Origin of the sequence: Parapedobacter composti, from assembly GCF_900112315.1 — a bacterium.
Classification (GTDB): domain Bacteria; phylum Bacteroidota; class Bacteroidia; order Sphingobacteriales; family Sphingobacteriaceae; genus Parapedobacter; species Parapedobacter composti.
On record NZ_FOLL01000016.1, the window covers coordinates 57,672 to 115,342 of the forward strand.

Consider the following 57,671-nt stretch of genomic DNA (forward strand, 5'->3'; position numbering starts at 1 on the left):
AGTACTTGGGCTCGGTTGAGTTTTTTAACCGGGTTGAGTAGGCGATCAAACGGATTGCTTGTAGTTTATATTGCTTAAATGTTTTAGTTACGCTATCGTGCGTAACGTTGGCACATTCATTTTTTTAACCATTAAAAATTATGAGAATTATTGGAATTCTATTCTTATTGTTATTCCATGGTGTGTGTATGGCCCAAACGAAACGTGTTTCGGGTGTTGTGAAGGACGCTGCTGCAGGGACTGTGCTAGGTGGTGTAAGCCTGACCGTGCAGGGAAAGGCCGGCACTGTCCAGACCGACGCCAATGGAGAATTTTCTGTCGAGGCAGCTGTCGGCGACACCCTTATTTTCTCATTCGTCGGCAAACTGCCGGTACATGAGGCCGTAGGGGCTCGGAACGTGTTGGAAATTCTGATGTATGACGATGAGAGCCAGTTGGATGAGGTGACGGTGGTAGCGTTCGGCACACAAAAGAAGACGAGCGTCGTGGGATCGATTACCACGGTAAAGGCATCCGATCTGAGGATACCGTCTGCTAATTTAACCAGTTCGTTTGCAGGCCGGATACCGGGAATGATATCTTTTCAGACAACGGGCGAGCCGGGGGCTGATAACGCACAGTTCTTTATCCGGGGCGTTACCACGTTTGGTTACCAAACGTCGCCGCTTATTTTGATTGACGGTTTTGAAGCTTCTACCGATGCGCTTGCGCGGCTACGGCCTGATGATATTGAGAGTTTCTCGATTTTGAAAGATGCGTCGGCCACGGTGCTCTATGGTGCCCGCGGTGCAAACGGTATCATCATGGTGACCACCAAATCCGGGCGTGAAGGTCCGGTTCAGGTTTTTGCACGGGTAGATTACAATTTGTCCATGCCGGTACAGATGACCAAATTAGTTGATGGTATAGAATATATGCGCCTCTATAACGAGGCTCGTACAACCCGGGATCCCGTATTGGGTCCGTTTTATAGCGAACAAAAGATTCAATCTACCATGCGAGGAGTAGACCCGATGCTCTACCCCAATGTCGACTGGCAGGAGACGCTGTTCAACAATTCGACCAACAACTACAGGTCAAACGTGAGTCTTTCGGGAGGTGGACAGGTGGCCAACTACTATGTTTCGGCCGGTTGGGAGAAAGAAACCGGACTTTTAAAGGTTGATCAACGCAACAATTTCAATAATAATATAGATATCAACAGAGCCTTTATCCGTTCTAATGTTATTTTCAAGCTCACGCCTACCACCACGCTGGATACCCGGATTCAGGGACAGTTCGAACGTTATACTGGCCCTTACGTATCCGCCACAGATATCTTCAATGAGGTCATGTACAGTAATCCCGTGGATTTCCCTGCAGTTTACCAGCCTGATGCGGCCAATCAATTCGTTAAACATACACTGTTCGGTAATGCCTGGGTTCAAGGAGCGCTGAAGCCAAATCCCTACGCCACCATGGTGAGAGGGTATGAAGACCGCAACGATAGCCGGCTCACAACACAGGCGACGTTGATGCAGGATTTGAAATTCATTACCGAAGGGTTGAAGTTCCAGGGACGGATATCTGCTAATATCTGGAGTCGGTATTCCAGCAGAAGAACTTATAATCCCTTCTTCTATTCTTTGGAAAGCTATAATCAGGTGACGGGCGATTATACACTTTATGCATTGAATCCCAACACGGGGTCGGCTTTTCTTGGTGACGTTATCCCAGGACGTAACGCCGATGGCCACTATTATTTTGAAGCTCGTTTCAACTGGGACCGTATGTTCGGAAAGCATACCGTGGGCTTGATGACAGTGGGGATGATGGAGGAAAAGTTGCTCACCGACGGTAACAGTACATCAATTTACGAAACGTTGCCGGAGCGGAACATGGGAAACTCCGGGCGGTTCACTTACGATTTTGATAACCGGTATTTTCTGGAGTTTGCCTATGGCTATAACGGTTCGGAGAAATTTGACGGATCCAAACGATACGGTTTCTTCCCGTCCATAGGCGGTGGCTGGATGGTTTCCAATGAGTCGTTCTTTGAGCCGCTCAGCAACCTTTTCAGTACGTTGAAGCTTCGCGCAACTTGGGGGCTGGTCGGTAACGACGCGATTGCCAGTCGGGCTGGTCGTTTCTTTTATTTGTCGGATATCGGCCTCACGGGGGGCACCAATACCACAACGAACGGATATCGATGGGGCACTAATTTCATGAATGCTTACAGTGGATATTACATTAACCGGTATGCCAATTCCGACATTACCTGGGAGGTTTCCGAGAAAATCAATTTGGGATTGGAATTCGGTTTGTTTAACGAAGCGCTTCAGATTCAGGGCGATTTTTTCAGGGATATCCGGAGCAATATTTACATGGTTCGCCAGAATTTTCCTGCCACGGCTGGTTTGGAAGCGAGCATCAGCGGAAATGTGGGCAAGGCGGCATCCCAGGGTTTTGATGGTTCTATCAGTTACCAACATTTCTTCAATAATGAATTTTGGTTAAACGGGCGGGCTAATTTCACCTATGCGACTAACGAATACCTTGAACTCGACGAGCGGGATTACCCAGACAGGTACCTGAGCCAACTGGGGCATAATATCAACCAGCAATGGGGATTGGTCGCTGAGCGCCTGTTTGTGGACGAAGCTGAAATCGCCAATTCACCTTTACAGGATTTCGGAGAATACATGGCTGGCGATATTAAATACAAGGATATCAATGGCGATGGTATTATCAATGCTAATGACCGCGTGCCCTTAGGCTTCCCCACTGTGCCGGAAGTCCAGTATGGCTTTGGTCTATCAGCAGGTATAAAGCGATTTGATTTCTCGTTTTTCTTCCAGGGCAATAGCCGAGTATCATTTTTTATCAATCCCGGAGTGGGCGGGGGGGGCGAGGGGGATGAAGGCATTGCGCCGTTTGTTCTTCGCCGCAATGCGCTGGCTGTTGTGGCAAGGGACTATTGGACAGAAACTAATCCCAATGTGCATGCGTTTTGGCCAAGACTGTCCACAGATCCCATTACCAATAACCTTCAGCAGTCGTCTTGGTGGCTCCGTGATGGGTCGTTCATGCGGCTGAAGCAGGTGGAAATCGGCTACAGTCCCAAAGGTTTGAAACGTATCGGGCTGGGTGAGGGTACGCGTATCTACTTGATCGCTGAGAACCCATTGGTGTTCAGTAGGTTCAAATTGTGGGATCCGGAGATGGGGAGGCGTGGACTACGCTATCCGCCGAACAAAAGGTTTAATATAGGAATGCAGGTGTCGCTTTAATCATGAAAATACAAATGAAGACGTTATTGAAAGTTGGACTATTGGTGTGTGCGGCTTTGGTGTCGCAGTCATGCACGAAATTCCTTGATGTCGTACCAGACAACACCATGACCCTGGAAGATCTTTTTGATACCCGGGAAACGGCCTATGAGGCTTTGGCTAGGGTCTATAATTACATTCCTAGGGACGACAATACCCACTCGACAACCTGGACGCTGGGCGATGAATGGGTTGGCCGGTTGGATCTCAACAATACCGTAGGAAACTTAAGGGCTATTCGGATCATGCGGGGGTTACAGAGCGCTACGAGCCCGCAACTGGGGGCTTGGTCGGGTACCCAGGGAACTAAAAGCTTATATGAGGGGATTCGCCAGTGTGATGTTTTTTTGCAAAATATTCACCTGGTACGCGATATGGGTGACGGTGAGAAAGCGGAGTGGACTGCTCAGGTCAAGTTCCTGAAAGGGTACTACGCGTTTTTATTGGTACAGCGATACGGCCCTATCGTGTTGCCCAGGGAAATGGTTACGCCGGAAGCCACGCGTGAACAACTGTTTTTACCACGGTCCAAGGTCGAGGAATGTTTTGCGTATATTCTGGCGCTCATGGACGAAGCTATCCCCAGCCTCACCGAGCGGACCACTGAAAATAATATGGGACAAATCGATCAGGTGGTAGCGAAGGCGATAAAAGCTCGGGTGCTGTTCTTTAGGGCGAGCCCGTTCTTCAACGGTAATCGGGAATACTTCGGTGATTTCCTAGACCGCGATGGTCAACCGTTCTTTCCGTTGGATTATGACAACGAAAAATGGAAACAAGCCCTTGATGCGATTAATGAAGCCATCATCCTATGCGAGCAGAATGGGTTGGGCATTTACCATTTCGAGCGGGAGCCGTTCATCTATGATCGCCAAGCGTTTGAAGAAAATGGCGAGAATATGCGTACATTGTATGATTTGCGCATGCTTATCTGCGACCCTTGGAATAGGGAGTTGGTATGGGGGTATTCAAACCATGATTTCTATAATCAGGGGGAACTTGCTCATTCCACCAATATCCGGCTGCCGGCGGGATATGGCGACGGGGTGATTAATACGGCGGCTTATTCTTGGCAATGGATGGCCGCTACTTACCGTATGGCGGAGCGTTATTATACGCGTAACGGCTTGCCCATTGACGAAGACTTGACGTTCAACATGAATACCATGCATGAACTTACCCGGACACCGGGAGTGCTTGACCCTGAATATAAAGCAATGAACGGTATTATGCAACCAGGGGCAGAGACCATCAACTTATACTTGAACCGCGAACCACGGTTCTACGCCAACTTGGGAATCACTGGGGGGTATTGGAGAGCTCATACCGTGAGGATTAACACGATGATGTATGCTGGTGCCGACGGCGGATACAATTCTTCCACGCATGCCACAGACTTCCTGTCTACCGGTATAGGCATACAGAAACTTGTACACCCCGAGTCTCAATCCAACGCTTGGCAACGGGTGATACGGTTTCCATACCCCTTGATGCGCATGGCTGATCTTTATTTGATGAAGGCCGAAGCGCTTAATGAGTACAATGCCGCGCCGACACAGGAAGTATATAACGCGGTTAATTTGGTGCGTGAGCGGGCAGGCATACCGAATGTAGAAGTGGTTTGGTCAGATCCGAGTTTGGCACGGACCGTCAATAAACACCTAACCAAAGAAGGTATGCGTGATATCATTCTTGACGAACGTGCTGTTGAGTTTGCCTTTGAAGGCCAACATTTCTGGGATATGTGGAGGCATAAACGGGCTGTTGCTGAGTTTTCATCTCCGGTTTGGGGATGGACGCATACCGGCACCACGGGTGAGACGTTTTTTGTGTTGGAAGTGAAGCAAGCGAGGCGTTTTACGATAACCGATTACCTGTGGCCCATTGATTTGAATGAACTGAATACTAACGGAAACCTGATACAAAACCCAGGATGGTAATCCCACAATTAATAGGAAAGTTATGAACATAAGGAAATATATTGCAATGGGAGCGGCTTTGCTGCTTATCGTTGGAGCCTGCAAGGAGGAAAACCGATACGCAAGCCATGTGTCCGATGGGGTTGCTCCAGGCAAGATTACCATAGTAGACCATAAGCCATTATACGGGGGCGCACGGTTTTTTTATGATTTGCCGGCAGATGAAGATTTGCTTCAGGTAGAGGCTGTCTATACCGCCAAAAATGGGAAGTCCTATACCTTTTCGGCCTCCTATTTTGTTGACTCGTTGGATGTGTACGGATTCGGAAGTACTGATCCGCATGAAGTTAAATTGTATGCGGTAGATCGTTCTGGAAATCGATCCGAGGCGGTTACCGTGTCAGTAACACCCTTGGAACCTGCCTTCAGCCGAGTTGCTTCGTCTATAGAGGTGAAGCCTGGATTCAGTTCATTCTTCCTGGATTGGATCAATGAATTGCAGCAAAACGTGAATGTGTATGTCGACTATAGTTTTACACTCAATGGGCAACACCGGGAGTTGACGACTGTGTTTTCGTCCAACTTGGCTGAAGACCGAAGGTTTATCAATGATCTCTTCCTTTCACCTCAGGATGAAGTACGTATACGCGTACGGGTAGAGGATAGATTTGGTAACATTACCGAACCTATAGATATGGGCGCGATTACCTTGTATGAAGATATCGAAATTCCGAAGGGCAACTGGACATTGCCCAATGCCAATGACAGTATAGGGGGGGTGCCCATGTGTTTCGGGGACGGCTTGGAGGGGCGGTCCGCAAAGGTAATCGACGGAATCATCGACCGCGGGGACAACCTTAACTTCATGCATACCCATAGCCGCGGCCGTACCGGGCGGACAGCCGACGGCAATATGCCATGGAATTTTATCATTGACTTGGGCGATTATTATGAACTGAGCCGTATCGTTACGGTGCAACGGCATTCGGGGGGCTTAGCCAATATCAATCGGGGGCAATATTATCAGTCGGAAAACGTGGGGATGTATAATATGTATGTATGGGATGACGATACAGATCAATGGGTATTTATCTCACAACATAAAATACCGGTGCCCGTAGGGCTCAGTGAGTTGGAATTTGTACAGGCTGGCGAAGCTGGAGACGAGGCTTACATGTATCCCAACGACCCGCAGTATACTAAGCCCACACGTTGGTTCAGGTATGAGGCAATTAAAAGTTTCAACGGAAATTATACACTCGAAGACGCGAACTGTCTCTCAGAAATTACCTTATTTGGTCGTAAAGCCAACCGATAGTTTGTTTCGATAAAAAACAGCAGACATGTTAAACAGAATATTATTTTTCCTTATGCTGGCAGCCTCATTATTGGGCGCTTGTGACGGCATGTACGATAGCTTGGAAAATTATTCAGGTGAAATCGTCTACCCCGCTAAATATGACACGATTGTGGGGCATATCGGCTATGAACGGGTCGAGATTGATTTAATGAAGGCGGGCCGTATTCCGAGTCGCCAAATCAATTTGGGAAAGGCAAGAAAAACGGTAATTGAATATGATGGAGAAGTAGTTGTTATCGACTCGTTGGTGTCTTGGGTCAACATCACAGCGCTTACCCAGCCCAAGTTGTATCGTTTCCGGATTTATACCATAGACGAATTCGAGAATAAGTCGGTGCCCCAAGAGATCGCGCTTATTCCTTATACGTCAGTTGACGTGGGGGGATTGGCCATCAATGCTCCCCGAGTGCTGGCTTCGCAGAATGCGGCTGTGGTCGATTGGCCCAACGGGCTTTCGTCCGTATTGCTTGATTATAAAAGTCTGTCGTTCAAGTACACCGATAAAGACGGGGTGGAGCAGGGCGGCGATCGAAAGCAAGATTCGCGCTTCTTTATTGGCAATTTGCAACCAGGGGAAACCACTACGGTGGAAATAACCTATAATGTCGTACCCAAGGTAAATAATGTACCCATTCTTGACACCATTCCATTGGTCAAAGAACTGGTTATTAATATGCCTACGGGAAGTACACCTTTTGCACCTTCCGAACGTACTATTTTGGAAACTAATGGGGTTAGTCAGTTTACGGCCGACGGCGTTTCGCCGTTTACGAAACTGGTATATCCGGTCCATGCGAACTCGTTGCAAGACATTTTCTATTTTCCGAATCTAAGGGAAATTGATCTTACCGGTGGCGATATATTCCAGATGACAACGCTGAGGTATGACCGCAACGGCGTGCAGACCACTGTGGGCGGCGGTACGCTCGTTCCCTTTGCACGGAAGGTATCAGATATACCCTCGGCTAATGTGCAGCCACTCAAAGATCTGCTGGAGGCCGGTATCCTTGAAAAGGTTCGTTATATACCGAATTCAATGGGGCTGGACGCCCTGTTGGCGCCGTATGTAGAAAGCGGCGTAGTCGAACTGGTGAGCTCGCCGGAAGAGGCGATTATTCCGATGAAGTTCTTTGTGGATGGTAGGGTACAGGCTCAGGCTTGGTGGATGGATATTACCAATCCTGCAACGGACGCACCGGCAGGTACGGATTTGCAAAACGTGTTTAAGACGACATTGCGGGACCGAAGTGCTTCATTTGTTTTCGCGCTGCCACGCGAATATCAGTTTAACGTACGAGAATACAAGTATTTGAAATTTAAAGTGTATGCGCCTGCTAAAAGCTCCTTTCAAGGGGTTTATGCGCCTTATCAGCGGCTCTGGCCCCGCTTCATGAACTACATGTGGGCATTCCCCCAGCACAGTGATTTCGGGCAGGAATACTGGGCGCCTGACGCAAATAATTTCAGAATTGCTGATTCGGATCTGCAAAAATGGGTTGACGTGACTGTAGACTTGTCAAACGCGTTGAACCGGCATAACCGGGTCATCGTAATAAACGTGGGCGGCGAGCCTTCGCTTACGTTCGCCCCTGCTGTTGATATTACCTATTATTTTGCTAACTTTAGGTTCACTAAAGAATAATAAGCTGAACAGATCTTTTCAAATCAGCCGTTCCCGTTAAATCGAGGAATGGCTGATTTGTTTATCAGCGCTCCGCCTCGATGCTTGAAAGGAGCATATCAAAATACTTTTCGAATGCTATATGTGCAATCCCTTTAGCCCCTGCATCGGCGCCTAATCTGGAAAGCTCCACACGGGCGATATCCCGTAAAGGAGTCATGCAATAGGTATTGATGGCCTGCTGGATAGGTATGGTGATGTATTGGTTGGCTTCGGCGATTTTCCCTCCCAAAATAATCAGTTCGGGGTTGAACAGCTGGATAAGCGTGGCAATACCTTTGCCCAGTCTCTCGCCGATCGAGGCAAGTATGCTGATCGCATATTGGTCGCCTTTGTTCGCGGCATTAATAACAATCTGAGGCGCGATATTCTCAATCTCTTGTTCCGGCAGCGTGTTCAGCAGGGAATCTTGTCCGGATAAAATCCCTTCCCTTGCCATGTTAGCCAGGGCGACTCCGGAAGCAACGGTTTCCAGACAGCCCTTTTTTCCGCAATAACAAAGGATACCGTCTTCCACGAAGGGCATGTGCCCCATTTCGCCCGAAAAACCAGCTGCGCCGTTTCTTACGCGGCCATCCATAATAATCCCCAAGCCGATACCCCAGTCCATTAGGATGACCAGCACGTCCTTTCGGCCCTGTGCTAAGCCAAACTTAAGTTCGGCCATCGCCGCGCTTTTAACATCGTTGACGATGAAAGCAGGTTTGCCCAATTGGTTGGAGATGTACTCCCGGAGCGGCAATTGCTTTTCGTCCGACATATAGGTGTGGTTTCGACCGTCTTTATAACTGATAAGGCCAGGCATACTGATGCCGATAGCGAGAATTGCTTTTTCCGGAACGTCCGAATCGTCCATGAATTCGGTTAATAGTCGCACTAGCTGAATGGCCGACGACCAGTCCTGCGTCAGGGTAAAGGGGATTGAAACTGACCGAAGAAATGTGTTGGTGTTGTCAACAAGCGTCATCTTCACCCTGAATAGCTCCACTTCTGCACACAGGATATAAAACGTGTTAGGTTTTATTTTGTTCAAAACCGGCTTTCTTCCGCCGATGGAGTTTCCTTTCTCATTCTGTTCAATGATGCCCACTTGGGCCAGCGAACTGATAAGTTCCAACGTTTTGGGAGCACTTATCCTTAAATGCTTGCATATCGCCGCGTTAGTCATTCCATTGCCGGCAATCAAGGCCTTAACCAATTTCAATTTAAATCCATGGTTCTTCTTCTCGATTTTCGACTTGTTTTCCAAGTGACTATTACTTAAAAACAATGGGGACATAGTGATATATAATTAGCCTTCAAAAGTAAGTTTATTATTTTATTACAGGGTATAGTTTTGTTACATATTTGCAAAAAGAATTAATCTTTTGAAAAAAAATAAGAAAAGTTTTACGTTATTCGGATGAAATAATAAATTTGTGACCAGACCGATTTGGAAATCAATAACCATGAAGAAAGAAAACTCATCCCGTCGGGAATTTATCAAAAAATCATTGATTGGGGCGGCGGCATTCAGCATCGTTCCGCGTTTCGTATTAGGCGGCCCGGGATACTTGGCGCCGAGCGATCACCTTACCAAGGGTGTCATCGGTGTCGGGGCTATGGGCCGCGGACACTTTGGCTATGCAGGCACTAAAACTGTAGCCATCTGTGACGTAGATACTCGTCACCTTAAACTGGCTATGCAGCGGTTGAGTGATCCCGGCGTGAAACAGTTTGCGGATTTCCGGGAACTGATCCAGTTACCGGAGGTGGATATCGTTCATATTGCTACACCTCCGCACTGGCATGGTATCATGGCAGCCGAAGCTGCCCGCATGGGAAAGGATATTTGGTGTGAAAAACCCATGACAAGGACCATCGGTGAAGGGAAACGGGTCGTGGAAGCCGTTAGACAGCATGGAAATATCTTCCGGCTGAATACGTGGTTCCGCTTCGATGCGAACTTTTACGGGATGAATGTGCCAGTGAAAAAGATAAAAAAGTTGGTTGATTCCGGTATGCTGGGATGGCCGTTGAAAGTCACCATCAGTAAACATACGGGATTTGACTGGAAGTTTTATTGGGTGGGGCGTGAAAACCTGCCGGTGGAACAGGTGCCTAAAGAGCTGGATTATGAAATGTGGCTTGGGCCAGCCCCGTTTAAACCTTACAGCACTCATCGCGTACATACGACATTCCGCGGGTATTGGGATTACGATGGCGGCGGGTTAGGCGATATGGGCCAGCATTATATTGATCCGGTTCAGTATTTTTTGAACAAGGACAATGAAAGTCCCGTTTCTGTAGAGGTCGATGCGCCGCAGCAGCACAGTGACGCAGTCGGAACATGGCGCCGAGTTACCTATACTTATGCCGACGGTTGCCAGATTATCCTCGATGGGGAGGGTAAGGACGTAGGAAGGCCGTATATTGAAGGACCCAACGGCAATCTGTACCGCGGGTTTAAATCTGACATACCGGATATGGAACGGAAGCTAGCCGCTTTCCCTGATCCGGAACCGCAGATGACGGATTTCGTCGAAGCAGTTAAGAACCGTCGAAAGTTTGCGCTTAACGAGGAAAACGGGCACCGCTCATGTACCATTGTAAATATGGGATTGATAGCCTTGCGCCTGGGGCGGTCGCTTAAATTTGATCCCGAGCGCCAGGTTTTCATCGATGATGAAGCAGCAAACCGGTTAATCGATCAGCCCATGCGTGGCCCTTGGTCCATATAAATTTGATAACATAAGTTCAAAAGAATCCATGAAGAGATCCATCATATATGCGCTTACAGCGTTTTTAATAGTGCCGGTGACGGTGTATGCCCAGCAAGGCGATAACCGTACCACAACGACCAAGATAGCCGATTTGCTTGCTCTACAGCCCGCGGAAACCACAGAACGTTTCCATGACGCCATGCAACAGCTCGAACGGTTTTCTGCCGCTGAAATCTCCGCATTACTTCAGCAGTTAACCCCTCCGGGTACCGATGGCAACACGGGGGCGGTTTATGCGGCGAATAGTTATAGTTATCATGTGCTGAGCCCGGGTAAGACGCTTCAACGGGCAGCATTCATCGAGGGTGCGTTGGACGCGCTGGAAGTGGTAACAGACAAGGATGTAAAGGGGTTTATCATTCAGTTGCTTCAGAATGCAGGCGACAATTCAGCGATTAATACGTTAAGCGCGTATCTCTATGATACCTATTTAAGCGAAAAAGCTGCACGTGCCCTTGCACGTATTGGTTCCGATGAGGCCGGATCTGCGTTATTGAAGGCATTGCCAGAGGCAACAGGAATTGCCGAAATCAATATCATCAATGCACTTGGTTTCATCGGTTACCAACCAGCAGAGGCCGCTATATTACAAAAGGCGAACACAACGGATCAGAACCTGCGCCGGGTTGTTATATACGCTCTTTCGGAAATTGGGGGAACGGCTTCCGCGGCGGTATTGGAACAAGCGGCGAGTGCCTCGGGTTATGCGTATGACCCGACAGGCGCCACAGGGGCGTATGTTCATTATATCGGCAGGCTGGCGGAAAACGGCCATGTTGCTGCGGCTCGTAAAGGTGCCGCAAGGCTTTTCAATGCTGCCAGCACCGCCAATCAGACACAGACACGAATTGCAGCGCTGGATGCCCTTACCGCGATTAACGAAGAACGGCAGGTAAAGGCACTGGTAAAAGCAGCAAAGGATGGCAATGGCGTATATCGGAATGCCGCACTAATGTTGCTGACACCTTATATCGACGGACGTGTATCCTCGCGTCTGACCAGGGGATTGGCTAAGGCCGACAGCAGGGTTCAAGTGGATATCCTGCATTACCTGGGTAGCTGCAACCAGGTTTCCGCGCTTCCTGAGGTTAAGAAGGCATTAAATGCAGATGATGCCGCGGTTCGTCTCGCTGCCGTTGAAGCCTATAACAAATTGGCCGGCGATGCAGCCGCCCAAGTGCTGCTCGACCGGCTTGCTGCAAGTGACGAAGATACGCAGGAGGCTATCAAAACACTGTTGTTGACTTCAGAAAACAAGGAGCTTCCGGTTTTGGTTACTCATACACTGGCTGAGGCTAAGGATCCAAAGATTCAGGTATTGTTGCTTGACGTGCTTGCACAGCGTGAAGCCGCAGAGAGTATGCCGGTTATCCTAAGCTTGATCCAAGGAAATGCGTCAGCCGAAACCAAGACGGCCGCTTATCATGCGCTGCCCCGCGTGGCCCGCCCGACAGATCTGGATAAACTGTTGGAACTTTTGCTCTCCGGGGGCAATGAACATAATAAAAAGGTGCAGGAAGCTTTAGTGTCGTCGGTCACTCGGAGTGCCGACAAAGGGGCATATACCCAACGTATCATTGACCGCTTGAATGCCGCGGATGGTTCTCAGAAATCCCGTTTCTTCCCTGTGCTATCCGGAATAGGCGGCGACACGGCGCTGGCGGTGGTATCCGGTTTTACCGAACACCGTTCGGATTCAGCGTTGTATGGTGCTGCGGTTTCTGCTTTGGCGAATTGGACAGACGCTGCGGCGTTGCCCCGGTTAGTTGAGTTAAGTCGGGAAAAAACGCTGGGTGCGAATAGGTTAGATCAAGTGATTAAAGGATTAGTGCAGAAAATAGGCATGGCCAACGTGCCGGCTGAACAGAAAGTATTGCACCTTCGTGATGCATTCGAGGTATCCAGGACGGTCGACCAAAAAAGAGCGATTTTAAAGGCATTGGAAGCTTACAAAACGTATAATGCATTGATGTTTGCCGGCCGGTTTTTGGACGATGAACAACTTAAGTCGACAGCCGCGAACACGGTGATGAATATTGCGCTGGAGGATAAGCGCTTCTACGGAGCAGATGTAACCGCATTGTTGAATAAGGTAATCGGATTACTGTCGGGAAGTGAAAGCAGTTACCTGCGGGAAGCCATCCAAAAACACCTTAATGAGCTTCCGAAGGGGCAGGGGTATGTTTCCTTGTTCAACGGGCAGGATCTGGAAGGATGGAAAGGGCTGGTGGCCAATCCCATTAAGCGAGCTGCGATGGATGCGAAAACCCTGGCCGCTGAGCAGAAAAAAGCAGACGAGGTGATGCGGCAGGGGTGGTATGTGGCGGATGGCGTACTGCATTTCAACGGGAAAGGCGATAATATTGCCACGTTAAAGCAATACGGCGATTTCGAGCTGCTGGTGGATTGGAAGTTGGCTAAAGAGGGCAAAGACGGCGATGCGGGTATTTACCTGCGGGGTACTCCACAGGTGCAGATATGGGATACTTCGCGCGTCAATGTTGGCGCCCAGGTCGGTTCGGGCGGATTATACAATAACAAAAAGCATGAAAGCAAGCCGCTGAAAGTAGCTGACAACCCTTTAGGCGAATGGAATACGTTTCGGATAATCATGGTGGGCGACAGGGTGACGGTATATCTCAACGGCGAGCTCGTGACAGACAGTGTAGTGCTCGAAAATTATTGGGATAGGAGCCTCCCGATATTCCCGAAGGAACAGATAGAATTACAGGCCCATGGTACACATGTCTCTTACCGCGATATCTACATTCGGGAACTGCCGCGAAAAGAGGTGTTTAAACTGTCCGATAAGGAAAAGGCAGATGGGTTCGAGGTGCTGTTTGATGGAACCGATTTATCGGCATGGACCGGTAATACCACGGCATACCAAATCAGTGAAGAAGGTACATTGGCTATATACCCGACGAAAGGCTCGGGGGGCAATCTGTACAGTAAAGCGGAATTCGCCGATTTTATCTATCGATTTGAGTTCCGCCTAACGCCGGGAGCTAATAATGGAATCGGCATCCGTACTCCAATGGAGGGCGATGCCGCTTACGTGGGCATGGAAATACAGGTGCTTGACGACGGCGCCGATATGTATAAGAGTTTGGCGCCTTACCAATATCACGGATCCGTGTATGGCATTATACCTGCAAAAAGGGGATACCTAAAGCCTGTGGGTGAGTGGAATGAGCAAGAGATTTATATTAAAGGTAACCATATCAGGGTAACGTTGAACGGTACGGTGATTGTGGACGGTGATTTGGCTGAGGCGACCAAGAACGGTACGTTGGATGGGAAAAACCATCCAGGCTTAGCGCGTAAATCCGGACATATCGCGTTTCTGGGACATGGCTCAGAGGTGCATTTCCGGAATATCCGGGTAAAGCGGTTGTAGTTCGATTCGGTTGTTTGGATCGAAAAGGCCGGCAGCGTAATAAACGTTGCCGGCCTTTTCTGTCGAATTATTTCTAGTTTTCCACTTGCTCCAATTCACGGTCAATGCTGGCCACCAATTGCTCGCTGGCTTCCACCAGTGGCAGCCGCACACGGGTACCACAGATTCCCATGCGGGCAAGGATAGCTTTTACACCGGTAGGGTTACCTTCTGCAAAACACAGTTCGGTAATACGCAGCAATTTGCTGTGGATAGTCCGGGCATCCTGGTAATTTCCTTCCAGGCAAAGACGGGTAAGCGTAGCCACTGCAGCGGGAAAGGCGTTCCCAACAACCGAAATTACACCTACAGCGCCCAGGGCCATCATCGGTAGCGTCGCCGGATCATCGCCGGAAATCAAAAGAAAATCTTCTGGTTTATCGCGCATGATTCTGCTGAACTGATCAATACTGCCTGATGCTTCTTTGGTGCCGACAATATTGGGAACTTCCCGGGCAAGCCTGACCGTCGTCTCGGCCGAAACGTTGCTGCTTGTCCTTCCCGGAACATTGTACAAAATGATGGGTAACGGCGATGCCGTCGCGATGGCTTTATAGTGCTGATAAATGCCTTCTTGGGTGGGTTTATTATAATACGGACTCACAGACAGGATGGCTGAGTAGCCGCTGGTGTCAAATGTCTCCAATTGATGTAAGGCTTCGGCGGTGTTATTCCCTCCAATTCCCGCAACCAAAGGAATGCGGCCGTCTGCCTTTTCGGCGGTAAACTGCCACACCGTTTTACGCTCATCCGCTGTTAACGTAGCCGTTTCACCGGTAGTTCCCAATGAAACCAAATAATCCGCGCCGCCCTTTATCTGGTGTTCTATAAGCTGCGCGAGTGCGTCATAATCAACCGTTCCGTCTGTATGAAATGGGGTTACCAATGCTACCCCTGCGCCGTAAAGCTCCTTCATGTCATTGTATTTTTCCTAAATAATGTTTTATTGCTGTTAATAATGTGGTGCTGTTCCCCAATTCGCCCTTTATCATCCATCCATAACCATCGCTAAGCACGCGGTTATACCGCCCGATACGGAATGCCGCCTTGGCCTTGATGGATGCATAATCCAGTGGCAGGCAGGTATCATCTGCGCACAGGTTCAGCAAAAGGTCAAAATTAACAGAAATAAATGATTTTATCGCATGCCCTTTGGGAATGAAGTTCCAGGTTAGGTCTGCCGGCCCCAACAGTGTCAAGTTGAGCTGGGGTGGGATATCCATCCCAAATTCCGAAAATCCTAATATGCTGCAGGTTTTGCCGTCTTTCTGAAGTCGGTTGGCCAGATCAGTTATCCACGCCAAATCTTCATACCGCTGCAACGGAATCAATACGGCGATGTGTTGGGCCTCCCGATAGCTTACTGAACGCGGCGGTATATCGGACTGCTTTTTCATTGTACGACACAGCCACTGCTTCCCGGTTTTATGGCGTATAGCCACTAAAAAACGCATAATGTTCAATCCGTATGAGCCATTAATTCGAGCAGGGCTGCTTCGGAGATAATCGGTATCCCCAGCTTTTCGGCCTTCGCCAGTTTTGCCGGTCCCATTTTATCGCCGGCGACGAGGTAGTCCAGCTTAGCAGAAATACTGCTCAGCAATTTCCCGCCGTAGCTTTCAATCAGTGCAGTCAGCTCTTCCCGGCTATATTGCTCAAACACACCCGAAATTACAAATGTTTTGCCCGCCAACGAATCACCGCGACGCTCCGAGACCTGCTCAGTGATAGCCAACTGTAGCCCATGTTGTTTTAGGCGCTCCAACTGTTCCCGGTGCACGGTATTGGCAAAATATTCCGTAACGCTTTCCGCTATACGCTCGCCGATTTCATATACCGATTCAATTTCCATTTTGGAAGCGGCGGCCAGCGCATCAACGTTTTTGAAATGGAGTGCCAGTTTTTTGGCGATGGTTTCGCCCACATAGCGGATACCAAGGGCAAACAAAACCTTCTCAAACGGCTTGTCCTTGGACTTTTCAATGCCTGCCAGCATATTTTCGATGGACTTCTGGCCGAAACGCTCCAGTTTCACCAAGGTTTCCCGATGGTGCTTGAGAGCATAGATGTCTGTGATGTTGTGAAGCAGGCCCTGTTTAAAGAGCGTTTCAATGGTTTCATTGCCCATGCCCTCGATATCCATGGCCTTCCGGCTAATGAAGTGCTGCATCCGGCCTACAATCTGCGGCGGGCACCCTTCATCATTCGGGCAGTAATGCACGGCCTCGCCCGTCTTACGCACCAAGGGTGTGCCGCATTCGGGTTCAGGGCATACAACCGGGTAGACGATGCGCTGCGCTTCGGGTGGGCGTTTCGTTAAATTCACCCCCATTACTTTCGGAATGATTTCGCCGCCTTTTTCCACATACACCGTGTCACCGATATGCAAATCAAGTCGCTCGATTTCATTGGCATTGTGCAGGCTGGCCCGCTTTACGGTGGTTCCTGCCAATAATACGGGAGCCAGGTTAGCTACCGGTGTCACCGCACCTGTACGGCCCACTTGGTAACTCACCGATTGCAGTAGGGTTTCTACCTGTTCGGCCTTGTATTTATAAGAGATGGCCCAACGGGGCGATTTAGCGGTGAAGCCCAATTCTTCCTGTTGGCCATAATCGTTTACTTTAATGACAATGCCATCGATATCGTAACTAAGTCCGTGCCTGCCCTGTTCCCAGGTGTTGACAAATGTCAGCACTTCATCAATGGATGCACACCGTGCGGTATGTTCGCATACCGGAAATCCCCATGATTTTACGGCTTGGAGGCTTTCCCAGTGATTATCGAATAACCGGTTGCGTTTGTCGCTATACAGGAAATAGAGAAAACAGTCCAGTGGTCGCCGGGCTACCTCTGCAGAGTCCTGAAGCTTGATGGTACCTGCCGCAAAATTACGCGGATTGGCATAAGGCATCTCACCATTTTCGATACGTTCGTTATTAAGCCGTTCAAACGCTGCGCGGTGCATGAAAATCTCACCCCGTATTTCGAACAGGTCCGGGTACCCGCTCACCTTCAATCGGTTGGGAATGGACTTTATGGTCCGTACATTGGCGGTAACTTCATCTCCCTGAATACCGTCGCCCCGGGTGACGGCTTGCTTAAGAACCCCGTTTTCATAGGTAAGGCTGATGGATAAACCATCAAATTTCAGCTCGCATACGTACTCGAAATCGTCGCCAATAGCTTTCCGTACACGCTCGTCAAAATCACGGAGTTCCTGTTCGCTGTACGTATTGCTCAACGATAGCATGGGCCAGCGGTGGCGAACGGTATTGAAACGCTGCGTAATGTCGCCGCCGACTTTCTGAGTTGGGGAATCCGGATCCAAAAACTGAGGGAAAAGCCGCTCTAATTCTTCCAGTTCCTTTAGCTTTTGGTCAAAATTGTAATCTGAAATCGTCGGTTTGGCCAAAACATAATACTGGTAGTTATATTCGTTGAGTTCGCGGGTAAGCTCCTCAATACGGATAGCTGCTTCTGCTGGTGACATGGCAGCGAAAATACGAATTTATTCCTCCAACTTACTCCATATTTCATAAATAGGGTTACCGGTGGAGCTCAATCCGGAGTGGTGCCATTGTCCGTCTTCAATTTTTCCATCGAATGTAAGTGAAGCACCTACGCGGCTGTTATCGCGTGAAAAGAATTCGATATGTTCCGTGTATTTGCCGTTTTCGAAGGTATACGTGCCGCCCCCCGTTCCTGAAAATTCGCCGGTTTTGATATTGATGGCCACCCATTGGAAGCGTTTGCCGCTCAATATCTTCAGCGTACGGCGGTCGCGCAGCGGCATTTGGCCCATGTCTTCGCCTTGTTTCCGTCCGGTAATACGCCATACGCCCGCCATCGGCCCTTCATTACTGTCAATCCGGCGCCAGGCGGCCCGTGTTCCCGAGAGGTTTGTCGTTAATGTGCCGCTCACTTTGTATTCAAATGTGCTGGGCTGGCCCAGCCAGGTAGCTATGGGAGTCTTATTTGCAACATTTTCCGTATCGTACTGCCAGGTGATGATGAGTTTATCACCCTCGGTCGTATAGGTGCCGCCTCTGGTTGCTATGAACTTTTTGTTTTTAATGTCAAATGTGCTATGTGATACATAACCGTCTACGAACACGGCGGTCTGCTCGATTTCGCCTTGTTGCGTATGCCATGCGCCTGATAAAGCGTCGGCCTGAAGTGCATTGCTGTTCAAGCTGGTCAATAAGCCAACCATTACAAAAAAAACTGGGACAGGACTTTTCATGTGGTTATTAAGGGTTTGTTATTCTTACGCTTAAAAATACAACTATCCTCAAAAAAAGTTGTAATGTATTCGGGATGTTACAAAAAGCGCTTTGCGTTGAGCTGACTGAAACGGGTTTTTGCCGACATGTAGAATGCCCAAACAATGCTTCCACGATACCAGCCTGTGTCATTTGGCGGGCGGCTATACGATACTCTTTTACGGGCAGTTTTAAAGAAATCCAGAAAAAAACGTTGGTGTGCGCGGCTTACGGCCCACGCATCGCGGAATCTACCAGTAAGAGCGAACCTGACCATCGCTATAAGGTCGATCCACATGCGGGCGAATATGGCCCACGTGGCTTTACCCACCGGAAGATTTTTCTGTAACGTGAACAAGCTATTGCGGAAGTTAAGGTATGTTTTTCGGGGGTTCTGGACGTCCAGGGTACCACCTCCCACATGGTAAACCACCGACTGCGGGCAGTAGCCGATACGGTATCCCATCCGCTTTAGTCGCCAGCAAAGGTCTATTTCTTCCATATGGGCAAAAAAATCCGCGTCAAACCCCCCGGATGCTTCCCAACAGGAACGCCGGATGAAAAAGGCGGCCCCGCTTGCCCAAAATATATCGCAGGGTGTATCATACTGTCCATCGTCAGGCTCAACCACATGGAGTATTCGGCCCCGGCAAAACGGAAAACCATAGCTGTCCATATAGCCGCCGGCGGCGCCGGCATGTTCAAAATAGTTACGGTGATAACACGATCGGATTTTCGGCTGTGCTGCTGCCATATCCGGATTGGCTTCCAGCAGAGCAATCACAGGATTAATCCAGTTTGGTGTCACCTCCACATCAGAGTTGAGCAACACAAAATAGTCAGCGTCAACCTGTTTCAGCACTTCATTATACCCGCCCGCAAAACCCAGGTTCTGCCGATTGCGGATGATCCGGACGGTTGGAAAGTGGGTGGTTACAAATGTGATTGAATCATCCGTCGATCCGTTGTCTCCAACCACAAACTGCACCTGTGGATAGGTACTGTTGTATACCGACGGTAGAAATTTCTCCAGGAAAAATCTACCGTTCCAATTGAGGATAACCACGGCTACTTTCGGATGCTGTTTCATGGTTTAGGTGTTCGTTTCCACCGCCGGTGTGACCACAGCCACAAATGAGGTTTTTGGCGTATGATGTTCTCGGTAAATTGATTGTAGACGTCCGTTATGCTGTGGTTAGCCATTTGCTCCGGGTGTTCCACCAAGGTGGTGAACGTGCAGCTGTAATGCCCGCGTTTAATGCGGTCGATATGGCAAAATACGACAGGGAAACCGGTCATCTTCGCAATTCTCTCGGCCCCCGTATAGACCAATGTATCCCGGTTAAGGAACCGGATAAAATAATCGGAATCGGCATGTCCGGGGGTCTGATCAGCCACAAATATGCTGATATGTGGTTGGTTCCGGTAGGCAACGATTTTGCGCAGTGTTTGTTTCATAGGGACCATGATGGCGTTGAACCGGCTTCTTATAGCGTTATAAATGGTGTTTACCGCCTGATTGCGCAACGGCTTGTAAATGATAAGCACGGGGTTGTCGGTGAGCAAGCTCAGCCGGTGGATACCCAATTCCCAGTTCCCATAGTGCGCCGTTACACCTACGATACCTTTGCCGGCCGCGAAATGCCTTTCCAATTCTTCGGGGTTCTGAATCGCCATACGCCGTTTTACCGATTCGGCACTTATGCTGCGCATCTTGATGGCTTCCACGATCAGGTCGGGCAGAAAGCGGTAGAACTGGCGGGCTATCTTCATCCGTTCTTTTTCCGTCTTTTCCGGAAAGGCACCGCGGAGATTTTCTTTTACTACTTTTTTCCGATAGGAAACCACGTAATATAGAACCACAAAGAGAATATCAGACAGGACATAAACCGCCCAAAAGGGCAACAAGGATATGACGTAAATAAAAAAAGACAGTACGTAGGTTTTTCGCATTACAGCCAAAGATCATGCATGACGCTGCAAATATCCTTAAATTTAAGTTATTTTGCAGGATTAAAAAGTAGATTTCTCGTGATAATGGATACCCCACTCGTTTTACCGGCATGTTACTTGCCGCCGATAGTTTACTTCCACGCCATTTTGTCGTCCGAAAAGCCGATTTTGCTGGATGGCTTTGAGCATTACCCCAAACAGACCTACCGTACCCGTGCGTCGATTTATTCGGCTAACGGAAAACTTGATCTCATCATACCGGTACACCGGGGTAATTCCGGTCATATTCCGATGCGCGACGTGCGGATCAATTACGAGGCCGATTGGCAGCGCTTGCATTGGATGAGCCTTCAGACCGCATACCGCAGCGCCGCTTATTTCGAATACTACGAGGATGATTTCGCGCCATTTTACCAGCAACGGTATGAACGGCTGTTTGATTACAATGCGGCACTACTCGAATTGCTGCTGCGGCTCCTGAAGATAGACCGGCAAGTCGGGTTTACCGACAGCTATCGCCAGGACTATGCGGCTGAGTTGGACTTCAGGCAAGTTATTCATCCGAAAAAGTCATACCCCGAAACGGAGGTACATCCATATTACCAGGTGTTCGGAAACAAACACGGCTTCATCCCGAATTTGAGCATCGTGGATTTATTGTTCAACCACGGTCCGCAGAGTAAAAGGTATCTATGAGGCCTAAAACTTTTTGCCGGATTGTTTGTTTTTAGGCCTGTTAACCAATGGCAGAAACCGTATGCAGCTATTGAAACGATGTTTTCCGTTTTTCCTATTATGTTGTGTGTTCACTGCGGCCGCAGTGGCACAGGAAGGCAGCGACACCCTGCATCACCGCAAGGTGTATGTAACCAGCGGCCTTGGATGGGGGCTGGCCGTCGGAGCCACTAACGACATATTGAAGGCTAAATTTTCCAACAGTCTGGGGCTGGATATTTCGTTGAGAAACCGTCATTACTTTGTTTATCCATCACTTGATTTCCTGGCGTTTGAATATAATCAGCACGAGGATGATCCGCAGTATGCGCACCGGCTGGAGCAGGGGAGAAGCAACTTCTATGTACTTAATCTTGCGGGTGGGATGCGTAAGCAGCTCGGTAAGCTTAATGTCTACGCTTTTGCTGGTCCGGGAGCTGCCGTGGTGGTAGAACCACGGGCGCGTTTGTCGGCCGCGGATCAAAAGATTGTCATTGAAAATAAAAGCCAGTTTACACCTACCGTCCGGGGCGGGATGGGGGCCGATTACCGGATTGGCGGATTCTTTCTGTTTGCGGAAACCGGCTGGCTCCATCATTTTAGGAATATACAAAAACGCCCGGTCAACATCGTCTCCCTCTACGGTGGGTTGAAGACGGATGTGACCAGGCTCAAAGACAGTGCGATCGGATTATTTCGCTGAAACGCTGAGTTCGACCACCTCAACATCGATGGAGTCGAATAGTTTATGAGACGACTTCAGCTCTTGTTCGGGCTTTACTTCGTCAAGCAAGCGCACATCCACGGCCCGTTGTTTGACGATGTCCAATTTACCTCCCAAGCAGGGATTGTTGGTTTCGAGATCCCCGCCGTTGAAGCTCGTGATAACCGCAAATCCATCTAAACTATTGTAAAAATTGGTCATCGTAATCGGCATGAAATTGTTGTATTGCTTCACTTCATTCAGCGTTGAACCCACTCTCAGGCCTTCAGCGGTTTGGTACGGTCCGAAGTTGTTAGCAACGGCAATTTTCGTGATGGTGTTGTACGGTTCCTGCTGTTCAGCCCAATATACGGTAATTTCCTCCGCTTCATTGGGGAACACCCTGGTGATGTGTACCGTGCTGCCGTCTACCTCTGCGGTACCGTTTTCTAGTTTGTCGGCACCGATGGCACTATCCAATGCGGCGTATGAGTAACTGAGTTTAACCGGGCCGATCCCCTCGCAGGTAATGGCATTTGGGTCTACAGAGGCCTCTTCTTGTTTCTTTTGCCCTTGTTGGCAGGCTGTGACTACCAAACCGATTAGGGCGATACTGAGCAGTTTGTTCATGGTGATTATAATAATAAGTTTACTAGTTTGCCGCTAAATTAGAAAAATAAACCGGTATTGGAACAATAAGAAACGAAAGATGGGCGTTTGCTTGTGTCTGATGGTCAAAATACCTAATTTTGAGAAAAGAAAAATAATACATGAACATCGCCGTTTTCCCCGGTTCTTTTGATCCCATTACCAACGCACATGTCGCCATTGTTGATAGAGCGCTGGGCCTGTTTAACAAGATTTATGTGGCAGTAGGGGTTAACACCACAAAAAAGGGTTTTTTTGATCACGATCGGCGTCTGGATATCATCAGGGAAACCTTTTCAGGTTATGGCGGGGCTGTGGAACCGGTACGGTTCGAGGGATTAACGGTCGATTTTTGCCGCAAAGTGGGGGCACGCTATATTTTAAGGGGCATGCGCAATACGGCCGACTTCGAATTTGAAAAGGCCATCGCCCTGAATAATGCCGTGCTCGCACCGGATATCGAAACGGTGTTTCTCATGAGCAGCAGTGGACTAGCCCATATTTCGTCTACCATTATCAGGGAGATATTGACAAATAACGGTGACGTCAGCCAACTCGTACCGGCAGCGGTAACAAGAGCGATGGAGGAGAGAGATAGCCTATAGCCGAAATCTACTTATTGTTGAATCGTATCTAATATATCTTCTATTAAGGGATACGTATTTTCCCTGATTTTAGTGAATTTTTCTTTGGCTAACCAGATTGCTTCCGTAATATCTTCTTCAACCTGGGGCTTAAGTTTGGGAATTTTGTTTACGCCCATCTCATACCAGTTGGTTTTTTTGAGCACCAATTCGCCTTTCATCTGGTACGCATGGTAGGTAGTTAGGATCTTCTGCCCCAAATAATCCACTTTAATGCCGCATTCTTCCGATACTTCCCGCACCGCTGCCTTCTTCATGGATTCGCCTTCATCCACTTTCCCCTTTGGCAGATCCCATTTGCCAAGCCGGTGTATGAAAAGATAACTGCCCTCCCCATTCTTTACCAGGCCGCCCGAGGCTTTAATTAATCTGACCTTTTTTTTAATTACATGGAGAATCTCTTTGGGTTTTTCTATTAAAATGAAAAATGTGACAAAAAAACCACTGCTTTTTGTTTGTTTGAAAAGTTTTTCAAAGTCAAATTCTTGATGGTCAATTGTTTGAAAGTTGGTAAGGTTTTTGGGTATAAAATCTGCCAAGACGAGAACAGATTGGTTCATATAAATTTTATAGATTTGCGCCATGAATAATATGAATGAGGTTGCACAAAAAGTTGCCGAATCATTATTGCAAATTAAAGCAATTAAATTACAACCCAAAAAACCTTTTGTGTGGGCTTCGGGTTGGAAATCTCCGATTTATTGCGATAACCGTGTAACTTTATCCCATCCTCCTATCCGGACGTACATCCGTCAAAAGCTGTCTGAATTAATCCAAGAAGAGTTCGGTAGTGTGGAGATGATTTCCGGTGTGGCTACGGCTGGTATCCCTCAGGGCGTATTGGTAGCGCAGGATCTGGGATTGCCTTTTACCTACGTACGCAGTAGTTCGAAAGATCATGGGCGCAAAAATCTGATTGAGGGCGAGGTGGTTAGCGGGCAGCGCGTTGTTGTTGTCGAAGACCTGATTTCCACAGGAAAGAGCAGTTTGAAAGCGGTACAGGCGTTGCGCGACGCTGGTTGCAACGTCGTAGGCCTGGTGTCCATATTCACCTATGGGTTTAGTGACGCGGAGAAGAATTTTGCAGAAGCCAAATGCCGTTACATCAGTCTGTGCGATTATGAAACGCTTCTTGAAGTGGGAGCGAAGCACAATTATATTTTAGCTAAGGATATTGATGTCCTTAAACAATGGCGTCTCGATCCGAGTAACTGGGACGTTCCGGCCAATGCAGGAGCGGATCAATAGGCCTTTTTGAAGAAAGATGACGGTAATCGAAAGTAAGGTAACGCTGAAGAGGCCGGTAGCCGAGGTGTATACTTTTTTGGCCGACTGCAATAATCATGAGCAGTTGATGCCCGAAAATGTAAGCGGTTGGTCGTCCACGCGTGATGAGGCGCGTTTCACCATCCAGAATATGGCCAGTCTGGCTTTGAAGGTGGAAAGCCGTATGGAAAACAGGGAGGTGGTGTTTGTGCCGTCGGAGAGAGCGCCTTTTGACGTGACCCTCCGGTGGCAGGTTCAGCCGGATGGCGAATACCAAACGCAGGCCAGACTGACCATAGAAGCAGAACTTAATATGATGATGAAGATGGTGGCCGCCAAACCGTTGCAGAAACTGGCGGACTTCCAAGTGGAAAAACTACGGGCCGTATTAGGCTAACTTGACCGGTACAGCGGATATAAGAAAAGCCGATGAATTTTCATCGGCTTTTCTTATATCTTAGCAATTACAGCGTCTATAGTTAGGCGAACTGCTCGGCAACAAAGTCCCAGTTCACCACGTTCCACCAATTGGTAATGTATTCAGGACGCCGGTTTTGGTAATGCAGGTAGTACGCATGTTCCCATACGTCAAGACCCAGCAGCGGCTTGCCCGTCAACTCGGCGTCATCCATCAACGGGTTATCTTGGTTAGGCGTGGAGCCAATCTTTAATGTGCCGTTATCGTCAACAAGCCATGCCCAGCCCGAACCAAAGCGACCGGCACCCGCTGCGGCGAATTGTTCCTTGAACTTATCGAACGATTCAAATGAACTGTTGATAGCGTCCATCAGTTTACCGGTGGGAGCATTGCCGTCCAACGGTGCACGAAGCGATTTCCAGAAAAAAGTATGGTTCCATGCCCCGCCTCCGTTATTGCGCACTTTTGCCGAAAGTTTGGAGATGTTGGCAAAAAGCTCCTCCGGAGTGGAATAGCTTACCTCTTCGGCTTTGATGGCCTCGTTTACGTTATTGATATACGAAGTGTGGTGCTTGGTGTAATGGATTTCCATGGTTCTGGCATCGATGTGCGGTTCCAGTGCATTGTACGTATACCCCAGCGGCTCCTGGGAAAACTGCAGTGGCTCAGCATCATCTGTGGATGAGCCGCCCGATGATGAATTCGGTGAACTGCACCCCACCAATGTATTCAGGGGGTTAACCCCCAGCGCTGTGGAGGCGACAGTTGCTGCCGAAATGCCAATAGTAGTACGTAAAAAATTCCTTCTGTTGGTAGTTGCCATAACGGTGAGCGATTTTGATTTATAGCTTAATTACACCAAAAGTAGGAATTTGTTTTTAAATCCAAGGAAATCAATTGGCTTTTTATCCGCCTATGCACAAAAATCAGTCACAGTTCCCGTTAGGGCTGCATGACGGGCCGTCGGTCACGTCCAATGGAACTTTGGGGTTTTCTATGCGCCACGCCGCAAATGCTTTTTGAAGCGTCTGCAAAAACACTTCCGGTGGTTGTGCGCCCGACACGGCATATTGACGGTTAAACACGAAAAACGGCACGCCGCGGATTCCCAGGTTCCGGGCTTCCTGAATGTCCTGGGTTACTTCGTGAGCAAAAAGATCGCTATCGAGCATCGTTCTGGCGGCGGCTTCCGCTAAACCGGCATCCTTGGCCACCGCGATAAGCGTATCGTAGTCACTGATATCTTTTCCGTCAGTAAAATGTGCGCGGAACAAGGCTTCTTTCACGATATTTCCCCGGTTTACCGATTGGGCCAGGTGTATCAGGCGGTGGGCATCCCAAGTGTTGGCTACAATGGCGCGTTCGAAATTCAGTTCCACACCGGCTTTTTTCCCCGACAGGGCGACATCTGCGGTCATTTCCCGCGCTTGCGCAATGCGGATGCCTTTCCGCTGGGCCAGGTATTGATATGTGTCGGCATAGGTGACACCCTTGGGCAATTCCGGATCCAGTTGGAAGCTTTTCCATTCCAGTTCAACGGCGTCTGACTCGCTAAACCGCGCCAGCGCTGCTTCAACGTTATGCTTGCCAATGTAACAAAACGGGCAAACAATATCTGACCAAACTTCAATCTTCATCTGACAAAGATACCCAGGTTTAAACATTTAGTTATGCCGGCGATCGGAAATCTACATTATGATGACCTTGAACTAATGGGCGGCAAGAAATTTCATCAGCGGCGCGATGAACTGGTCGTACCGCTCAATGTGGGGCAGGTGACCTACGTCGTCAATTTCCACCAACTGTGCATTGGGTATGGTTTGCGCCGTCTTCTTGCCCAAAAGAGGGTAATTGCCCAGCGTTTGCTGTATGTCTTTGGGCGCATTGGCCTTGCCTAATGCGGTGCGGTCGCGCTGTCCGATAATCAATAGGGTAGGCACTTGGACATTACCGAATTCATAGACGACCGGCTGGGTAAAAATCATGTCATACAATAATGCCGAGTTCCACGCAATGCGCGGATAATCAATATCGTTAGTCCAGCCCGCCAGCATATGTACCCAGCGTTCATACTCCGGCTTCCATTGGTTGTCGTAATAAAATGTCAATTGGTAGTTCTTTATTTTGTCATATGTCTGTTCCAGCTCGCTTTTGTACCAATCGTCCACGGTTTGGTAGGGAACGACAGTTTTCCAATCCTCCAAACCAATCGGATTTTCTAGGATGAGCGTTTCCGTCCGGTCGGGATACATCAGGGCAAACCGCGTGGCCAGCATCCCGCCCATAGAATGCCCCAGTACATGAACGCGAGCGATATCTAGACTATCCAGTAACGTACGGGTATTCTTGGCCAGCAACTGGAACGAATATTGGATGCGGTGCGGTTTCGACGATTTTCCGAAGCCGATTTGGTCGGGCATCACCACACGGAAACCGGCTTGTGCCAGATCCTTTGCTGTCTGTTCCCAGTACGCACCGTTGAAGTTTTTGCCATGAAGCAGTAACACGGTTTTGCCGTTCGGTTCCTTCGGCTTTACATCCATATAGGCCATCTTCAAGGCTTCGCCCTGTATGTCCAGTGAGATATAGACCGTGGGAAACGGATAAGGAATGGTTTCCAGGTTGACGCCGATGGGTTTGTTTTCCTGTGCCCCGGACGGCAGTACACATAGCGAAGCCAACGCTAAAGCGACGGCAATTTTATGACAATGATAACGCATAACAAATGAGGTGATTACACTGCATGTCGGTAAAAAAGCAGGTGCCCCGCCAGCATAAGCAGCGCAAAGCCTGCACCTACTAAGGTAACACCTGTCCATTGAAAATGTTCCCACGCAATGGATGCCATGACCGTACCTAACGAACCGCCGATGAAGTAGCTTGTCATGTAAATGGTGTTTACCCGGTTGGTCGCCTCGGGGTGTTTCGAAAATATGATAGACTGGTTGATGAGGTGCACGGCCTGTAATGCAAGATCGATGAGCAGTACGCCAGCGATGAGTGCGATGTATCCGGTAGCGCCAGGTCCACCGATAAGCCACCAGGAAAACAATGCCAGCGCAGCGGATGCGACGAACAATTGGTTTCGGTCTACCCGGTCGATTACTTTGCCCAATATTGCAGGTATCAGCGCGCCGGCGATGCCCAAAATACCGAAGGCCCCTGCTACGCTGCTCCCCGCATGGAAAGGCGGCCCTTCAAGATGGAATACCAGTGTAGTCCAAAATGCCGTGAATGCGCCAAAGCTGCACGCACCTCGCCACGACGCCAGGCGTAACGCGCTGTCGTGCTTCAGGTAATGCATAAGTGATCGCATGAGTGCGCCGTAACTGCCCCGGAAAGAAGGCTTTACCTCCGGAAGGGTTTTCACGAGCAGCATCCAGAATACCAACATGATTACGGCGCCGAGGAAAAACATGTGCCGCCAACCCAGGTGTTCGCCCACCAAGCCGCTGACAATGCGGGATGCAAGGATGCCGATAAGCAGTCCGCTCATGACCATACCGATGGACTTGCTTTTTTCTTCCGGAATTGCTAACGTGGCCGCCAACGGTACAAAAAGCTGGGGGATTACACATGTCAGCCCGAGGAAAAAACTGGCGATAACCAGCCAAGGGAGCGAATGGCTGAATGCAGCAAGCAATAGCGAGGCAATGATGAAGGGAAATATACCCAAGATCAGCCGTCGCCGGTAAAACTTATCAGCAAGCGGAACCAAAAAAAATAATCCTGCGGCATACCCCACCTGGGTGGCCATAGCCACCGCACCGGCGGCCGCCTCTGAAGTGCCGAAATCCCTTGCTATCAGCCCGAGCAAAGGTTGGTTGTAATAATTATTGGCAACCACCAATCCCGCGCCGATGGTCATGACCCATAGCGTACGTCGGTTCAGGCCGGTCATGGAGCAGAGCTCCTAACGGTTTTGCCGATGGGATGCCGGAGCAGCAACAGTCCCGCTAAGTACAGGCTGTGCACCAGCTGAGCGGAAATCGCGTTCCAGTTTTCTATCAGCGAGCTTCCGAAAATGAGGGCGGTCATGATGCCCAGAGCCGTGACCAAGGCCTGTGTGAACCAGCGGCCGCTGAGCAGCCAGATACCGGTTATCAGCTCAGCAAAGACGAGTAAATATCCGAAAGCCAGAACGAACCCCTGGGGGAGTACCGTGCCTGCAAATTGTTCTGCCATACCGGAGGCAAAAGCATGCAGCTTCGGCAACCGTACAAGCCCATGTCCTAAAAATGACATAGCAATGGGCATTCGTATGAAAAGAGCGATGACGCGCTGGTTGTTCATATTACGATGGATGTGTGTGACAAAGATACATGCATTTGCTGTCGGGGGCAATCCGGTTTTGTAAATTGTTTGGGAGAAAGTTTTAACTTTGGCCCATGTCAACAACGATAGAAACACCAATAAAGACGCAACAATTCATAGAAAAGGAATTGCGGTATAGCGCGCATAATTACCATCCGCTGCCGGTAGTACTTGAAAAGGGCCAAGGGGTGTACGTGTGGGATGTCGAAGGCAAGCGTTATTACGATTTTCTGTCGGGCTATTCTGCGGTCAACCAAGGGCACTGCCACCCCCACATCGTCAATGCATTGGTGGAGCAAGCCCAGAAGCTTACGCTGACGTCCCGCGCATTTCACAGCGATCTGCTCAGTGTGTATGCGGCTTATATCACGGAATATTTCGGGTACGACAAAGTATTGCCCATGAATAGCGGGGTCGAGGCCGTGGAAACAGCCCTGAAGCTGGCCCGTCGTTGGGGATATGACAAAAAGGGCATTCCCGCCAACCAAGCCAAAATCATTACGGTTGAAGGCAACTTCCATGGCCGCACGCTCAATGTGGTGTCGTTCAGCACCGATCCCAGTTCACGGGACGGCTTCGGCCCGTTCATGCCGGGATACGAGGTGATCCCTTATAATGATCTGGATGCCCTGGCCCAGGCGCTCCGGGATCCGCTGGTGGCGGGATTCCTTGTTGAGCCCATTCAGGGAGAGGCAGGGGTGTATGTACCCGATGACGGCTACCTGGCCGGTGCCTATGCATTGTGCAAGCAGGCCAATGTGCTGTTTATCGGTGATGAGATACAGACCGGACTGGCCCGTACCGGCAAGTTGTTGGCGTGTGACTACGAGCAAGTGCGGCCCGATATCCTCATCTTGGGTAAAGCGCTCAGCGGAGGGATGCTGCCGATATCTGCGGTGCTGGCCGACGATGATGTGATGCTTTGCATCCGGCCTGGAGAGCACGGGTCGACCTATGGCGGCAATCCGTTGGCCTGCAAGGTGGCTGTGGCCGCACTCGAGGTAATCCGGAAGGAGGGATTGGCAGAGCGGGCTTTCGAATTAGGGAATTATTTCCGCGATCGGATTCGTCAACTGAATCACCCCCATATCCGCGAAGTGCGGGGTAAAGGGCTGCTGAACGCCATTGTCATCGGACATGATAACGCTGAAGCGGCATGGGAGCTTTGTCTGGCATTAAAAGACAATGGGCTGCTGGCCAAGCCTACGCATGGCGACAAAATCCGGTTTGCACCGCCGTTGGTCATTACTAAAGATCAGCTTGATGAATGCATTTCGGTGATTGAGAAGAGCTTGGAAGAGGCACTAAGATAACGATAAACATAGCATAATGCAGCAACCACATTGGCGCAGTAGCCATGAAAAGAAGGAAACCAATCAGCATGTATATGGCATACGTGCGGTGATTGAAGCTATTGATAGCGGCAAAGAGATCGAATCGTTGTTTGTGCAGCGTGGCCTGAGCGGTCCGTTGTTCCTCGAATTGAAACAATTGCTCCGGCAGCATGATATCGGTTACCAGCAGGTGCCGGTAGAAAAGTTAAACCGGATGACGCGGAAAAACCACCAAGGTGTTATTGCGGTTATTTCACCCATTAGCTATCAGCGCACGGAGGACATTATTCCCCAGATTTACGAAAGGGGGGAGGTTCCGTTGCTGGTGATGCTGGATGGCATCACCGACGTCCGTAATCTGGGCGCCATCGCCCGTACGGCGGAATGCGCCGGTGTCCATGCGATTATCGTACCCAAAAGAGGGTCGGCCGAAATCAACCCTGACGCTATCAAAACTTCCTCCGGGGCGTTGTATAAGATTGCCGTTTGCCGGGAAGACAGTTTAGCAAAAACCGCTAAGTTTCTACAGGAATCCGGTATCCAGGTAGTCGCTTGCACGGAAAAAACGGAACTGGATTTATACGGTATGGACTTCAGCGTCCCTACTGCATTGGTGCTGGGTTCCGAAGAGCATGGTGTTTCGGAGGACGTGCTTCGTGTAGCGGATCACTTGGCCAGAATACCTATGGCCGGCTCCATCGCTTCACTTAATGTGTCGGTATCTGCCGGGGTTGCACTGTATGAGGCGGTAAGACAGCGGATGGGTTAGCTACCCCTCCGCTTTCGCAACGGTTTCCGCCTTCTTCTTGTTTTTCTTGCGTTGCCTGCGCTTGCCGTACGTGCCGTTAACGATTTTTCCGCGTTTGCTTTTTTTATCTCCTTTTCCCATATTGAATCAGTTAAGTGGTTAAAAAATCCAGTTAATTGATAACACGTGATAAAAAACGGATCGCTAAGTTAGCAAATAAAGTATAAAAACAAAAGCGTTGCTGCTCAGGCAACCTCGCGCATATCCACGGCCACCACACGTGATACACCCTGTTCTACCATGGTGACGCCATAGATGATGTCTGTGCTGGCAATCGTACGTTTGTTATGCGACACAATGATAAATTGCGACTGGTCTGAAAACCGACGGATAATGTTGTTGAATTTATCGATGTTCGTGTCGTCCAGCGGGGCATCCACCTCGTCAAAGATACAGAACGGAGCCGGTTTGAGCAGGTAAAGCGCAAACAGCAATGCGGTGGATGTCAATGTTTTTTCGCCACCTGAGAGCTGGTTGATGGACAGGGGACGTTTGCCCTTGGGACGGGCCATAATATCGATGTCTGACTCCAGCGGGTTATTAGGATCGGTCAGGATAAGGTCGCACGTGTCTTCCTCATTGAACAGTGATCGGAATACATTGATGAAGTTCTCGCGCACACGCGTGAATGCGTCCATGAACTTCTCGCGCGCCGTATCGTCTATTTCCTGGATGGTTTCCATGAGCGATTGTTTTGCGTCAAGCAGATCCTGCTTTTCCTTGGTGATAAACGTATAGCGCTCGTTCATCTCCTGGTAAGCTTCCATGGCCATGGGGTTGATGCTCCCGAATTCGTCAAGTTGTTTGCGGAGTTTTTCCGTTTTTTCGCGCAGGGTTTCCTCGTCTTCTTCCGGCATCGGAAGCGGTGTTTCGTCCCCGTCACCAGGCATCAAGTCGTTGATGTCGATGGCGAATTCGACAGACAGGCGTTCCTTCAGCGCGTTGAGTTCAAGTTTCAGGGTGGTTTTTTTGTCGCGCAGCTCCTCAAACAGGAAATCCACTTGATCTTTTTGCTTGCGCAATTGGCTGATGTGTTCCTCCGTCTCGTTTATTTGCCCCCGGGACTTGTAATAATCTTCTTCTACTTCCTGCAACCCTTTTTCGTAGGCTTCTTTTTGGGCATACATTGCAATGAGGTCTTCATCGGAATCGTCCACATGCTGCAATGTGTCTTTGATAGCTGCCTGTACCTGCTCGTATTCCCCTGCATTTTTGGCTATCCGGCTTTCATAAGTCTCGCGTAGGCTTTCTCGGTATTCAAGGTCTTTGGTTATCCCCGATACCTTGTTCTGCTGTTGATGAAAGCGGATGTTCTCCTGGTTATATGCTGAGGACTTTTCGGTCAATACGTCGGCGAGCTCCTGAAAGGCCTGCTGCATATCATGCACCGCCGCACTTTGGGTCGCTTTATCGGCTTTCAGTAGTTCCAAGCGGGGTTCCGCAAGTTGAAGTTCGTTCTGTATGCCGGCCATCTTTTGTTCGATGTCCAATTTGCGGTTCTGGCTATTGGTAATGAACGCCTGGTATTGTTCTTGTTTGGTCTTTACGGACACCAGCTCGTTGTGGCTACGGTTGAGCTGTTGCTGCAGTTCCTCGATGCGTGCTTTCTGCGAGCTGGCCTTCAGGTCGATTAAACGCTGGTTTTCAACGGCCAACTGCGCTTGCTGCGTGGTAATTTTTTGATCGAGCAACTTAATTTCTTTTGCCAGGTTTTCAAGGTTTTTGGCACGCCCGATGCGCTTACCTTCAAAGAGGCCTACCGATCCCCCGGCCATTCCCAGTTTATTTTTGCTGAATTTTCCGCTTTTGTGCAGCACGGTGATCCCTTCGGTTGGCAAAGGGGTGTCTATATCACCTTCGTCATCCGCCTTGATGAGGTACACGTTGTGCAGCAGGGTCCGGCACAGCGGCAGGTACTGTTCGTCAACCGCGATGATGTCCAGCGCGGCGATAAGCCTGTCGTGCGGTGCAGGTGGCGTTTCCGGTACCATATGGCTACCGATGCTGTCGAGCACAAAGAAACTTGCACGCCCCCGCGCTGAATCACTAAGCAGCCGTATGGCGTGAACTGCCTCTTCGCGGTGTTGAACCACATAATGGTTCATGTATGGATCAAGGAAATTCTCGATAGCTATCCGGTATTCTTCCTGACAGAACAACACATCGGAAAACAGGGGATACGGCTTTTTCCAGCCTGCACTCTTGCGCAGGAACCTGATGGACTCCGGAAACCCTTCAAGATTGTCCACCAATGATTTGGTCAGGTTATATTCGTTTTGCTTGGCATCCAGTTGCCGGTTGTTCCGGTTCAGCTCATCCTTCAGCGATTGGATGGCGGTTTCCGTATCCGTTATTTTCCCGGCGAGTTCATGTTCGGCGGCAATGACCCCGTCGTAATCCAGCTGCAATGCTTCTGTTAACCGCTCCAGATCAGCTACCATGACATTGAATTGGTCAAGTTCTTCGGCCTTTGACGCCGCATCAGACACGTTGCGCAGACTTTCCTGTTCCAACGCATCGTATTGGATGCGTAGTACGGCAATTTCCTTTTCGAGTTTATAAATCTCGTTTTGCAAGTCGGCTAACGTCCGGACGGCCGCATCCATTTTTCCTTTCGCACTTTGCTGCTGTCCGCGGAGCTCATCCACCTCCGTTTTTCGTTGGCCCAGCGCGGCAGTGATAGCTTCGAGCTTTTGTTGTTCAGCGGCATGTTCTTCATTCAGCCGTTTAATATTGTAAAGTGCGTGGTTAAGTTGCTGTTTGTCTTGCGTAAGCTCATTGCTCAGCCGCAATTCTTTATCCTGAAGGTTGCGCAGCTGCTCATTTTTGACTTTTTTGTCGCTCTCATACGCCCGTATTTTAGCCGTGTAATCGTTCGTAGCCTTCTGCTGGGTAGCTAAGTTCTTTTCCTTGGCGAGGCTTTCTTGTTTGAGCTGCTGGAGCAAAGCTTCCAGCTTGGCAATTTCAGCACCAGTCCGGGCTTGTTCTGTACGTTGGGCAACTTCCTGTGCATCCAGTTGGGATAACGACTCACTGAAATGAGCAATACGGTATGTGGCCAGCGACACACTGAGCGTTTTGTACTGTTCTTTCAGGCGGTAATACCGCTCGGTTTTCTTCGCCTGGTTTTCCAGGGTTTTGAGGTTCTTTTCTATTTCAAAAAGTAAATCGGCCACCCGACTCAGATCAGCTTCCGTATCTTTTAACTTGTTGAGGGTTTGTTTCTTGCGGACTTTATATTTAGAAATGCCTGAGGCTTCTTCAAATAAATTTCGACGGGAATTATCCTTATTGTTGATGATTTCATCGATCATCTTCAGCTCAATAATGGAGTAGGAATCGGCGCCGATGCCGGTATCGAGGAAGAGGTCGGTAATATCTTTAAGCCGGCATTTTACATCATTGAGCCGGTATTCACTCTCGCCGCTGCGGTAGAGCTTACGGGTAATGGTTATCTGCGAAAATTCCGTGGGCAAGATGTTTTTGGTATTGTCAAACGAGAGTGATACTTCGGCAAGGTTGGCAGCTTTCCGGTTTTTGGTGCCGTTAAAAATAATATTTTCCATCTTCTCAGAACGCAGCATGCGTGTGCTTTGTTCGCCCAACACCCACCGAATGGCATCCACAACGTTGGATTTACCACAGCCATTAGGTCCTACAATGGCAGTTACACCCTCATTGAAGTGGATAGTGATTTTATCGCCAAAACTTTTGAAGCCTTTTATTTCGAGCTTGGTTAGTTGCATTTATTCCGATGATCTCCTTCTGTTTCCGTGGCGAATTTAAGAAACAAAAGTAAAAAACTTTGAAATGTTTTTGCCGCCTGTGCGTCTATATAGGCCGTGGGAGTAAGGCCTTACAGATAATTTATATTCTACTCGGATTTTATTGAATAGCAAGACCCGATTTTATGTAAATTAGGAGTTAGTTTGACTTAAGTCGTTTCTAACGTTCGAAGCGGTTGTCTGCGATGTAGCGGTAAGGCGGTCAATTGTAAAAAATAATACATACCTTTGCACCGAAATGGGTGCCAAGCGACAGGATGATGAAGATTTCGGCTTCTGGACAAAGTACAAACATTTTGCCGGCAGCGAGCTATTGCTGTATACCGTGATGGTGGTGGGCATCTTATTGGGCATACTCATATTCGGTTGAATCAACGTAAATAACTTCACCTCTATACATCCAGCGATATCAGTAACAGCATGAATCTCAAATTGAAACGCCCGTTGGCTTTTTTTGATCTGGAAACCACCGGCGTAAACATTTCTACCGACCGTATTGTCGAAATTTCTATCCTAAAAGTTTATCCGGATGGTGTGGAAACCGTGAAAACGCTGAAAATAAATCCGGGAATGCCGATACCCTTGGAATCGTCCATGTTTCATGGTATTTATGATACAGATATCCAAGGTGCTCCCATGTTCAAAGATGTAGCGGCGGAGTTGGCCGACTTCATCGGCGATGCCGATTTGGCAGGCTACAATTCCAACAAGTTTGACATCCCTATGCTTATGGAAGAGTTTATCCGGGCCGGTGTTGATTTTTCGTTGGATGATAGGCATTTCGTTGATGTGCAGAATATTTTCCATCAAATGGAACAGCGTACGCTCAAGGCGGCCTACCGTTTCTATTGCGGCAAGGACCTGGATAATGCCCACAGCGCGGAGGACGATGTCCGGGCCACGTATGAAGTGCTGAAGTCGCAGCTGGATCGTTATGAACAGACCGAATGGGAAGACAAGTCCGGCAATAAGTCCGTCCCTGTGGTGAATGACGTGGAGGCCCTGCACCGCTTCACCAATCTAAACCGTCCGGTTGATTTCGCCGGCCGGATGGTGTTCAACGAGCAGGGAGAAGAAGTGTTCAACTTCGGCAAACACAAAGGCCGTGCGGTGGAGGAGGTCTTCGCTATTGAACCCAGCTATTATTCGTGGATGATGCAGGGCGACTTCCCGTTGTATACCAAAAAATGTTTGGACAAAGTGTGGCAGCGTTTCCGGGCGAAGCAAAAAGAGCAGCGCGCGGCTAAAGTGGCCGCATCTGCGCCCATGACGGCAAAACCAAAATCGGATCAGCGTCCGCAGAAGCCGCCGCAACCGCAACGTCCCAAGCAAAAGCCGGGGCCGATCACCGATGACATGCTGCAAAGCTTACGCGAAAAATTCGGGAAATAACCATTTAACAATACTGACCCGTCATTGACAAACATCGCTTGAATCACATCGGCTAAAATCCTATTTTTGTCTGTCAAAAAAATAGCTATGTCACAAGAAACCGAACACGTGAAGTGCCTGATTATCGGCTCAGGCCCGGCAGGTTACACAGCCGCCATCTATGCCGCTCGGGCAGACCTGAAACCGGTAGTATATACAGGGATCGTGCCTGGAGGGCAGCTTACGCAAACCACCGAAGTGGAGAACTTTCCGGGTTATCCGGATGGTGTGCAGGGGCCTCAATTGATGGAGGATTTCCGGAAGCAGGCGGAACGTTTCGGTACCGATATCCGGTTTGGCTATATCACTTCGGTTGATTTCTCGGGCGATGTGCACCGGGTGGTCGTAGACGGCGAAAAAACGGTGACGGCTGATACGGTGATTATCGCTACTGGCGCCACAGCCAAGTGGCTGGGCCTGGAGAGTGAGCAAAAGTACAACGGTTTCGGTGTCTCAGCATGCGCCGTATGTGACGGATTTTTCTTTAAGGGGCAGGATGTGGCTATCGTAGGCGCGGGCGATACCGCAGCAGAAGAGGCGACATACCTGGCAAAACTTTGCAACAAAGTTCATATGTTGGTGCGCCGTGACGAGTTCCGTGCTTCCAAGGCCATGCAGAACCGCGTATTGAATACCCCGAATATTGAAATCCATTATCACACGGAAACGAAAGAGATTGTTGGCGATGGACAGAACGTGACGGGTGTACGGGTCTATAACAACCAGACGTTGGAAGAAAAGGTGTTGCCTGTTACGGGGTTCTTCGTGGCTATCGGCCACAAACCCAATACGGAGTTATTCCAAGGTATATTGGATATGGATGCCAATGGGTATTTGATTACCAAGCCAGACAGTACATGTACCAATATTGAAGGGGTTTTCGCTTGCGGCGACGTGCAGGATCATGTTTACCGACAAGCGGTCACGGCCGCAGGGACAGGGTGTATGGCCGCCCTTGAAGCCGAGCGTTACCTTGCAGCCAAGGAGCATACGTTGGTATAATCGGTCGTACCGGACTAGTACTAGTACACCGGAGCACCGTTTTCGAGCCATTGCGCCCAATTTTTTTCGTATACGTGCACTTCGGTGGTCTGGACGTTACCGTTATTATATACCGGATTCCGTTGATTGACCCATTCATACAGTCCGCCGAAGAGGTGATATACGTGCTGATACCCCGCTTTTTGAAGCTTTTCACCGATACGTTCGCTTCTGTTGCCAATGGCGCAGTAGACGACGACGGTATCTGTTTTAGGAATGTTGTACACCTTACGCATGTCGAACCAGGTATACCCCACATGCTTAGCATGTTTTAAGTGGCTGACGGCAAACTCATCCGCTTCCCGTGCGTCTAGTAAGATGATGCCATGCTGCATCATCCGTTTCAGCTCGCCTACGGTAACGGCCGGCACGCTGTGCCGGTAGACGCCGTTCAACCGGGCGGCAAATTCAGCGTTCACGGTTGAATCTTGGGAAATAGTCCCCAAAGCAAGCCCCGTCCATGTAACAATATTCCACATCACTTCACCGGAATGAGATCCAGAATATGGTTGCCGATATCCAATACGGTAGCGCTAGGCAATGCGGCGGCAACCAAGCTTGAACCGATGGCCGATCGGTAGCCCCCGGCACAATGCACCGCTACAGGTTTGTCCACAGGGATTTGATGAATACGGTCGCGCAGTTCTGGCAGCGGGATGTTAATGGCTCCCTTAAAGATGGGACGGTCAGCGGCCTCTTGGGTGCTTCGGATATCGAGGATGGTGTAAGAATCGGGGTTTTCCACAAATTCCCCAGCGTTGAAGGGAGGCGATATCATCGGCCCCTCAGAAGAAAACAGCACACCTCCTTTAATGAACTGTTCATAACCGATTTTAGCCGCTTTTTCAATAAGAAGCTGCAGTGCCTCTGCGTTATCCGTGAGCAAATAAAATGGCTCACCCGGCCCGATAATGGTGCCCAGCCAAGTTTCGAAGCGGAGTCCGTCCGGTATATTGAATGCTCCGGGCAGATGACCCGCCTTGAACTGTCCCTGCTGGCGCCCGTCTACGACCATAGTACCTGATTCCAGGTTGGCCGTGTCAAGACGCGGAATGGCAGCCGTACTGGGCCCGAACGCCCCCGCGCCGCGCTTGTTTAGGGCTACATCGAATGGGAAATAGCGAGGAACGAACGGCTGCTGCTCCAATAGCAGCGCCACAAACTCATCTTCGCTCATTGGTTGCAGGGCATAGTTTGATGCCGCCTCCCTGCCGATGGTACTGGAAAGGTCGCTGCCCATATTTTTGCCGCACAGTGAGCCGGGGCCATGCGCGGGGTATACCCGCACGTTTTCAGGCAGGGTCAATAATTTTTTCCGGAGCGAATGGTAAAGTTCCCGGGCCAGTGCCTCAGCCTTTGCCGTGATATGGCCCACATTTTCCCGAAGATCAGGGCGGCCTACATCGCCCACGAATAACGTGTCGCCGGTAAAGACGGCTTGTGGCTGGTCATTACTGTCCCTAAGCAAGACACAAATGCTGTCCGGCGAATGCCCAGGCGTATTAAGCGCTTCAAGCCACACCTTGCCCAGCCCAATGCGGTCGCCATCATCAAAGGGCTCATGCGGGTATTCCGCACCGCTTAAACGGCTGGTATAGATCGTAGCGCCCGTTAGCCGGTGCAATTCGGTGTGGGAGCTCACAAAGTCGGCATGGGGATGAGTCTCTACGATGATGGAAATGGTAGCCCCCTGTTCCCGCGCAAAATCCAGATAGGGTTCGGGGTTCCGTGCCGGGTCTATCAATGCCATCTGGCCATCGCTGTAAATAGCATACGAAGCGTGCGAGAGCCCTTCGTCATAAAATTGGTGTATATTCATTCACGTGATTTTTTAAAGGCGCGTGTCAACCCGTATGGCATCCGGTAGAACGGACTGTCCCTGCGGGGTTCCTGGCGTCGCCCTAACGTTGCAAAAATAGGAAATGTTTTGTGGGAAATTAATTTCGTATTTTGGCCGCATGTGGATGGAGGCACGCCATTGGTTAACTCGTTGCGGTGGAGTAATGTTGGCAACGGCATTGCTTACCCCTCTCGCTCAAGGTCAACAACTCCCGTTTGCTGGTAGGGATCCTAAAGGCGAGATCACCGATCCGTACCTAAAAGAGGTCTCGGGATTGGTTGCAGCCGGAGCAATTCCGCATGGTTTATGGACGCACAACGACAGCGGCGACGAAGCCCGGATTTTTCTGATCGATGACGCTGCACGGCACCGTGCAACCTATTATCTTGAAGGAGTTACCGCCTACGATTGGGAAGATATCGGCATCATGAAGCGGGGAGAACATCACTACCTGCTCGTAGGGGATATTGGCGACAATCTGGCGCAGCGCCCCACGGTAACCATCCAACTCGTAGCGGAACCCGCCGCCATAATGGGGCCGGAACCGTTGGTGGACACTATCCCCCGAGCGAAGATACGTTCATACACCTTGCGTTATGAAGACGGTGCGCGCGATGCAGAGGCCATGTTTTTCGATCCCATCGACAAACTGGTATACATCATTGCCAAGCGCGAACTGGGTGCGGGTTTATACCAGGTTGCATTGCCGGAAACAGCCTCCGACACCTTAACGCTGCGGCGGGTGGGGCGGCTTCCATATACGTTCATCACTGGCGCAGATATAAGTCCTGGTGGCTCGGAAATCCTTGTGAAAAACCTTTTGGAGGTTTATTATTGGAAACGGCGTGAAGGGGAGACGGTGCCAGAGGCGCTCCGTCGGCCAGCTACAAGGCTGCCTTACCAGCCGGAACCGCAGGGCGAGGCCATCGCTTTTGCCGGTGACGGTAGTGGATACTTTACATTGAGTGAATCGCTGCTGGGTTTAAAGGCAATATTGTATTTTTACAGACGATTATAACATCATATGGAAATGAAAGTTGGTTTACTATTAAGCATCTGGATAATAGCGGTAAGCAGCTTGCAAGCTGCGGAAGTCGACACTGTCAAGGTATACAGCACGGCTATGGACAAGGAAATCAAGGCTGTGGTTATTACGCCCGATGATTATGCTGTACGGGATTCGCTGCCGGTGGTGTATCTGTTGCACGGGTATAGCGGCAGCTACGCGGATTGGGTAAATAAAGCACCGGTAATCAAGGTATTGGCTGATCGCTATGGCTTCATGATTGTTTGCCCTGATGGCGGGTATGGCAGCTGGTATTGGGATAGCCCGGTGGACGAGTCATTCAAGTATGAAACGTTTATCGCAAAAGAGTTGGTCGACTGGATTGACGGTCGTTACAAAACTATTGCCGGCCGCAAGGGAAGGGCTATTTCTGGTTTAAGCATGGGAGGACACGGTGCACTGTATATTGCTTTTAGGCATCAGGACACTTTCGGGGCCGCTGGTAGTACAGCGGGTGGAGTAGATATCCGGCCGTTTCCACTTAACTGGGACATGGCCAAACGCTTGGGAAGTTATGCAGAACATCCCGAGCATTGGGAGCAATATACGGTTATCAATATGATGCACCTGCTTACACCCGGCAAATTGTCGCTGATTATCGACTGCGGCACCGGTGATTTTTTTTACCGGGTAAACGAGCAGTTGCACCAGAAACTTCTCGATCGGAATATTCCGCACACATACATCACCGGACCCGGAGCGCATAACTGGGCGTACTGGCAGCAGTCCATCCCATACCAGTTACTCTATTTTTTTGATTTTTTCGGCCAGAAATAAAAACGCATGTCGATATGGCTGTTTTTTAATTTACTGTTTTTCAGCTTATTGCTTTTGATGATTAAAAACAAATGACTTTTTTGAATAAATAATTGCAGCTATTTGTAAAAATTCTATAACTTTAACGCGCAAACCAAATTATAAACTTAAAAGGGGTCCTGGTTGATTTCAATCAGGACCTTTTGTTTTTGACGGCGTGAAAGACTTCCCGTCGATTAAAGCTGCTGTTGCTGCCTGAGCTGATCAACATTGTTATTGGCTTTGAATTCTTCTGTCGTTTCAGCAAACGCCTCCAGAAGTTCGGTTATTGCATCCGAGTTGTCCGCCGTCCGTTGATAGATGTTGGGCAGCACACTTTCCAGCCGGCTGTCGCCCAGTTCGATATTGTCCACTTCCACTTTTCCAATTTTCTCGAGCACCGCCTGTTGGCTCCGTTTCAAATCCTCCAGTTCCCTGACAATCTTTTCCATTAATTCAAATTTCTTCAACTTATCCATAATATCTCCGCATTTGTCTTACTTAAAAAACATGTTTTTAAGCAAAAGGTTTTTTTATGGTGTATTATGGACGTCTGGTCTTAGGCTCTTCCAACGCTTGTTTATTTTTTCAACACCATAATAACGAGTAATCTCTTTTTTATCATTTTCATTTCCACGTTCAAATACACGTTGGATAACCGCCCGGCATTGTCGTTGCCAATCGATCCGGTTGATGTCGGTATCCCAGAAAAGTGATTTACTTAGGATAGATAAATCCGGTGTTGGTTTTGCTTCCTGGATAAAGCACCTCAGTTGCCGAAAGATTATCTTCGTTATCCTCTGCTTGCCCAGAAAGTGCCTATTCGCGGAGTTTAATACTGTCGATAACGATAATCCGGCGGCTCTTGTTTTTCATGTCCTGATATACGGAAGTGTATATATATTAACACTTGTTTCTGCTAACGATTGCACCGGTTATGGAGTCCTATATGTGATGCACTGAGCCGTCCCGAGAACAACTATAATCTACCGCTTTTTATAAAAATCATCCAGCTGTTTTTTGCCCTTTTCATATTCAGCTTCGGCAATGGAATCCAATGCCTTGCTGTGATAGATGCCAAAAAAATAATTGGAAATGGGTTGTCCATCCACAGGCATTAAGTATGGGGTCGCGATCAAATCATACGCATATGCTTTTCCTAAGCTGTCAGCTAACTTATTTACATCAGTATTGCCAATAATATCAAAATTTATGGAAACGGAAACATCTTTCATAGCTGTATCAGGCTGAGCATAAAATACTCTTAAGCCACACATAAATACAGCCTGCTTAAAACTCGCTTTCCAATCTGCTTTTCTCCGTTGTTCCGTCTTGTGAGCTGCACATGCACTACAAAAAAGCATGAGAAATATAACTATCGCTTTTGTTTGTCCAATATTTACCACCATATTCAGTTCAATTCCCATAAATGAATGAATGCCACTCCCTGTTGTCGGCCATTTATTGGAGGCCTTGCTCCAATACCAAAATAACACCCAGCATTACAGGTTTCACCATTCCAGATATCAGCATGTCCCGATGCGAAATCCCGAGGATAATTCGGGACCATAATGTAAATGCCTTTTTTACCCGACAGCAAAGTTGGAAAATTCTTCCCGTTCTCTCCTCCCTGAGCGCCCGTGAATTTTGTGGGTTCGCCAAAAGTTTTTATCATCCAAGCATTAAGATTAGCCGCTCCCAAAAAATAATTCTTTCCATCTGCTCCTTTTGCCGTTTGCCCTATTATGGTCGGTATTGTTATTCCGGAATAATTCAAGGCCCTTGAAACCCTAAGTGCACAGGCATTTTGGTAATCATTGTTTGTGTCATTCAGATGTAGACTATAAACCGTGCCCGGTCTTTTGAAGCTATCTTACCGGGTTGTTTGGTGGTAGCCAAAACTTTTTCGAAATGCTGCCTGGCTTTCACCAAAGAAAGATTTCAATCTGCGTCTACCTACAAATCCGAAAGCTGGTCGCGTTTTGCACAACTGTTTATTACAAGTAATGCCAAAATAATCATGAGCGGGGTTCTCTTGCTCTTCATATTTTCAGGTTTAACTAATACTTTATCTTAAAAGTCTGTCAGCTTTTATTGTCATTTAAAGAAACCTAAAGCAGAAAAGTGGGTGACAAAAAAATAAAAAATTACTACAGTTGTTAACGCAGAGATCCGGCCACAACTTAACATACGGCCCGGTAAGCACTATGAGCAGCATCCACATAACGACAGCAATTAGGCTGTATTGAAGCAGTGAGGACACCATCGAAAAATCCCCATGAGGCGCAGAGCATGTACGGAGCATGCCGTTATCAGCATCAGAGAGACGAACAGCGCGGACGACAAAATAGTAGGCATTTGCCTCCCATACCGCCGCAAATACCAGTTTGAACCCAGCGCATAAATAGATAAATTCCAAAGGTTCCTGCTTACCAGAACAGGATACCAGCATACCATTGCGGTAGCAATGCTCAGTTGGAAAAAACGGAAGAGTAATAATTTTTCAACTATTTTCATACCTGAGGCCTGAATTATTTTGGAAATGCCAACATATACCTTACTTTAACGACCGTATCAAAGGGCCGACAACCTCTGGTATGCTGCAATAACTACAATAGCTGAAATTGGTATGGGGAAGGGCAAACGCCATGATCATTCGTTAAACAAATCCTTCCGAACATCAATTATTATCTTTATACTATCGATACGGTAAATATGGCCCGGGCTTTGGGTATAATATAAAACGATCGGCGCCCCATACTGCCTTTTTACTCGTTCTTCAAAATACTGCTGTGCTTTGTTATTCGTTAAACCCAACTTCATATGAAAAATATCGTTTTTTGCCTCAACCGTATAAAGTAATACACTGTCTATTCCCTTGTCATGCCTTTCCTCGCGGAAACCTACGTAAAAGCCAGATTCTTCTTTATGTTCCTGCTTTTCGACGTCGCTCACCTGCAAGCTGTGTTCATGGATGCTGATACTATTGTCGAACAACACCTTATTACGGTCGCGCCATAGCTTAATACTGTCGGCGACAACTAATGTATCTCGATGACTGATATAAATCCTCACCTTCGTGTTAGGGTAAGACATTATATGATTACTGAAATATTTCAACGCCTTATAATTGGTAATATCAAGCTGAATCCCCTCCAAGTTGGAAGATCCCTGAGCTTTGTAATCAATACCCGCCATTGACGAGGAAAGGTATACAGCATCAATATAAGACCTCTGCTCGCAGTACGGTTCTGCACAAGATGAAGATAACGCTAGGAGAAAAAGGATTCTTTTCACAACTTCAATTTACTTTTCCTGACCATGGTCATAATATAATCGTATTGAACTGTGACAATACCGAAGTTCCCCGTTGTATATGATGGATCAGACTTAATTTTGTTTTGCATCACCCCTGTAACTGGGTTATAGAATAGTTTGTTACTACTATGTGCCCCTCTAAAAGTGTCAGAAAATGCGTTGTCAAAATATCTCAAATAATTTACTCCATTTTCGTTACCCATACCAACAATAACAATAAAGTGATCCGTGGTATTGTCTGTGCTAGCGTTTGAGGTCCCCGACTTGTAATCCACGCCTACAATCACTGGAATACCATTACTTAACGCGTATTTAATATAGCTTATTGCTTTTTTTAATTCAAACGCATTTGCTACTCCATTTTGATAGGTTTGAAAGGTTTGAGGTAAACCAAAACCATCAGTATCATAGTAATTTGAAATCGTGTATCCTAACTTCGCAAGCTGTTCTTTTGAAAAATCCATACAACTTAAGCCATGCACTGCAACATCTTCCGCTCGCCAACCGATGAAATCTTGAGACAAAATCACCGAAGGAATATTTTCCCACGGAGACTGCAAATCTACTATTTCCTGATATGTATTAGTATCATAATTACCGCCAGCATTATTATTGGGATCGATATTTGGAGGCTCATTATAGTCAGTTCTTGCAGTCAAAAAATCGGGCACATCAAGTCCCGAGAATTCCGAAATCTTTTGAACCACCCAAGCTGCAAACGCAACTAAATTTTCATTGTCTTCCGCTTGGCGCACAAAATCAATGAGCTGTTGGCTCTGGGCCTCCGATAATGATAAGTCAACATCGTAGCCGTACGATACGAAGATACTGTTCAGGATTTCCGATGCAGATAAATTTTCCACTGCATCTTCTTCCCCATCGATAGGTCCAGGAACAATTTCAACCGGAATGTCCAACTCCGAACACGGTAGAATATAATCCATCCCAGGAGGCGGTGGTACGGTAGGAACAGTATAGTTTGGATCTGGGTTACAATCCAAAGGTGTATAGTCATTTGGCCCGCTACCGCCGTTATTACCTCCCCCCCCCAGGCGGGCCTTCGCTCCCATTATCCTCTCCGCCATCAATCGGGCCTTCTGGCGGTGTTTCCACGCATGTTTCAATTGTTACGGACACTGTTCTTGATCTCTTGGGCCCGATTCCGCCTTGTTGCTCACATGTACAAATAGAACGTTGCTCCCAGGTATGATCGGCGCAACTGCACACATGACCCGGATATCTAATCCAGAAAGTGATGATTTGGCATTGTGCATCATCTCCCCAATCACCGGGTGGCTCATCGGAAGTTATAGAAGCCTGTTTTGCTACCTTCGGCCTCTTGCTGTCATTCAATACCTTACCATCTTCATAACGGAATATCCGTTGTGCTTTACCATCCCAATTCATTACGATAATATCTCCATCATATTTCCTCGAAGTTTTCGCTTCAAACCACTTATTTGACGGTTTCAGTTGTACCCACTCCGTGATGATGTTATCGGCTGTGTCCTTGTACATCATCATGTAATTTAAAAAGCCGAATTTGACCATTTTGTCATCAGAAATCTGCACATACGTACCCTGTCTGTGGAGTGGGGTAAGTACTGCTTGATGGCCCGAACTCAGCTCACGGTATTGAAACGCATCCCACATAGGTTGTTTATCGTGGTTATGTTCACGATTTTCATCGTGCTGATGTGCCCTGGGGGCTTTTGAAGCTATCTTACCGGGTTGTTTGGTGGCAGCCAAAACTTTTTCGAAATGCTGCCTGGCTTCCACCAAAGAAAGATTTCGATCTGCGTCTACCTGCAAATCTGAAAGCTGGTCGCGTTTTGCACAACTGTTTATTACAAGTAATGCCAAAATAATCATGAGCCAGGTCTTGCTCTTCACATTTTCAGGTTTAACTAATACTTTATCTTAAAAAAAGTCTGTCAGCTTTATCTGTAATTTAAAGAAACCTAAAGCAGAAAAGTGGGTGACAAAAAAATGAAAAATTACTGCAGTTGTTTTAATCCTTCGGATCGGTATTGGCTGATGGTTTTATCTTTACTCAACACGTTAGGTCATGGATAGTCGCTTGCCGGATAAGCATCTGGTCAAAGGGATCCCGGCGCCATTCGGCATTCAAAAGGTGGTGAACCGCCTCAGGGGTAGGTCTTTTTTGATAAAAGAGAAAAAACGGCCTTAAAGGCCGATAGAACAGTTAAATGTAAACAACTCCGACTTTAGTCGGATAATAGTGATAAAAAACGAAAAAAGCCGTCTCGGTATTTTTGAGACGGCCTCTTGATACTAAACGATTCCTTTGTTGCGGGCTGACAGGGATTACTATCGAACACTTAATACCATTTTTGACGTTTTTGGATGCTATTAAGTAACCATAAATAGAGTAAAGTCTGTCTAAAGGGAGTGCGAACACTGCTCTTTATCGCTATGAGAAACTCAGCGTAATCAGCGTACCCTTGTTTTGCCCGGTATCTAAAACAATACAGCACTGTATGGCATCGGCGAGGTCCCGGATAATGTGAAGGCCCAGTCCGGATTTGGTGCCTATTGCCGCTTCTTTGTTGTACAGGGCGTCTGCCTGTTCGCGTAAAATGCCCGGGCCGTTATCGGTAATGCTTAGCTGTACTTTATTGTCCTGTCTCACGGCCTTCCATTCCAATTGCGGATCGGGCGTGTTTTTGAGGGCTTTCAGCGCGTTTACCGTCAGGTTGTATAGAATTGTTTTCAGATAATCCTCATCGGTATGGACGGAAACAGCTTCGGGATTGCTATAGGATACGACTATGGCCGGATCAGTGGGAATGTTGTTGCGCAGGTATTCAAAAAGTGAGCTTACCTGCACCATTTTCTTTTGCGGGGTGAAACGCTCCATCTGGCTCTTGCTCCATAACAGGACGGTCTCCATGGTTTCCAATACATTTTCCGCTGAGTCGGTCAATTTTTGCTGATACAGTTCAGTACTACTGTCATCAAGCAAATCAGGAGCATTTTTTTGTAGGTGGAGAAAATGGATAAGGTTGGCTACTGGGCCGCGGAGATCATGGCTTAAGATGCCGAAAAACCTTGTTTTTACCTTATTGGCTTCATCCAGTTTATTATTAAGGGCAAGCAGCGCCGCATTGGTCCTCCGGCGTTGCACATTTTGATAAAGCAATAATCCCCCGATGACAAACAGCAGCGCTGCTCCGCCGATCAGGGCAAGCCGGGTACGCCGGGCATTGCTGAGTTGCAGTTCGTTTATCGCCAACTGCTTGTCCCGCAGGTCTATTTCGCGTTGGCTCTCCATGGCCGCTATCCGGTTTTTATTTTCTTGGGAAAACAGGGAATCACTGATCTGATGGCTGCTATTTAAAATTTCAATGGCCTCTTTATAGCGGCCTTGCTCTTCCAGTACCCTGTAGTATGCCCGGTAAAATTGCATTAACTGCTCCCTGTTCCCGGACTCCTTGGCAAGCGATATACCCTGTTTCAGGTCGCTATCGGCAGCCTTCAGCAACTCGGCCTTCGACATCGTAAAACGTGGCGGCATTTTATTTCTCAGGCTGTCATTTTGATAAAGGTTGATGTAAATGGTTCCTCTATTGCCAATGTTGCTGATGGTATAAATGGTGGTCAAGTTGCTCCTTTCCCAAATCTCCTGAGATTTTTCAATATAAGCTAACTGTACAGCCGGTTCATTGTTATAGCATTCCACCAATTGGGTGTATATTTTTGCTTTTCCAAAATCATTGCCTATGGTATCCAAATATTGGATTGCCTCAAGGAATGGCTTTTTTGCTTGCTCGGCATCTTTCTCCAAAAGATGGCTGACGCCTATTATTTCGAGCGAATTGGCCAATTCGGTGTAATTTTTTTCCTTCCTGAAAATGGAAGCCGCATTGCCTGCATACACTCTTGCCTTTTCAAAATTATGCTGCTGGACAAAGATCGCCGAAACAAGGTAAGCCCCTTTGGCCTGTAAGCTGGGGTGGTTGTTCTTTTCAGCAAGATCCATCCCTTTCATAAAAAAGTCGAATGCCTCTGTGTACCGGTTTTCATGCTGATGGATATTCCCAAGGTTATACAGCATGCTTATTTCCCCTTCAGCATCACCCAGTTCTACGAACAGGTCATAGGCTTTGCCAAAATGGGATAGGGCCTCCTGTCGTTGCCCCGACTCCATTAACACATTTCCAAGGTATTGTTCGGATGTGGCGATCCCGATAGGCCAATCGGCCTGTTCCGCTTGCGAGACCGCGGCTATGGCATATTCTTTTGCTTTTATTAAATCAATCCCGGCATAGATACGGGTGATCTGGTTGAGTAGGTCTACCCGGATTGTATCATTTTCTTCATGGTTTAACCGCAACAGCAATGAATCCAACTGCCCTTGAGCCTGATTTTGCCAGGCATGTACCAAGGCTTCCGTACCCGAAAGTATCAACAGAAGGAACAACGATATGAAGTTTTTGACACCCATCATTTACGCGATTAGATTCCGGACGGTTTCTTTATAGCTACGCCCGATGGGAACGGCTACGCCGTCAATAAGCAATTCCGAAGGAGTCATTTTGTCTATGAAATGCGGCTGTACGGCATAGCTACGGTGTACCCGCAGAAAGCCTTCGAAGGAAGGGGTCTTTAACAGGTTGCCTAGTGAAGCCAGCACATGGTACCGTTTAGCTTTGGTAACCACTGTGGTGTAGTCTTTCAGCGCCTCCAAGTATAGAATATCACTGCTGCGGACTTTTACCTGCTGATGTCCGTCTTTGATAAAAATCGTATCGCCATGCAGGCTGTGGTCCAGAAGTTCCGATTTCTTACGCATGTGAAGGTACTCTTCCAGACGCTGCATCGAGACGGCAAACCGTTCCGCCGCTAACGGCTTTACCAGAAAATCCAACGCCGCGAGCTCAAAGCTCTCCACGGCATAGTCCGGATAGGATGTAATAAAAATACAGGCCTCCGTATCGATGAGCTCCCTGCGAAGCTGCAAACCGCTGATCTCTCCCATATCGATATCCAGCAGCAATACCTGCGGCCGGGTGGCTTCTATTTCCTTTAGGGCCACTGCGGGAGAATCGTACACACCAACGATATCAAGGAACGTGTACCTCCTCGCAAAGGCCTGCACAGTAAGCCGGTCTATCTCGTCATCGTCTATTATAATACAGCGATAAGCCATGAAAAACAGCAGTTTAAGTAAGTCAAAAGTAAGCATAATTCATATCGCTTGCAAACCCTTCCTTCGTCTATTAAAACTGTCGTTCGTCTATTGGGGTTTGCGCAGGTTCCGCATTCTGAAAACCTTTGTAGCAGATTTATTTTGTCACAAAAAACCCGTTTGTTATGAAAGCAAAACTTATATCACTCAGCCTGCTTGCCTTTGTTATGTTCTGCACGGCAGCATTTACTTCTTGCAGCAAAGACGATGACATACACCCCGAAGACACCTTTGACATCCACAACCCTGAAGGGTATTTTCTGTATGTAAAACAATCGAATCCTGACGGCTCCTACCCCGGCTTTATGGTGATGAAATTCATGCCCGGACAGATTTTGAGAATAAGTGGGGTGTCAGGCGATATAGATGCTCCATATACGGTCATCAATGGAAATGCCATGGATATTCAGTACGGCGAAGGCGCCCGAATAGTTTTTGAAGGTGAATCGATATGGAGTACGTTCGAATTATTTACAGAATTTGTTTTGATTAAAGAGCCGGAAAGCAACCAACTGGCGGGCAAATCATTCTCGGGCACTTATTATAAAGGCGATAAGTCCATCCTGCACCAAAATTTCTTCTACAGCTTTGCCGCTGACGGGAACACGGTAGATGCGGGTTTCAACCCGGAAACCGCTGAACGCACCGAAAACTACACGCCTGTCGGAAATATTGCCGCAAGAGCTGTACTCGACAATGGCGATACAGAGTTTATGGTACTGGTGAACGGGCAATTGAAAGTAAACTATAAAGTATACTCTCCTGATGTTCCCACTTGGCCGGATTATCATGGCGCATTTACGCAGCAATAGGAAATAATTTAAAATTCATATACATGAAAGCAAAACTTATATCAATCAGTCTGCTTGCCCTGCTTATGCTCGGTACGGCAGCACTTACGTCCTGCAGCAAAGATAATGAAGAGGCAGCCGAACCTATGCCCGCTGATTTTGGCATTGCCGACTACATGATTGTTGGTGAAACCTTTTGGGGAATGAACCAGTCGGGCACTCCCCCTTATATCATGACCTTTGATGTGGGCGGCAAAACCACCATCTATACGCTAAGCGGTCAATCGGAAACGACCTATACCGTTGAAGGAAACCGGGTAACACTTGCTGATCTGGGATACTTTGAAATTGACGCGGATACGGAATCCGTGGACGACTGGCTGCTGGTCGGCGCGTTAAGCCAGGGCAGACTTTTACGAAAGAGCGAGGGGAATCCCCTGAATGGAAAAACCTTTGCAGGGCAACTGATGGAATGGAACATTAACGGAGCGGATGAGCGGATCAATTATAACAATTATCGGCTCGTCATTGATAACGCTGAGGTGAACGAGCTATACAGCTACAGTGTTGGCCCCTATGTCATTCCGGTAAACCAGACGTGGAGCTATACACCGGTCGGAAACTCCGGTGGCCAAGGTCAGGACGGAGATCTCAGTTTTTTGTTTTATCTGGATACGGATGGTCGTCTCGTTTTCTGGCGTCACCGATTGGGAGGGTACAATTACTATTCACCTCAATAACGTAACGATCATAAACATTAACAAAAACACGTCAGCATCATTCATGCTGTACATTACAAAAAAAGGACACCATCATGAATACGTCTATTATACGATTGATCATCCCGGCTATGGTTTTCATGCTTTGCGCTACGGGTTGTAAAAAAGACCCGGCAAATAATGGCGAGCGGTGCCAAATTCCCCGCCTGTCGGTAATCAACGCTGTTGCGTTTGAAAATCCCTGTGCCATTGCCGTTTCCAACGACGGGAAGATCGCCATCACCACATACAATGGCTTTGAAAACGGATACGGTTCTGCCGGGACAACCCGGGTATGGAGAAGCTACGAGGCCTGGAGTAAGGGGGATGTTCCCCCAATTCTGCCTTCTTTTCAAAACATTGCGGCAGAAGCCGCTGTGTTTGACAATGCCGGAAACCTGTATATCGCCGAGACCGAACAGGTGGCGGGGATCGCAGTCTACCTGAATCAAAATGAAAACTTCCTGTACAGCCACACAATTCACGGGAATTTCAACAATCCCAGAGGGATGGTTTTTGATAAGGGCACATTATGGATCGCCGACGATGGAAACAAGCGTGTGGTATCGGTACGCAACCCGCAAAGTCCAAACTACCAGGTTTCCGATGCCTTTTCCACGAATGGGAGTGTAAAAGCGGTAACCGCAGATAATGCCCATTTCTATTACGTACAATATGACGAGAACAGGGTTGTAAAACGAAACAAGTCGGACGGAGGTGAAACGTATATCCAGGTTGCCAGTCCCGTGGACATCTCCCTGCACGACGGGAATCTGTATGTCACTTCCCCGTCCACACACCATTTGACGGTAATTTCGAGCGAGCGGTTTTCAAACGAATGCATGGGAACCTTTGAAAACTTCGATGCCTCCTATGCGTCAGCTTATTATCAGGGTGTGGGGCTCCTCTTGGTATCTCACGATGAAGACGAAATCAAAACACTAGCGTTTTAGTACCTGTAACAGGCAAAAGAAGTCGGTTCGACAGATTGGGCCTGATAGCATTCAATCATGGAAAAGAAGTTAATAACCCTGTTGATAAGATTAATAGAAACACTATCATCGTTAAAGTATTTCTTTATCCTTTCATCATTTGACATTTTATGACTCGGATATTTATAGAACAAGTATGCTTCTAAAAATTTACGCATATTGTTTCCGAAATTATATTGGTATTCGTGGGAAATAGCCGACATTTCTGATATAGAGCAGTTGTAAATCTGGCTGAATAAATAGTTAAACTCCGTTATGTAATTTTTAAGATAGTCTGGAGCTAATTTCAAAAACGTATGTTCCTTGTTTTTTCTATCAATAATAAAATTCTTAATATCAGCTTTATCTCTACCCTCAGGTTGTGGTTTGTATTTGACCACGTGGATGATGGTACAGGAGAAGATGAAACGCCCCGAAAAAACAAGGACGGTCATAGATGATGAAATCCCATTGCGTGGGGTATTGAAATGCCATTGCGGAAACCCATTGTCGGGCGCACCGTCAAGGGGCAAATCGGGCAAGTATTTCTATTATTACAAATGCAGGCACTCCAAGCACAACAATATAAGTGCAATAAAAGCCCATAACCAATTTTTGGAAGCCTGCGAACTGATGAGCTTGCCGAGTACAAGGGTAAGGAAGATTAGGACAGTAACGAAAAGCTCGCTCGATTTGGAAATGGAGAGCAACCGTAAAAAGGTCATCGAAAAGAGAACCCAATTGCAGGAAGTCGAGGAAAAACTGTTCTCGGTCGAGGAGAAATGGATAAAGAACGAAATCAATAAAGATACCTATGACCGTTGGTATTCGATATACAACAACGAGATACTGAACCTCAAAGGGGCAATCGAACGATTGAGCAATGACCAAAGCAAGGCGTTCAGCATATTGGAAGACAACCTGAACCTATTGACCGATATGCGCCACGTATATATGGTGTCCGATACTCTGCAAAAAAGAGAATTTGTGAACAGGGTGTTCGACAGCAATCTGTACTATGAGAACGGCATTTATCGAACACCTACCATGCTCGGTTTATTGTCGCATAACCATTTGAAAATGAAAGAAAAAGGATTGCTGATTTACGAAAAAAAAGAGGATCTTCTTGATGAAGACCCTCTCAGCGGAGAGGGAGGGATTCGAACCCTCGATACGGTCATCCCGTATACACACTTTCCAGGCGTGCTCATTCGACCACTCTGACACCTCTCCGATAGGGGATGCAAAAGTAAGCGTTTATCTCGAGGATTTCAACGGTATTTGCAAATTTGATCAATCTTCTGCCAAAAACTTCAGCACCATTTCGTTAAATGCTTTAGGGCTATTCACGGGAAAATAATGGTCTTCTCCGGTAGCGATATAGAGCGTACTGTTAGGTATATGATGGGCGATATCACGGGTATGGCCTTCCTTAATGATGTCATTTTCGCCGGCCATCACCAATACCGGGCATCGGATGGCCCGTAGGTCTTCGTATATCCTATTAGGCTCAGTTTGCAGGAGGGTCATCAGGCGTGCGGCATGTTGCGAGGCCGCGCTGGTGTCAGCCGCAAGGGCTTTCCTGCGCTTTTCAACCTCTTTAAGGATGCTTGGGTCCACCACGCTTTCATTGATGTGTATATTGGCTCCCATGGTTACCAACCTGTTAACCTTGGCAGGATACCGCATGGCTAGGATGAGTCCGGTATTGCCACCATCGCTCCATCCCACTACGTTGATACTATCTAAGCCCAATGTATCCAATAAGTCCTTGATGTCGTCTGCGAAAAGCTCATACGTGTAACGCTCGTCATTGGAGGTCGACTTGCCCTGTCCCCGGGTGTCTACAGCAATTACGCGGTAGTGTTTCGCCAATTCCGGAATCTGTAGGGAGAACGCCATGATGGACTGGGAGTTGCCGTGAAGCAGCAATAGGGGAGCTCCCTGCCCGTAACTCTCATAATACAGGTTGACGCCGTTGACCGACACCGTATGGCCCGCGTTGTCGTTGTTGCCGTAGGCCACGGGCTTTATGAATCCCGAACCGTCGACTAATGCAGACCGTTTGCCATGATAGGGATCTTCGGAGGTAGCGCTCAATGTGAACCCCTCATGTTGCCGCAAGAACCCCCAATGTTGGCTTACGCTATCGCCCTCGAATCCGCCGGATGGAATGAGTACTTTTTCTAGTTCCCCCGCATCGCTTTCAACAAAAAGTTGAAAGTCGTCAAAGTAAAAGCGTCCCTGCCGGCTGTACAGCCCGCCGAACGCGAGATATTCGGCGTCGTGGTCAATTTTTCCTTCGATGGCATACACCTGCCAATGGCTGGATCGGATCGGTTTGTCCATCATGTTGTCAAAAAAGCCGACACGTTGGTTCTTTTTATCAACCCGCGCCCAGATTTCGGCTTCAGCGGTGGAGTCGATAAGTTCTACTTTCACCGCGGCTTGCAAGCGGAAGTTTTTGCCCTGGTGCGCTTCAACGGGAATACGTTGGATGAAAGCCCCCCAATCGTCAGCCGGTTGGGCAAAAGACAAAACGGGGACTAAGCATAGCCAGATAAGGGGCACACGGATATGGTATATCATGATCACAAAGATAAAGCGCCGCTGTGGGCAAAAGGATTTTTTAACATTCCTTAACGCGTGGCAAGCGGGGGTAGCGTCACGTCAGAAAGTAATTGGCAGTTCCACGACGGTACGCGAGCCGTCTTTTCCCGGCTTCCACTTTGGCCCTTCGCGCACCAGTTGGATAGCCTGCCCATTGAGTGCGTCGTTAGTCGTACGGACAACGCGGATGTTCGTAGGCATGCCGTTGTCGCCTACCGTGAAGGTCAGTACCACGGTGCCTTTGAGGCCCTCCGTTTGCCGGGCTTCCCGCTTGAGGTAACGGCGGTATGCACGCCATCCTTTTGACGGCATGGGCCGATACGCTGCTTGCCGCTTGTCGCCGCCGCGGCCAATCACCACCTCACTAAGTTCGGCAAGGTCGGGTTCCAAGATAATACTGATACTGTCAGTACCCGTGACTTCCATCCGTTTCGGTTTATAGCCCGCCATGGTCGTCGTTGATAATAGTGACAAGTCTGTTATGACGAAACTTCCGCTGGAATCGGTCACCACTATGCTATCGTTTGCCAATCGGAGGGCGACACCCGCCATTGGGATTTCGGTTTGCGGATCGACAACCTTCCCCGTGATGGTCTGTAACCGTTGGCTCGTTTCGCCTATACCTCGTATACGTATCCCGGCCCTGCGGCCGTTCAGCGGCAAGCCCCGTTCGGCACTGTGACTCCCTGTGCTAACGGCATCAACGTTGGTTACGGCTCCGGTTAAGTCAGCGGTATTCTGCTGGGAAAAGCCGACCACGACAGTTTCATCGAGCGTATCTTTCTTATCTTCAGCAGGATCATGCAACATGGCCAGGCGTTCCTCTTGCTGCCCAGCCGGGCTGGGTTTATTCGGTGCGGCATGAGCCTTCCTGTCTGGTACAACGGCTGTTTGTTGCGGTGCTTTCGCGTTGGTTTCCGGCGTAGCCTGGAGCCCTCTTTCGGGGGCCTTCCCATCGGCAAGCGGTTCGGCAGGCCGCACTACGGGTGCGGTCTGGCGGTTGGCCAGCGTAGGCTCGTTGCCACCGCCGGCGCCCGGTTGCATCAGCCAAAGGATGCTTATGGCGGCTGCTAATAGTATGGTCGCGGCCACGGCACGGACTTTCCAATAGCGTAAGCGCTGTAGGGGGCGCTGTTGCAGGCGCAATTCAAGCCGTTTGCGGATATCCTGCAGGTCAGCTTTATGCATAGACGGATCGCCTTGTTCCATGCCCAGCATGATGTCCATCAGCATGGGATCATCCTGTGCATGGCGTTCCAGCGCATACATCTCGGCAGACGTAAGTTCGCCCGCAAAATACTTGCGGATCAGATCCATATCGGGGTTACGCTTTTTCATGCTTGGCCTCCATGCATATCTTCAGGTTCCTTTTGCCATTTTGAATGTAACTTTTTACCTCGTTCAAACTGTATCCCGTTATTTCGGCAACTTCCTTATAGCACTTTTCGTTCAGAAAAAAGAGATCAATGCTCCGCTTCTGTTTTTCCGGCAGCTTCTCAAGGCACCGCTCAAGGGCATTGAGTTGCTGTTCCTTTTCTTCCGCACCATTACCCGGATGCACGGCAGCTGGAAAATCCACAAATTCGTTGATGGAAACTTCCCGTGCCCGGTTAGCCGCGCGCAGCTGCATCAAGCAGTGGTTGCGGGTGAGTACATACAGCCAGCTACCGAAGTTGCGGATTTCCTGTTTGTTGACCTTGGTGACGAGTTCCTCGAATACCTGCATGACGGCGTCCTTGCTGCGTTCGTTGTCTTGCAGGTAACGCAGGCACACATAGTATACCATTTCGGCATGTGCGCCGAACAATTCGGCCAATACGTCCAATTCTCCGGTCTGCCGGTAACGTGCCAACAGCTGTTCGTCGCTGCTGCCGGTAGCTGCTGGGGATTTGCTGAACCATTTCATCTAAGGGGCGTTGGTTACCGTACTGTCGTCCGGTCATTTTTGCCGTTGTTAAAATAGTTTTTTTTTCTGGTTTATGGAAATCCGGAAGTCGCTGCATCCTTGGCCAAAAAAATCGAAGCCATGAAAACTTATTGTTATGCAATGGTACTGATGCTATGCCTGGTAGGGTATAGGAACGGTACACCGCACCCAATCACGGGCACAGTTTATGACAGCGGCGCGGGAAAGCCGCTCGCCGGCGTACAGGTTCTTGTAGAGGGGACACAGACAACTGCGCGCACCGATGGTAATGGTCGTTATTCCATAGCGGCAGACCGCGGGCATTACCTCCGGTTTGCGTTTGTTGGCTATGAGACGCAGCGTGTAAAGGTCGGTGAGCAGGATACGCTGGATGTGCAGCTTGTTCGGGAGTCGGTTTCGTTGGAAGAACTGGTTGAGGTTGGCTACGGCAGCCAGCGCAAGCCCAACCTGGTGGGCGGCGTTGCTTTGGTCGATGAAGGTACGTTAGCCGGACGCGCTTCTGGCGTACGCATCCGGGGCGTCCATCCGGGGTATGTCGGTGGGCGGATGAACACCGAATCGTACAGAGGGCTTCCGGAAAACCGCTTTTT

53 protein-coding genes and 1 tRNA gene (1 of these 54 only partly in view) are annotated in these 57,671 nt (G+C 48.5%); 22 read left to right on the plus strand and 32 right to left on the minus strand.

The annotated features are described in order from the left end of the window. The first annotated feature begins 188 nt into the window (after positions 1 to 188). Genes BM030_RS15305 through BM030_RS15320 form a run of 4 tightly spaced genes read left to right on the plus strand, consistent with a single transcriptional unit; the run spans position 189 to position 8,229 of the window. Positions 189 to 3,269, plus strand: coding sequence for a SusC/RagA family TonB-linked outer membrane protein (locus BM030_RS15305; RefSeq protein ID WP_211657624.1), 3,081 nt, complete (start codon positions 189 to 191; stop codon positions 3,267 to 3,269). 14 nt (positions 3,270 to 3,283) lie between these two features. Then, positions 3,284 to 5,248 (plus strand): RagB/SusD family nutrient uptake outer membrane protein, encoded by a 1,965-nt coding sequence (locus BM030_RS15310; RefSeq protein ID WP_090974548.1) that lies wholly within the window; start codon positions 3,284 to 3,286, stop codon positions 5,246 to 5,248. Between the two features lie 22 nt (positions 5,249 to 5,270). Next, complete coding sequence (locus BM030_RS15315; RefSeq protein WP_090974483.1) at positions 5,271 to 6,545, plus strand: DUF4959 domain-containing protein; 1,275 nt, start codon at positions 5,271 to 5,273, stop codon at positions 6,543 to 6,545. Between the two features lie 25 nt (positions 6,546 to 6,570). Beyond that, complete coding sequence (locus tag BM030_RS15320; RefSeq protein WP_211657625.1) at positions 6,571 to 8,229, plus strand: DUF4998 domain-containing protein; 1,659 nt, start codon at positions 6,571 to 6,573, stop codon at positions 8,227 to 8,229. A gap of 64 nt (positions 8,230 to 8,293) precedes the next feature. Here BM030_RS15320 and BM030_RS15325 read toward each other — a convergent pair whose 3' ends face one another. Further along, the gene (locus tag BM030_RS15325) at positions 8,294 to 9,547 is read right to left on the minus strand and encodes an ROK family protein (protein WP_090974484.1); all 1,254 of its coding nucleotides are present in this window, start codon (positions 9,545 to 9,547) and stop codon (positions 8,294 to 8,296) included. A 169-nt stretch (positions 9,548 to 9,716) separates the two neighbouring features. Between BM030_RS15325 and BM030_RS15330 the strand changes: the two genes are divergently transcribed. Both BM030_RS15330 and BM030_RS15335 read left to right on the plus strand, forming a co-directional pair. Then, positions 9,717 to 10,988 carry a Gfo/Idh/MocA family oxidoreductase gene (locus BM030_RS15330; RefSeq protein ID WP_090974485.1) on the plus strand — a complete coding sequence of 424 codons (1,272 nt, stop codon included), beginning with the start codon at positions 9,717 to 9,719 and terminating at the stop codon, positions 10,986 to 10,988. A gap of 28 nt (positions 10,989 to 11,016) precedes the next feature. After that, positions 11,017 to 14,430, plus strand: a complete 3,414-nt coding sequence (locus BM030_RS15335) for a 3-keto-alpha-glucoside-1,2-lyase-like domain-containing protein (RefSeq protein WP_090974486.1) — start codon at positions 11,017 to 11,019, stop codon at positions 14,428 to 14,430. Positions 14,431 to 14,503: 73 nt separating this feature from the next. Here the strand turns inward: BM030_RS15335 and dapA are convergent, their stop codons facing one another. The 6 genes from dapA to BM030_RS15365 form a co-directional block, all read right to left on the minus strand. Next, positions 14,504 to 15,385, minus strand: coding sequence for a 4-hydroxy-tetrahydrodipicolinate synthase (dapA, locus tag BM030_RS15340; protein ID WP_090974487.1), 882 nt, complete (start codon positions 15,383 to 15,385; stop codon positions 14,504 to 14,506). Position 15,386: 1 nt separating this feature from the next. After that, on the minus strand, positions 15,387 to 15,923 hold the full coding sequence (locus BM030_RS15345) for a DUF6913 domain-containing protein (RefSeq protein WP_090974488.1): 537 nt from the start codon (positions 15,921 to 15,923) through the stop codon (positions 15,387 to 15,389). A gap of 5 nt (positions 15,924 to 15,928) precedes the next feature. Continuing rightward, positions 15,929 to 17,962, minus strand: a complete 2,034-nt coding sequence (gene ligA, locus BM030_RS15350; protein WP_090974489.1) for an NAD-dependent DNA ligase LigA — start codon at positions 17,960 to 17,962, stop codon at positions 15,929 to 15,931. Between the two features lie 18 nt (positions 17,963 to 17,980). Next, positions 17,981 to 18,715 carry a hypothetical protein gene (locus BM030_RS20065; RefSeq protein WP_211657626.1) on the minus strand — a complete coding sequence of 245 codons (735 nt, stop codon included), beginning with the start codon at positions 18,713 to 18,715 and terminating at the stop codon, positions 17,981 to 17,983. 77 nt (positions 18,716 to 18,792) lie between these two features. Further along, complete coding sequence (locus BM030_RS15360) at positions 18,793 to 19,824, minus strand: glycosyltransferase family 2 protein (RefSeq protein ID WP_090974490.1); 1,032 nt, start codon at positions 19,822 to 19,824, stop codon at positions 18,793 to 18,795. Continuing rightward, positions 19,821 to 20,687: a lysophospholipid acyltransferase family protein gene (locus tag BM030_RS15365; RefSeq protein WP_090974491.1), complete on the minus strand. Its 867-nt coding sequence runs from the start codon at positions 20,685 to 20,687 to the stop codon at positions 19,821 to 19,823. Before BM030_RS15365 ends, BM030_RS15360 begins: the two co-directional genes overlap by 4 nt. Positions 20,688 to 20,771: 84 nt before the next feature. Between BM030_RS15365 and BM030_RS15370 the strand changes: the two genes are divergently transcribed. Together BM030_RS15370 and BM030_RS15375 are read left to right on the plus strand one after the other, a co-directional pair. Beyond that, positions 20,772 to 21,383, plus strand: coding sequence for a WbqC family protein (locus BM030_RS15370; RefSeq protein ID WP_090974492.1), 612 nt, complete (start codon positions 20,772 to 20,774; stop codon positions 21,381 to 21,383). Positions 21,384 to 21,444: 61 nt separating this feature from the next. Beyond that, positions 21,445 to 22,104: a hypothetical protein gene (locus BM030_RS15375; protein WP_139215911.1), complete on the plus strand. Its 660-nt coding sequence runs from the start codon at positions 21,445 to 21,447 to the stop codon at positions 22,102 to 22,104. Here the strand turns inward: BM030_RS15375 and BM030_RS15380 are convergent. Further along, positions 22,093 to 22,734 (minus strand): hypothetical protein, encoded by a 642-nt coding sequence (locus BM030_RS15380; protein WP_090974494.1) that lies wholly within the window; start codon positions 22,732 to 22,734, stop codon positions 22,093 to 22,095. The genes BM030_RS15375 and BM030_RS15380 overlap by 12 nt on opposite strands. A gap of 140 nt (positions 22,735 to 22,874) precedes the next feature. Between BM030_RS15380 and coaD the strand changes: the two genes are divergently transcribed. Continuing rightward, a complete protein-coding gene (gene coaD / locus BM030_RS15385; RefSeq protein ID WP_090974495.1) occupies positions 22,875 to 23,357 on the plus strand; it encodes a pantetheine-phosphate adenylyltransferase in 483 nt (160 codons plus the stop codon). An 11-nt stretch (positions 23,358 to 23,368) separates the two neighbouring features. Here coaD and BM030_RS15390 read toward each other — a convergent pair whose 3' ends face one another. Then, positions 23,369 to 23,980 carry an NUDIX hydrolase gene (locus BM030_RS15390; RefSeq protein ID WP_090974496.1) on the minus strand — a complete coding sequence of 204 codons (612 nt, stop codon included), beginning with the start codon at positions 23,978 to 23,980 and terminating at the stop codon, positions 23,369 to 23,371. Between BM030_RS15390 and pyrE the strand changes: the two genes are divergently transcribed. Both pyrE and BM030_RS15400 read left to right on the plus strand, forming a co-directional pair. Beyond that, positions 23,979 to 24,644 carry an orotate phosphoribosyltransferase gene (gene pyrE / locus BM030_RS15395; protein WP_090974497.1) on the plus strand — a complete coding sequence of 222 codons (666 nt, stop codon included), beginning with the start codon at positions 23,979 to 23,981 and terminating at the stop codon, positions 24,642 to 24,644. The genes BM030_RS15390 and pyrE overlap by 2 nt on opposite strands. A 16-nt stretch (positions 24,645 to 24,660) precedes the next feature. Then, positions 24,661 to 25,059 carry an SRPBCC family protein gene (locus BM030_RS15400; protein WP_090974498.1) on the plus strand — a complete coding sequence of 133 codons (399 nt, stop codon included), beginning with the start codon at positions 24,661 to 24,663 and terminating at the stop codon, positions 25,057 to 25,059. A gap of 82 nt (positions 25,060 to 25,141) precedes the next feature. On the opposite strand, the gene BM030_RS15405 is transcribed toward BM030_RS15400, so the two are convergent. From BM030_RS15405 to BM030_RS15425, 5 genes are all read right to left on the minus strand, one after another. Further along, complete coding sequence (locus BM030_RS15405) at positions 25,142 to 25,903, minus strand: superoxide dismutase (protein WP_090974499.1); 762 nt, start codon at positions 25,901 to 25,903, stop codon at positions 25,142 to 25,144. A 103-nt stretch (positions 25,904 to 26,006) separates the two neighbouring features. Continuing rightward, complete coding sequence (locus BM030_RS15410) at positions 26,007 to 26,717, minus strand: DsbA family oxidoreductase (RefSeq protein WP_211657627.1); 711 nt, start codon at positions 26,715 to 26,717, stop codon at positions 26,007 to 26,009. A gap of 72 nt (positions 26,718 to 26,789) precedes the next feature. Continuing rightward, entirely contained in the window at positions 26,790 to 27,800 is a 1,011-nt protein-coding gene (locus BM030_RS15415) for an alpha/beta fold hydrolase (RefSeq protein WP_090974501.1), read from the minus strand. A gap of 14 nt (positions 27,801 to 27,814) precedes the next feature. Continuing rightward, positions 27,815 to 28,981: an MFS transporter gene (locus tag BM030_RS15420; protein ID WP_090974502.1), complete on the minus strand. Its 1,167-nt coding sequence runs from the start codon at positions 28,979 to 28,981 to the stop codon at positions 27,815 to 27,817. After that, the gene (locus BM030_RS15425; RefSeq protein WP_139215912.1) at positions 28,978 to 29,325 is read right to left on the minus strand and encodes a DoxX family protein; all 348 of its coding nucleotides are present in this window, start codon (positions 29,323 to 29,325) and stop codon (positions 28,978 to 28,980) included. The genes BM030_RS15420 and BM030_RS15425 overlap by 4 nt, the downstream gene beginning before the upstream one ends. Before the next feature lie 143 nt (positions 29,326 to 29,468). Here BM030_RS15425 and rocD point away from each other — a divergent pair, with 143 nt between their 5' ends. Both rocD and rlmB read left to right on the plus strand, forming a co-directional pair. Then, positions 29,469 to 30,707 carry an ornithine--oxo-acid transaminase gene (rocD, locus tag BM030_RS15430; RefSeq protein ID WP_090974504.1) on the plus strand — a complete coding sequence of 413 codons (1,239 nt, stop codon included), beginning with the start codon at positions 29,469 to 29,471 and terminating at the stop codon, positions 30,705 to 30,707. Between the two features lie 16 nt (positions 30,708 to 30,723). Beyond that, positions 30,724 to 31,497 (plus strand): 23S rRNA (guanosine(2251)-2'-O)-methyltransferase RlmB, encoded by a 774-nt coding sequence (gene rlmB / locus BM030_RS15435; protein ID WP_090974505.1) that lies wholly within the window; start codon positions 30,724 to 30,726, stop codon positions 31,495 to 31,497. On the opposite strand, the gene BM030_RS15440 is transcribed toward rlmB, so the two are convergent. Both BM030_RS15440 and smc read right to left on the minus strand, forming a co-directional pair. Beyond that, entirely contained in the window at positions 31,498 to 31,617 is a 120-nt protein-coding gene (locus BM030_RS15440; protein ID WP_090974506.1) for a 30S ribosomal protein THX, read from the minus strand. Positions 31,618 to 31,721: 104 nt separating this feature from the next. Further along, positions 31,722 to 35,282 (minus strand): chromosome segregation protein SMC, encoded by a 3,561-nt coding sequence (gene smc / locus BM030_RS15445; protein ID WP_090974507.1) that lies wholly within the window; start codon positions 35,280 to 35,282, stop codon positions 31,722 to 31,724. A gap of 277 nt (positions 35,283 to 35,559) precedes the next feature. On the opposite strand from smc, the gene BM030_RS20350 reads away from it, so the two are divergent. From BM030_RS20350 to trxB, 3 genes are all read left to right on the plus strand, one after another. Continuing rightward, positions 35,560 to 35,691 carry a hypothetical protein gene (locus tag BM030_RS20350; protein WP_262987346.1) on the plus strand — a complete coding sequence of 44 codons (132 nt, stop codon included), beginning with the start codon at positions 35,560 to 35,562 and terminating at the stop codon, positions 35,689 to 35,691. A 50-nt stretch (positions 35,692 to 35,741) separates the two neighbouring features. Beyond that, the gene (locus BM030_RS15450; RefSeq protein WP_090974508.1) at positions 35,742 to 36,713 is read left to right on the plus strand and encodes a 3'-5' exonuclease; all 972 of its coding nucleotides are present in this window, start codon (positions 35,742 to 35,744) and stop codon (positions 36,711 to 36,713) included. Between the two features lie 87 nt (positions 36,714 to 36,800). Continuing rightward, the gene (gene trxB, locus BM030_RS15455; protein WP_090974509.1) at positions 36,801 to 37,754 is read left to right on the plus strand and encodes a thioredoxin-disulfide reductase; all 954 of its coding nucleotides are present in this window, start codon (positions 36,801 to 36,803) and stop codon (positions 37,752 to 37,754) included. A gap of 20 nt (positions 37,755 to 37,774) precedes the next feature. Here the strand turns inward: trxB and BM030_RS15460 are convergent, their stop codons facing one another. Continuing rightward, on the minus strand, positions 37,775 to 38,272 hold the full coding sequence (locus BM030_RS15460) for a rhodanese-like domain-containing protein (protein ID WP_090974510.1): 498 nt from the start codon (positions 38,270 to 38,272) through the stop codon (positions 37,775 to 37,777). Continuing rightward, positions 38,272 to 39,612 (minus strand): MBL fold metallo-hydrolase, encoded by a 1,341-nt coding sequence (locus BM030_RS15465; protein ID WP_090974511.1) that lies wholly within the window; start codon positions 39,610 to 39,612, stop codon positions 38,272 to 38,274. Before BM030_RS15465 ends, BM030_RS15460 begins: the two co-directional genes overlap by 1 nt. A 145-nt stretch (positions 39,613 to 39,757) precedes the next feature. On the opposite strand from BM030_RS15465, the gene BM030_RS15470 reads away from it, so the two are divergent. Both BM030_RS15470 and BM030_RS15475 read left to right on the plus strand, forming a co-directional pair. Beyond that, positions 39,758 to 40,651, plus strand: a complete 894-nt coding sequence (locus BM030_RS15470; protein WP_170845766.1) for a hypothetical protein — start codon at positions 39,758 to 39,760, stop codon at positions 40,649 to 40,651. Positions 40,652 to 40,657: 6 nt separating this feature from the next. Then, a complete protein-coding gene (locus BM030_RS15475) occupies positions 40,658 to 41,476 on the plus strand; it encodes an alpha/beta hydrolase (RefSeq protein ID WP_317615118.1) in 819 nt (272 codons plus the stop codon). A gap of 215 nt (positions 41,477 to 41,691) precedes the next feature. Here the strand turns inward: BM030_RS15475 and BM030_RS15480 are convergent, their stop codons facing one another. From BM030_RS15480 to BM030_RS15525, 9 genes are all read right to left on the minus strand, one after another. After that, positions 41,692 to 41,973: a hypothetical protein gene (locus BM030_RS15480; RefSeq protein WP_090974513.1), complete on the minus strand. Its 282-nt coding sequence runs from the start codon at positions 41,971 to 41,973 to the stop codon at positions 41,692 to 41,694. A 54-nt stretch (positions 41,974 to 42,027) separates the two neighbouring features. Then, the gene (locus tag BM030_RS20485) at positions 42,028 to 42,306 is read right to left on the minus strand and encodes a DUF6922 domain-containing protein (RefSeq protein ID WP_397236077.1); all 279 of its coding nucleotides are present in this window, start codon (positions 42,304 to 42,306) and stop codon (positions 42,028 to 42,030) included. Positions 42,307 to 42,480: 174 nt separating this feature from the next. After that, positions 42,481 to 42,921: a hypothetical protein gene (locus tag BM030_RS19685; protein ID WP_139215913.1), complete on the minus strand. Its 441-nt coding sequence runs from the start codon at positions 42,919 to 42,921 to the stop codon at positions 42,481 to 42,483. Continuing rightward, positions 42,906 to 43,328 (minus strand): type VI secretion system amidase effector protein Tae4, encoded by a 423-nt coding sequence (locus BM030_RS20490; protein WP_090974515.1) that lies wholly within the window; start codon positions 43,326 to 43,328, stop codon positions 42,906 to 42,908. The genes BM030_RS19685 and BM030_RS20490 overlap by 16 nt, the downstream gene beginning before the upstream one ends. An 818-nt stretch (positions 43,329 to 44,146) precedes the next feature. Then, a complete protein-coding gene (locus tag BM030_RS15505) occupies positions 44,147 to 44,791 on the minus strand; it encodes a hypothetical protein (RefSeq protein ID WP_139215914.1) in 645 nt (214 codons plus the stop codon). Continuing rightward, positions 44,788 to 45,897 carry a C1 family peptidase gene (locus BM030_RS15510; RefSeq protein WP_139215915.1) on the minus strand — a complete coding sequence of 370 codons (1,110 nt, stop codon included), beginning with the start codon at positions 45,895 to 45,897 and terminating at the stop codon, positions 44,788 to 44,790. Before BM030_RS15510 ends, BM030_RS15505 begins: the two co-directional genes overlap by 4 nt. Beyond that, the gene (locus tag BM030_RS15515) at positions 45,848 to 46,705 is read right to left on the minus strand and encodes a hypothetical protein (RefSeq protein WP_139215916.1); all 858 of its coding nucleotides are present in this window, start codon (positions 46,703 to 46,705) and stop codon (positions 45,848 to 45,850) included. The genes BM030_RS15510 and BM030_RS15515 overlap by 50 nt, the downstream gene beginning before the upstream one ends. Positions 46,706 to 47,246: 541 nt before the next feature. Further along, on the minus strand, positions 47,247 to 49,283 hold the full coding sequence (locus BM030_RS15520; protein ID WP_090974520.1) for an ATP-binding protein: 2,037 nt from the start codon (positions 49,281 to 49,283) through the stop codon (positions 47,247 to 47,249). Beyond that, positions 49,284 to 49,985 (minus strand): LytR/AlgR family response regulator transcription factor, encoded by a 702-nt coding sequence (locus BM030_RS15525; protein ID WP_090974551.1) that lies wholly within the window; start codon positions 49,983 to 49,985, stop codon positions 49,284 to 49,286. A 164-nt stretch (positions 49,986 to 50,149) separates the two neighbouring features. Here BM030_RS15525 and BM030_RS15530 point away from each other — a divergent pair, with 164 nt between their 5' ends. The 3 genes from BM030_RS15530 to BM030_RS15540 all read left to right on the plus strand — a co-directional run bounded on the left by BM030_RS15530 (position 50,150) and on the right by BM030_RS15540 (position 52,526). Then, complete coding sequence (locus tag BM030_RS15530; protein WP_090974521.1) at positions 50,150 to 50,836, plus strand: hypothetical protein; 687 nt, start codon at positions 50,150 to 50,152, stop codon at positions 50,834 to 50,836. Between the two features lie 23 nt (positions 50,837 to 50,859). Continuing rightward, the gene (locus BM030_RS15535) at positions 50,860 to 51,555 is read left to right on the plus strand and encodes a hypothetical protein (protein WP_090974522.1); all 696 of its coding nucleotides are present in this window, start codon (positions 50,860 to 50,862) and stop codon (positions 51,553 to 51,555) included. Between the two features lie 74 nt (positions 51,556 to 51,629). After that, on the plus strand, positions 51,630 to 52,526 hold the full coding sequence (locus BM030_RS15540; protein WP_090974523.1) for an NHL repeat-containing protein: 897 nt from the start codon (positions 51,630 to 51,632) through the stop codon (positions 52,524 to 52,526). Here the strand turns inward: BM030_RS15540 and BM030_RS20495 are convergent. The 5 genes from BM030_RS20495 to BM030_RS15570 all read right to left on the minus strand — a co-directional run bounded on the left by BM030_RS20495 (position 52,523) and on the right by BM030_RS15570 (position 57,060). Then, positions 52,523 to 52,999 (minus strand): AAA family ATPase, encoded by a 477-nt coding sequence (locus BM030_RS20495; RefSeq protein WP_397236081.1) that lies wholly within the window; start codon positions 52,997 to 52,999, stop codon positions 52,523 to 52,525. The genes BM030_RS15540 and BM030_RS20495 overlap by 4 nt on opposite strands. Before the next feature lie 690 nt (positions 53,000 to 53,689). Next, a tRNA-Ser gene (locus tag BM030_RS15555) sits at positions 53,690 to 53,777 on the minus strand. Positions 53,778 to 53,837: 60 nt separating this feature from the next. Further along, positions 53,838 to 55,133 carry an alpha/beta fold hydrolase gene (locus BM030_RS15560; RefSeq protein WP_090974526.1) on the minus strand — a complete coding sequence of 432 codons (1,296 nt, stop codon included), beginning with the start codon at positions 55,131 to 55,133 and terminating at the stop codon, positions 53,838 to 53,840. 81 nt (positions 55,134 to 55,214) lie between these two features. Next, positions 55,215 to 56,492, minus strand: a complete 1,278-nt coding sequence (locus tag BM030_RS15565; RefSeq protein ID WP_090974527.1) for a TonB family protein — start codon at positions 56,490 to 56,492, stop codon at positions 55,215 to 55,217. Next, on the minus strand, positions 56,479 to 57,060 hold the full coding sequence (locus BM030_RS15570; protein WP_090974528.1) for an RNA polymerase sigma factor: 582 nt from the start codon (positions 57,058 to 57,060) through the stop codon (positions 56,479 to 56,481). Before BM030_RS15570 ends, BM030_RS15565 begins: the two co-directional genes overlap by 14 nt. A gap of 120 nt (positions 57,061 to 57,180) precedes the next feature. Between BM030_RS15570 and BM030_RS15575 the strand changes: the two genes are divergently transcribed. Further along, a protein-coding gene (locus tag BM030_RS15575) for a vWA domain-containing protein (protein ID WP_090974552.1) crosses the window boundary here: on the plus strand, positions 57,181 to 57,671 show its start. Its footprint extends 1,408 nt past the window's final position; 491 of the gene's 1,899 nt are visible here — the first part of the coding sequence; its start codon is at positions 57,181 to 57,183; its stop codon lies beyond the right edge, outside the window.

Coding starts and splice junctions, on each gene's coding strand:
- BM030_RS15315 (WP_090974483.1), top strand. CDS start 5,271: ATGAACATAAGGAAATATATTGCAATGGGAGCGGCTTTGCTGCTTATC.
- BM030_RS15405 (WP_090974499.1), bottom strand. CDS start 25,903: ATGGCAACTACCAACAGAAGGAATTTTTTACGTACTACTATTGGCATT.
- BM030_RS15470 (WP_170845766.1), top strand. CDS start 39,758: ATGGAGGCACGCCATTGGTTAACTCGTTGCGGTGGAGTAATGTTGGCA.
- BM030_RS15360 (WP_090974490.1), bottom strand. CDS start 19,824: ATGAAACAGCATCCGAAAGTAGCCGTGGTTATCCTCAATTGGAACGGT.
- BM030_RS15510 (WP_139215915.1), bottom strand. CDS start 45,897: ATGGCGGAGAGGATAATGGGAGCGAAGGCCCGCCTGGGGGGGGGAGGT.
- BM030_RS15305 (WP_211657624.1), top strand. CDS start 189: ATGGCCCAAACGAAACGTGTTTCGGGTGTTGTGAAGGACGCTGCTGCA.
- rocD (WP_090974504.1), top strand. CDS start 29,469: ATGTCAACAACGATAGAAACACCAATAAAGACGCAACAATTCATAGAA.
- BM030_RS15370 (WP_090974492.1), top strand. CDS start 20,772: ATGGATACCCCACTCGTTTTACCGGCATGTTACTTGCCGCCGATAGTT.
- BM030_RS15310 (WP_090974548.1), top strand. CDS start 3,284: ATGAAGACGTTATTGAAAGTTGGACTATTGGTGTGTGCGGCTTTGGTG.
- BM030_RS15390 (WP_090974496.1), bottom strand. CDS start 23,980: ATGGCGCAAATCTATAAAATTTATATGAACCAATCTGTTCTCGTCTTG.
- BM030_RS15480 (WP_090974513.1), bottom strand. CDS start 41,973: ATGGATAAGTTGAAGAAATTTGAATTAATGGAAAAGATTGTCAGGGAA.
- BM030_RS15475 (WP_317615118.1), top strand. CDS start 40,658: ATGGAAATGAAAGTTGGTTTACTATTAAGCATCTGGATAATAGCGGTA.
- coaD (WP_090974495.1), top strand. CDS start 22,875: ATGAACATCGCCGTTTTCCCCGGTTCTTTTGATCCCATTACCAACGCA.
- BM030_RS15460 (WP_090974510.1), bottom strand. CDS start 38,272: ATGTGGAATATTGTTACATGGACGGGGCTTGCTTTGGGGACTATTTCC.
- BM030_RS15520 (WP_090974520.1), bottom strand. CDS start 49,283: ATGATGGGTGTCAAAAACTTCATATCGTTGTTCCTTCTGTTGATACTT.
- BM030_RS15375 (WP_139215911.1), top strand. CDS start 21,445: ATGCAGCTATTGAAACGATGTTTTCCGTTTTTCCTATTATGTTGTGTG.
- BM030_RS15525 (WP_090974551.1), bottom strand. CDS start 49,985: ATGGCTTATCGCTGTATTATAATAGACGATGACGAGATAGACCGGCTT.
- BM030_RS15420 (WP_090974502.1), bottom strand. CDS start 28,981: ATGACCGGCCTGAACCGACGTACGCTATGGGTCATGACCATCGGCGCG.
- BM030_RS15540 (WP_090974523.1), top strand. CDS start 51,630: ATGAATACGTCTATTATACGATTGATCATCCCGGCTATGGTTTTCATG.
- BM030_RS15560 (WP_090974526.1), bottom strand. CDS start 55,133: ATGATATACCATATCCGTGTGCCCCTTATCTGGCTATGCTTAGTCCCC.
- rlmB (WP_090974505.1), top strand. CDS start 30,724: ATGCAGCAACCACATTGGCGCAGTAGCCATGAAAAGAAGGAAACCAAT.
- BM030_RS15440 (WP_090974506.1), bottom strand. CDS start 31,617: ATGGGAAAAGGAGATAAAAAAAGCAAACGCGGAAAAATCGTTAACGGC.
- BM030_RS15330 (WP_090974485.1), top strand. CDS start 9,717: ATGAAGAAAGAAAACTCATCCCGTCGGGAATTTATCAAAAAATCATTG.
- BM030_RS15325 (WP_090974484.1), bottom strand. CDS start 9,547: ATGTCCCCATTGTTTTTAAGTAATAGTCACTTGGAAAACAAGTCGAAA.
- BM030_RS20350 (WP_262987346.1), top strand. CDS start 35,560: ATGGGTGCCAAGCGACAGGATGATGAAGATTTCGGCTTCTGGACAAAG.
- BM030_RS15425 (WP_139215912.1), bottom strand. CDS start 29,325: ATGTCATTTTTAGGACATGGGCTTGTACGGTTGCCGAAGCTGCATGCT.
- BM030_RS15410 (WP_211657627.1), bottom strand. CDS start 26,717: ATGAAGATTGAAGTTTGGTCAGATATTGTTTGCCCGTTTTGTTACATT.
- BM030_RS19685 (WP_139215913.1), bottom strand. CDS start 42,921: ATGGGAATTGAACTGAATATGGTGGTAAATATTGGACAAACAAAAGCG.
- BM030_RS15365 (WP_090974491.1), bottom strand. CDS start 20,687: ATGCGAAAAACCTACGTACTGTCTTTTTTTATTTACGTCATATCCTTG.
- BM030_RS15380 (WP_090974494.1), bottom strand. CDS start 22,734: ATGAACAAACTGCTCAGTATCGCCCTAATCGGTTTGGTAGTCACAGCC.
- pyrE (WP_090974497.1), top strand. CDS start 23,979: ATGAATAATATGAATGAGGTTGCACAAAAAGTTGCCGAATCATTATTG.
- BM030_RS15415 (WP_090974501.1), bottom strand. CDS start 27,800: ATGCGTTATCATTGTCATAAAATTGCCGTCGCTTTAGCGTTGGCTTCG.
- smc (WP_090974507.1), bottom strand. CDS start 35,282: ATGCAACTAACCAAGCTCGAAATAAAAGGCTTCAAAAGTTTTGGCGAT.
- BM030_RS15565 (WP_090974527.1), bottom strand. CDS start 56,492: ATGAAAAAGCGTAACCCCGATATGGATCTGATCCGCAAGTATTTTGCG.
- BM030_RS15570 (WP_090974528.1), bottom strand. CDS start 57,060: ATGAAATGGTTCAGCAAATCCCCAGCAGCTACCGGCAGCAGCGACGAA.
- trxB (WP_090974509.1), top strand. CDS start 36,801: ATGTCACAAGAAACCGAACACGTGAAGTGCCTGATTATCGGCTCAGGC.
- BM030_RS15465 (WP_090974511.1), bottom strand. CDS start 39,612: ATGAATATACACCAATTTTATGACGAAGGGCTCTCGCACGCTTCGTAT.
- BM030_RS15530 (WP_090974521.1), top strand. CDS start 50,150: ATGAAAGCAAAACTTATATCACTCAGCCTGCTTGCCTTTGTTATGTTC.
- BM030_RS15535 (WP_090974522.1), top strand. CDS start 50,860: ATGAAAGCAAAACTTATATCAATCAGTCTGCTTGCCCTGCTTATGCTC.
- BM030_RS15335 (WP_090974486.1), top strand. CDS start 11,017: ATGAAGAGATCCATCATATATGCGCTTACAGCGTTTTTAATAGTGCCG.
- BM030_RS15400 (WP_090974498.1), top strand. CDS start 24,661: ATGACGGTAATCGAAAGTAAGGTAACGCTGAAGAGGCCGGTAGCCGAG.
- BM030_RS20065 (WP_211657626.1), bottom strand. CDS start 18,715: ATGAAAAGTCCTGTCCCAGTTTTTTTTGTAATGGTTGGCTTATTGACC.
- ligA (WP_090974489.1), bottom strand. CDS start 17,962: ATGTCACCAGCAGAAGCAGCTATCCGTATTGAGGAGCTTACCCGCGAA.
- BM030_RS20495 (WP_397236081.1), bottom strand. CDS start 52,999: ATGACCGTCCTTGTTTTTTCGGGGCGTTTCATCTTCTCCTGTACCATC.
- BM030_RS15320 (WP_211657625.1), top strand. CDS start 6,571: ATGTTAAACAGAATATTATTTTTCCTTATGCTGGCAGCCTCATTATTG.
- dapA (WP_090974487.1), bottom strand. CDS start 15,385: ATGAAGGAGCTTTACGGCGCAGGGGTAGCATTGGTAACCCCATTTCAT.
- BM030_RS15450 (WP_090974508.1), top strand. CDS start 35,742: ATGAATCTCAAATTGAAACGCCCGTTGGCTTTTTTTGATCTGGAAACC.
- BM030_RS15345 (WP_090974488.1), bottom strand. CDS start 15,923: ATGCGTTTTTTAGTGGCTATACGCCATAAAACCGGGAAGCAGTGGCTG.